Annotated in this window: 42 protein-coding genes (1 of these 42 only partly in view); 10 read left to right on the forward strand and 32 right to left on the reverse strand. The window is 50.1% G+C overall.

Annotated elements, in window-relative coordinates; translation table 11 throughout:
- Positions 1-397: the 3' portion of a uroporphyrinogen-III C-methyltransferase gene (gene cobA / locus AC1DLI_RS12535; protein ID WP_477602991.1), read on the forward strand. 380 nt of this gene lie to the left of the window's left edge; the window shows 397 of its 777 coding nt (coding positions 381-777); its start codon lies off the left edge, out of view; it ends in the stop codon at positions 395-397.
- A gap of 188 nt (positions 398-585) precedes the next feature.
- Positions 586-1,539, forward strand: coding sequence for a TRM11 family SAM-dependent methyltransferase (locus AC1DLI_RS12540; protein WP_477603409.1), 954 nt, complete (start codon positions 586-588; stop codon positions 1,537-1,539).
- Between the two features lie 9 nt (positions 1,540-1,548).
- Here AC1DLI_RS12540 and AC1DLI_RS12545 read toward each other — a convergent pair whose 3' ends face one another.
- From AC1DLI_RS12545 to AC1DLI_RS12615, 15 genes are all read right to left on the reverse strand, one after another.
- Complete coding sequence (locus AC1DLI_RS12545; RefSeq protein ID WP_477603411.1) at positions 1,549-2,325, reverse strand: alpha/beta hydrolase; 777 nt, start codon at positions 2,323-2,325, stop codon at positions 1,549-1,551.
- 273 nt (positions 2,326-2,598) lie between these two features.
- Positions 2,599-3,063, reverse strand: a complete 465-nt coding sequence (locus AC1DLI_RS12550) for a divergent PAP2 family protein (protein WP_477602993.1) — start codon at positions 3,061-3,063, stop codon at positions 2,599-2,601.
- A gap of 67 nt (positions 3,064-3,130) precedes the next feature.
- On the reverse strand, positions 3,131-3,973 hold the full coding sequence (locus AC1DLI_RS12555; protein WP_477602995.1) for an MBL fold metallo-hydrolase: 843 nt from the start codon (positions 3,971-3,973) through the stop codon (positions 3,131-3,133).
- A 246-nt stretch (positions 3,974-4,219) separates the two neighbouring features.
- Positions 4,220-5,110, reverse strand: a complete 891-nt coding sequence (locus tag AC1DLI_RS12560; RefSeq protein ID WP_308996064.1) for a carbohydrate ABC transporter permease — start codon at positions 5,108-5,110, stop codon at positions 4,220-4,222.
- A gap of 20 nt (positions 5,111-5,130) precedes the next feature.
- Complete coding sequence (locus AC1DLI_RS12565) at positions 5,131-6,021, reverse strand: ABC transporter permease (protein WP_308996065.1); 891 nt, start codon at positions 6,019-6,021, stop codon at positions 5,131-5,133.
- Between the two features lie 69 nt (positions 6,022-6,090).
- The gene (locus tag AC1DLI_RS12570; protein ID WP_477602998.1) at positions 6,091-7,815 is read right to left on the reverse strand and encodes an extracellular solute-binding protein; all 1,725 of its coding nucleotides are present in this window, start codon (positions 7,813-7,815) and stop codon (positions 6,091-6,093) included.
- Positions 7,816-7,972: 157 nt separating this feature from the next.
- A complete protein-coding gene (locus tag AC1DLI_RS12575; RefSeq protein WP_477603000.1) occupies positions 7,973-9,403 on the reverse strand; it encodes a response regulator transcription factor in 1,431 nt (476 codons plus the stop codon).
- Positions 9,378-11,162: a sensor histidine kinase gene (locus AC1DLI_RS12580; protein WP_477603002.1), complete on the reverse strand. Its 1,785-nt coding sequence runs from the start codon at positions 11,160-11,162 to the stop codon at positions 9,378-9,380. The genes AC1DLI_RS12575 and AC1DLI_RS12580 overlap by 26 nt, the downstream gene beginning before the upstream one ends.
- A gap of 282 nt (positions 11,163-11,444) precedes the next feature.
- On the reverse strand, positions 11,445-13,154 hold the full coding sequence (locus AC1DLI_RS12585; protein WP_477603004.1) for an ABC transporter ATP-binding protein: 1,710 nt from the start codon (positions 13,152-13,154) through the stop codon (positions 11,445-11,447).
- Positions 13,141-14,952, reverse strand: a complete 1,812-nt coding sequence (locus AC1DLI_RS12590; protein ID WP_477603006.1) for an ABC transporter ATP-binding protein — start codon at positions 14,950-14,952, stop codon at positions 13,141-13,143. The genes AC1DLI_RS12585 and AC1DLI_RS12590 overlap by 14 nt, the downstream gene beginning before the upstream one ends.
- A gap of 244 nt (positions 14,953-15,196) precedes the next feature.
- Positions 15,197-16,210: a zinc-binding alcohol dehydrogenase family protein gene (locus AC1DLI_RS12595; RefSeq protein WP_477603008.1), complete on the reverse strand. Its 1,014-nt coding sequence runs from the start codon at positions 16,208-16,210 to the stop codon at positions 15,197-15,199.
- A 15-nt stretch (positions 16,211-16,225) separates the two neighbouring features.
- On the reverse strand, positions 16,226-17,170 hold the full coding sequence (locus tag AC1DLI_RS12600) for an aldo/keto reductase (protein WP_477603010.1): 945 nt from the start codon (positions 17,168-17,170) through the stop codon (positions 16,226-16,228).
- 58 nt (positions 17,171-17,228) lie between these two features.
- The gene (locus AC1DLI_RS12605) at positions 17,229-18,728 is read right to left on the reverse strand and encodes a UxaA family hydrolase (RefSeq protein ID WP_477603012.1); all 1,500 of its coding nucleotides are present in this window, start codon (positions 18,726-18,728) and stop codon (positions 17,229-17,231) included.
- On the reverse strand, positions 18,721-20,217 hold the full coding sequence (locus AC1DLI_RS12610) for a tagaturonate reductase (protein WP_477603014.1): 1,497 nt from the start codon (positions 20,215-20,217) through the stop codon (positions 18,721-18,723). The genes AC1DLI_RS12605 and AC1DLI_RS12610 overlap by 8 nt, the downstream gene beginning before the upstream one ends.
- Complete coding sequence (locus AC1DLI_RS12615; protein WP_477603016.1) at positions 20,214-21,044, reverse strand: amidohydrolase family protein; 831 nt, start codon at positions 21,042-21,044, stop codon at positions 20,214-20,216. Before AC1DLI_RS12615 ends, AC1DLI_RS12610 begins: the two co-directional genes overlap by 4 nt.
- A 149-nt stretch (positions 21,045-21,193) precedes the next feature.
- On the opposite strand from AC1DLI_RS12615, the gene AC1DLI_RS12620 reads away from it, so the two are divergent.
- The 3 genes from AC1DLI_RS12620 (at position 21,194) to AC1DLI_RS12630 (ending at position 22,536) form a co-directional block, all read left to right on the forward strand.
- Positions 21,194-22,060 (forward strand): AraC family transcriptional regulator, encoded by an 867-nt coding sequence (locus AC1DLI_RS12620; protein WP_477603018.1) that lies wholly within the window; start codon positions 21,194-21,196, stop codon positions 22,058-22,060.
- A gap of 93 nt (positions 22,061-22,153) precedes the next feature.
- Positions 22,154-22,315, forward strand: coding sequence for a hypothetical protein (locus AC1DLI_RS12625; RefSeq protein WP_308997526.1), 162 nt, complete (start codon positions 22,154-22,156; stop codon positions 22,313-22,315).
- A gap of 53 nt (positions 22,316-22,368) precedes the next feature.
- Positions 22,369-22,536 carry a hypothetical protein gene (locus tag AC1DLI_RS12630; protein WP_308997527.1) on the forward strand — a complete coding sequence of 56 codons (168 nt, stop codon included), beginning with the start codon at positions 22,369-22,371 and terminating at the stop codon, positions 22,534-22,536.
- A 106-nt stretch (positions 22,537-22,642) separates the two neighbouring features.
- On the opposite strand, the gene AC1DLI_RS12635 is transcribed toward AC1DLI_RS12630, so the two are convergent.
- Positions 22,643-23,593, reverse strand: coding sequence for an EamA family transporter (locus tag AC1DLI_RS12635; protein WP_477603021.1), 951 nt, complete (start codon positions 23,591-23,593; stop codon positions 22,643-22,645).
- Between the two features lie 303 nt (positions 23,594-23,896).
- Here AC1DLI_RS12635 and AC1DLI_RS12640 point away from each other — a divergent pair, with 303 nt between their 5' ends.
- Positions 23,897-25,087 carry an acyltransferase gene (locus AC1DLI_RS12640; protein ID WP_477603023.1) on the forward strand — a complete coding sequence of 397 codons (1,191 nt, stop codon included), beginning with the start codon at positions 23,897-23,899 and terminating at the stop codon, positions 25,085-25,087.
- A 458-nt stretch (positions 25,088-25,545) separates the two neighbouring features.
- Complete coding sequence (locus AC1DLI_RS12645) at positions 25,546-26,418, forward strand: VOC family protein (protein ID WP_477603025.1); 873 nt, start codon at positions 25,546-25,548, stop codon at positions 26,416-26,418.
- Here the strand turns inward: AC1DLI_RS12645 and AC1DLI_RS12650 are convergent.
- A complete protein-coding gene (locus AC1DLI_RS12650) occupies positions 26,415-27,269 on the reverse strand; it encodes a helix-turn-helix transcriptional regulator (RefSeq protein ID WP_477603027.1) in 855 nt (284 codons plus the stop codon). The genes AC1DLI_RS12645 and AC1DLI_RS12650 overlap by 4 nt on opposite strands.
- A gap of 158 nt (positions 27,270-27,427) precedes the next feature.
- Here AC1DLI_RS12650 and AC1DLI_RS12655 point away from each other — a divergent pair, with 158 nt between their 5' ends.
- Positions 27,428-29,482, forward strand: coding sequence for a beta-galactosidase (locus tag AC1DLI_RS12655; protein WP_477603029.1), 2,055 nt, complete (start codon positions 27,428-27,430; stop codon positions 29,480-29,482).
- Between the two features lie 58 nt (positions 29,483-29,540).
- On the opposite strand, the gene AC1DLI_RS12660 is transcribed toward AC1DLI_RS12655, so the two are convergent.
- The 14 genes from AC1DLI_RS12660 to AC1DLI_RS12725 form a co-directional block, all read right to left on the reverse strand.
- On the reverse strand, positions 29,541-30,008 hold the full coding sequence (locus AC1DLI_RS12660) for a DMT family transporter (protein WP_477603031.1): 468 nt from the start codon (positions 30,006-30,008) through the stop codon (positions 29,541-29,543).
- Between the two features lie 12 nt (positions 30,009-30,020).
- Positions 30,021-30,719: a Crp/Fnr family transcriptional regulator gene (locus AC1DLI_RS12665; RefSeq protein WP_477603033.1), complete on the reverse strand. Its 699-nt coding sequence runs from the start codon at positions 30,717-30,719 to the stop codon at positions 30,021-30,023.
- Between the two features lie 18 nt (positions 30,720-30,737).
- The gene (locus tag AC1DLI_RS12670; protein WP_477603035.1) at positions 30,738-31,163 is read right to left on the reverse strand and encodes a DMT family transporter; all 426 of its coding nucleotides are present in this window, start codon (positions 31,161-31,163) and stop codon (positions 30,738-30,740) included.
- A gap of 351 nt (positions 31,164-31,514) precedes the next feature.
- Positions 31,515-33,938 (reverse strand): glycosyl hydrolase family 95 catalytic domain-containing protein, encoded by a 2,424-nt coding sequence (locus tag AC1DLI_RS12675; RefSeq protein ID WP_477603037.1) that lies wholly within the window; start codon positions 33,936-33,938, stop codon positions 31,515-31,517.
- A gap of 42 nt (positions 33,939-33,980) precedes the next feature.
- Positions 33,981-35,132: a glycoside hydrolase family 88/105 protein gene (locus AC1DLI_RS12680; protein WP_477603039.1), complete on the reverse strand. Its 1,152-nt coding sequence runs from the start codon at positions 35,130-35,132 to the stop codon at positions 33,981-33,983.
- A 19-nt stretch (positions 35,133-35,151) separates the two neighbouring features.
- On the reverse strand, positions 35,152-36,294 hold the full coding sequence (locus AC1DLI_RS12685; protein WP_477603041.1) for an oligogalacturonate lyase family protein: 1,143 nt from the start codon (positions 36,292-36,294) through the stop codon (positions 35,152-35,154).
- A gap of 37 nt (positions 36,295-36,331) precedes the next feature.
- The gene (locus tag AC1DLI_RS12690) at positions 36,332-38,407 is read right to left on the reverse strand and encodes a glycoside hydrolase family 65 (RefSeq protein ID WP_477603043.1); all 2,076 of its coding nucleotides are present in this window, start codon (positions 38,405-38,407) and stop codon (positions 36,332-36,334) included.
- A 45-nt stretch (positions 38,408-38,452) separates the two neighbouring features.
- A complete protein-coding gene (locus AC1DLI_RS12695) occupies positions 38,453-40,732 on the reverse strand; it encodes a helix-turn-helix domain-containing protein (protein ID WP_477603045.1) in 2,280 nt (759 codons plus the stop codon).
- Positions 40,733-40,830: 98 nt separating this feature from the next.
- On the reverse strand, positions 40,831-43,026 hold the full coding sequence (locus tag AC1DLI_RS12700; protein ID WP_477603047.1) for a glycoside hydrolase family 88/105 protein: 2,196 nt from the start codon (positions 43,024-43,026) through the stop codon (positions 40,831-40,833).
- Positions 43,026-44,384, reverse strand: coding sequence for a Gfo/Idh/MocA family protein (locus AC1DLI_RS12705; protein ID WP_477603049.1), 1,359 nt, complete (start codon positions 44,382-44,384; stop codon positions 43,026-43,028). Before AC1DLI_RS12705 ends, AC1DLI_RS12700 begins: the two co-directional genes overlap by 1 nt.
- A 52-nt stretch (positions 44,385-44,436) precedes the next feature.
- Positions 44,437-45,981 (reverse strand): extracellular solute-binding protein, encoded by a 1,545-nt coding sequence (locus tag AC1DLI_RS12710; RefSeq protein ID WP_477603051.1) that lies wholly within the window; start codon positions 45,979-45,981, stop codon positions 44,437-44,439.
- A gap of 89 nt (positions 45,982-46,070) precedes the next feature.
- Positions 46,071-46,940 carry a carbohydrate ABC transporter permease gene (locus tag AC1DLI_RS12715; protein ID WP_477603053.1) on the reverse strand — a complete coding sequence of 290 codons (870 nt, stop codon included), beginning with the start codon at positions 46,938-46,940 and terminating at the stop codon, positions 46,071-46,073.
- A complete protein-coding gene (locus AC1DLI_RS12720; RefSeq protein WP_477603413.1) occupies positions 46,940-47,842 on the reverse strand; it encodes an ABC transporter permease in 903 nt (300 codons plus the stop codon). The genes AC1DLI_RS12715 and AC1DLI_RS12720 overlap by 1 nt, the downstream gene beginning before the upstream one ends.
- A 470-nt stretch (positions 47,843-48,312) precedes the next feature.
- Positions 48,313-52,503 carry an S-layer homology domain-containing protein gene (locus tag AC1DLI_RS12725; RefSeq protein ID WP_477603055.1) on the reverse strand — a complete coding sequence of 1,397 codons (4,191 nt, stop codon included), beginning with the start codon at positions 52,501-52,503 and terminating at the stop codon, positions 48,313-48,315.
- Positions 52,504-52,892: 389 nt separating this feature from the next.
- Here AC1DLI_RS12725 and AC1DLI_RS12730 point away from each other — a divergent pair, with 389 nt between their 5' ends.
- Positions 52,893-55,556: a collagen-like triple helix repeat-containing protein gene (locus AC1DLI_RS12730; protein ID WP_477603057.1), complete on the forward strand. Its 2,664-nt coding sequence runs from the start codon at positions 52,893-52,895 to the stop codon at positions 55,554-55,556.
- Between the two features lie 117 nt (positions 55,557-55,673).
- Here AC1DLI_RS12730 and AC1DLI_RS12735 read toward each other — a convergent pair whose 3' ends face one another.
- Entirely contained in the window at positions 55,674-56,351 is a 678-nt protein-coding gene (locus tag AC1DLI_RS12735; RefSeq protein ID WP_477603059.1) for a hypothetical protein, read from the reverse strand.
- 159 nt (positions 56,352-56,510) lie between these two features.
- On the opposite strand from AC1DLI_RS12735, the gene AC1DLI_RS12740 reads away from it, so the two are divergent.
- Positions 56,511-57,572 carry an S-layer homology domain-containing protein gene (locus AC1DLI_RS12740; protein WP_477603061.1) on the forward strand — a complete coding sequence of 354 codons (1,062 nt, stop codon included), beginning with the start codon at positions 56,511-56,513 and terminating at the stop codon, positions 57,570-57,572.
- The last annotated feature ends 99 nt before the right edge of the window (positions 57,573-57,671 follow it).

Consider the following 57,671-nt stretch of genomic DNA (forward strand, 5'->3'; position numbering starts at 1 on the left):
TGCCGCTGCTGCCGGCATCCCCGTCACACACCGTGAATATGCCGCTTCCTTCGCCTGCGTGACCGGCAGCCGCTGTCACGGCGACAAATCGCCGATTCGCTGGGATTTACTCGCTCACAGCGTCGATACGCTGGCCATTTACATGGGAGTAAGCGAGCTTCCTGCGATTCGCGAAGAACTTTTGAAGCATGGGAAATCCGCAGCAACGCCCGTTGCCTTAATTGAACGGGGCACAACGAATCGTCAACGTACCATCGTAGGAACGCTATCGGATATCCATACGTTAGCTGTCACGATGAAGCTTGCCAATCCCGCTCTTATCATTATCGGTGAAGTCGTTCGTGTACGCGAACGTCTGATGCAAGCCGAGCAGCAAGCTGTATCGCTCATCGGTTAGCTTCCCAGCACCGCTGTTTCGTTTTCTCTGACCGCCTCGTCGCACGCGGCAGCGTCTTCCGCTGTCGCGTGCGGCTTTATGCAATTCCGCGCGCAATACCCCCTCATTCCACACCATTCCTTTGTAAGGGCTGCCGTTTCCTGTATACTAGAAACCTCAATTGTTTTTTTATAAAGGATGCGAATCAGCTGGAAACTAGAAATCAACCACCGTTATACCTATATACCTACGGCTATCGATTGGAAGAAACAGAGCTTTGCCATCTGGAGATGCGCTCGTTTTTTGATAAACAGTCAGACTCCGGGCTTTTGATGAGTGATATTGATGTCCATCCCGACCGCAGCCCTTTTATGAGAGAGCGGCTTGAGGTTCTCTATGAAGGCGAGCGTCTAGAGGATATTTTGGAGCAGGTGAAGCAAATCGAATTAGACGATGCGACGTTCAAGGTCATTTTCGTCAAAATGACTGACCTTCCGCAGGAGGATAAAATCGATTTCGATGATCAACGCGGCATTGAACGAGAAATTGGCATGTCTATTGAAGGGGAAGCCGATGTGCGGAATCCTGACTTTAGCTTCGGCATTTTATACTGGGGCGGGCGTTGGTATTTCGGCAATTATATCAAGAGCAAGGCTGTTTGGCTTACGCAAATGCAAAAGCCGAGGAGCTATTCCATTGCGCTCAGCACCCGGGTAGCCAGGGCCGCCGCAAATATTGCTGTGCCTCAGCCACTCGGGATAACCGCAATCGACCCCTGCTGCGGCATTGGAACTGTGTTAGTTGAAGCGCTGTCGATGAACATAAACATTGTCGGCCGGGATATCAACCCCTTTGTCATTCGGGGAACGCTTGAAAACCTAGCGCATTTCGAGTTCAATACGGATGTCGTTTGCGGAGATATTGCCGACATCACGAGCCATTACGACGCAGCTATTGTGGATATGCCTTATAACCATTTTTCTCGCACAACACCAGAAGAACAGCTATCATTGCTGCAGCATGCCCGCCGCATCGCTAACAAGGTGATTGTCATCACTGCTGATCCTATGGACGAGCTTATTGCACACGCTGGATTTTCTATAGCAGACCGCTGTTCGACCCGAAAAGGAAGCTTTGTCAGACAAATCGTTGTTTGCGTTTAATTATGATGCCTAAGACTTATATCCATTGAACGCGAGCCAAGAGGAACAAGCCGTCGTCCATTCGTTTGTATGTTCTTCATCCTCGGCCAACCCGAGCCCATGCCGGCCCTTGGCGTACACATGCAGATCAAAGAGGACTTTATGTTTTCTAAGAGCCGCAGCAAACAACAAGCTGTTTTCCACGGGTACGGCTGCGTCATCCGAAGTGTGCCACAGGAAAGTAGGCGGCGTATCCTCGGTTACTTGAGCCTCGCTGCTCAGCTGCGCCACTTTCTCAGGCAAGGCCTCTTTACCAAGTAGATTATTTCTAGAACCAACATGCGCATAGGGCTCTTTGAGCGTGATCACGGGGTAGCATAATACGAGCAAATCCGGACGGCATGACTCGCGTTCAATGACATCCTCCGCATGTTTATTTCCTTTGTCATAGCTCGTACCCGCATTAGACACTAAATGGCCGCCTGCTGAGAAGCCCAGTATCCCAATCTTGTTCGGATTTACGCGAAACTGGCCGGCTTTGAATCTGACCGTTCTGATCGCCCGCTGTATATCTAGCAGCGCGCAAGGATACTGGTAAGGCGCAACCCGGTAACGCAAAACAAATGCTGAGATGCCCAAGCTGTTCAGCCACTGGGCAATAGGCTCGCCTTCATGATACGCCCTCGCGCCATAACCTCCGCCTGGACATACGATAACCGCAGGACGGTTGTTGCCTTTCACCAAATAAGGCGTAATTGCAGGGCAATCCTCATCCGTATTCCCGAGCGCAAACGGCGCTCCATGCATCCATAATAATTGCTCCGTCACTTTTATAATCCCCCTTTTCGCATGCATATAAATGGTAAGACTTCTCCATTATATAACTAATGAAACAAGGCAGTCATCTGCCCGCATACAAGCGTAAACGGCTGCATCCGTCCTTTGGCGGCAATAGCTCGTTTCGCGGAGATATATAAGCACGTTTATAAGTGAAAACTTATAAATTCTTATATATAAAAAAGGTTTAAGCCATAAAGGGCTTAAACCTTTAAAAAAAACGATTTCATTGCTGTACCATCATTATTTCTTGAATGCGGTTATGCCTCCAATAAAGCCAAACAAAGCACCAAGCAGCGAACCCGCCGCTACCTCGCGAGGCTGATGCCCAAGGCTTTCCTTAAGCCGCTCGCGCCTGCGCTTATGATAAATGCCTGGATGCTTCCCAGCCAGCTTTTCAACGTCCTCGTCCAGATCGTTTACTTGTACCGCAATTTCACCTGCATGCCTGCGAATATTCATGGCATCATACATTACAATGATGCCAAGCATCGCGGAAATAGCAAATTCGGGCGTTTTGACGCCGTATTTGGTCGCCGTGTATGCCGCTAAGGCCGATACGCCACTCGAATGCGCGCTAGGCATACCGCCTGAACCGATTAGCTTCCGAATGTCCCAGGTTCCGGTTTTTGCATAATGCAAAGGCAGCTTGAGCAGTTGAGCTGCTCCTACAGCCGTAAGCGCGGTCACAAGTCCTCTGTTTGCCACAGCTGTCACCTCCAATCATCCTGCCTCCCTCATTTTGTCCTATTGCCGCAAAATCATGTGGGGACTCTTATTTCATATAAATAAATCGCTCGCCCGGGGCGAACATATGGAACTTCTTAGCCGGATAATTGCGATGAATATAGTCGACGAAATAAGCCGGGTTCTCATCATTATGCGGAAATAGGCCGTAATGCATCGGTATTAATAAATCGGCCTGGATTTGCACAGCGATCTCGACGGCTTCGCGATAGTTGCAATTACCGACGATTCCCTGCTCATTGCGCACAAAATCCCGTCCGTTTATAGGTAAAAGGGCAATATCGATCTGTCTGCTTTGCAGCCAGGTGACCAGTTCTGGAAAACCTACGGTATCTCCCGCGTGATAAAGATGAATGCCTCCAAAATCTGCTACAAATCCAAGAAATTTATGCTCTCCTGCTTCATCCTGCTCGAATTGCTCATGCTTGGCAGCAAACGCTTCGAGACGAATGCCGTCCTCCAGCTCCAATACTTGTCCATGCGAGATGCCAATCAGCTGATCTTCCCGCAGACCCCACTCCTTCAACAGCGGAAGATGGGCCTTCGGCGCAATAAAACGCGTTTTTGTCGATTTCCCGATGGCCTGCAGCGTCAGCTTATCCATATGGTCCTCATGATGATGCGAGCAAACGACGTAGTCCACATCCAAGCACTGCGATGGCTGAAGTGGCGATTCGAAGGCGCGCGACCACGGCGGGCCGCTGAGCTCGTAAACCCAGTCCGACAAATAGGGATCAAACAAGATTGTTTTCATCTTCCATTTGACAAGAAAGCCCTCTTGTCCCAATGCCCAAAGTGCCAATACCTGCTCCGGAAGCTCCGTCTCGGCAATTTGCTTCACTAAAGCCGACCCGCTGTTATATACGTTCACGAGTTTTATCATCCCTTTTGCTCTAAATTTTGCTTTCCTTCCATTATAGCGCTATTGCTGCTGAACATAACAGCCAATCGTTTGGATTTCTGGATATGGTCCAAGATCAGTATTATTGGCCTAAATCCTAAGGTTGTTAACTACAATAAAAGGCTGATGATCTGCGGCCGCAAATTGCGGAAACAGATCATCAGCCTTCTCTTGGATATAGCAGCATCAGCCTGTTACACAGCAGTCTGCTATCAGCTATTCTTTTACCGAACCTAACGTAATCCCATGAATGAAAAACCGCTGAAGAAACGGATACACAACTAGAACTGGAAGCATGGCGATAAATATTTTCGCGGCATCCAATGTCCGGTTAGACAGCTCCGACATGCGCTTATACTGATCTTCCGTCATCGTAGACGGATCGACGGAAACGACAAGCTGCTGGATATACGTTTGCAGCGGATAATATTCCTCCCGTGTCATGAAGATCAGTCCGTACAAAAATTCATTCCAGTGATAAACAATACTGAACAAGGTTACGGTTGCTAGCACAGGCACAGCAAGCGGAATGTAAATTTTAATTAACGCATCCCACGGCCCTGCTCCGTCTACGAGCGCCGCTTCATCCATTTCTTTTGGGAGATTCCGATAAAAGTTAACGGTCAGAATGACATTAAACACGATGGTATGCGCACCGCCGACAAGCACCATCGACCATATGCTGTTAAGCATGCCCAGCTCTTTGATCGTTAAGTATAGCGGAATGAGACCGCCATTGAACAGCATAGTGAATATAAGCGTCCACATGAGCACATTACGCGCCTTGAATTGCTGCACGCTTCTGGAGAGCGGATAAGCCATCATGGCTACCACAATCAGATTCAGGCCAGCCCCAAGAAAAACGCGTTTCGCCGAAATCCAGAAGGAGTTGAAAAATTGACTGTCTTGTAAGATTTGCTGATACGCATTGAAGTTAAAATCTATCGGCCACAGCCAAACTCTGCCTGCCGCAGCAGCCGAATTTGAGCTTAGTGATAGCGCAAGCGTATACCACAACGGCAAAATGCAGGTGAGAGTAATGAGAACCAAGACGATAATCAATAAAATATCGAAAGCTTTTGAACGGATTGTTGTATCGCGAACCATCCCGTCACCTCCTGTGCTCGTTAGAATATGCGGTAGTTGATGAACTTGTATGCCAAGTAGTAGGACACGGAAATTAAGATGAAGCCGACCAAGGATTTCAGTAATCCGACAGCTGTTGCCAGCTCATATTGTAAATTAAGCAAGCCTGTCCGGTACACCCAGGTATCAATGATATCCCCCGTTGAGTATACTAGCGGGTTATATAGGTTGAATATTTGATCAAAGCCGGCATTCAGCACATTTCCTAAGCTAAGAACGGTCAGCAGCACTGCGGTCGTCCGAATGCCAGGGAGCGTAATATGCCACAAGCTGCGAAACCGCGAGGCGCCGTCTATGCCCGCCGCTTCATACAATGCAGGACTGATGCCAGTTAGCGCAGCCAAATAAATAATGGTATTGAAGCCAAATTCCTTCCATACATCGCTGCCTACCACCAGATAGGGAAACAAGCTCGCATTGGCAAAAAAGATGACCGGCTCCATCCCAAACAGCCCAGCCAGCTGATTGATAGGCCCTTTATAGGAGAATAGATCAAGAACAATCCCGCCGAGAATAACCCATGACAAAAAATGAGGCAAATATACGATCGTTTGAACCCATCGTTTCATAATCAATAGACGCAGCTCGTTGAGCATCAGCGCAAACATAAGCGGCACGATGAGATTCGCAATTATTTTCATAACGGCAATGTACAGCGTATTAACAAACACATCCCGTGTATCATTAAGCGCAAACATATATCTAAAGTGCTCAAGGCCAATAATTTCTGATCCGAAAATCCCCTTCCCGGGGTTGAACTGCTGGAATGCAATGATAATGCCAAACATGGGAATGATGCTGAAAATCAGTAGCCAAAGATAGCCTGGCAACAGCATGAGGTAATAATGCTTGGCAAACCCTTTCGTTTTCATGCTATCTCTCCCTTCGATGATTTCAAGCGGCAAGGCACCGACATTACATCGGCGCCGCCATTTTTCAAACTACGGGTTAACGATATCTGTTACTTCCTGTGTAATTTGATCTCCGCCTTGCTTCTTCCAATCAGCCACGAAGGTATCAAAGGTATCAACTGAAGCCGCGCCCATCACGATCTTCAAGAACATTTCATCTTCCATCTTCTTCAGGTTGACCCACCGGCTCTCCATCAATGGCGTTTGCTCGTAAATCAAACTCGGTACATCCTCCATGCTCGTATCGACAAGCGGAGTCCCGCCTACCATTATCGAGTAAGCCCGCGTCCAAATGCCCATATCCGCGCTTGGATTCCATGTTCCAATGCCCATTTGATCGTAAGGCTCGTTCTTTACTTTCTTAATATCTCTCAGATCGGATGCAAGCAGCTTATAGCTAACGTCTGCTGCATAATCCTCAGGTTTCTTGGTGCCAGCCAGCACCTCGCGTATCGCTTTAACCGTATATTCCGTTTCGTCGGAAGGCGCATATACCAGGCGGAGCGGATAAAAGCCAGGTCCGCCTTTGCTTGGATCAAAGGTCGCTTCCGCTTCGTTTTTGAACAAATTGTTCAGCATTTTCATCGGCGCTTCGGGATGCTCATAGCCCTTGCGGACGACAACAAATTCACTGGAAGGCGTACCGATATGCGGGCTGAACTTGCCATCCTTGTTCAGCGGCAGCGCATAGGACTGCCAGTTTGCTTTCGGATCGTTCTGGACGGCATCGGATACCGGTCCATAGCCCATCCACCATGGTGCGAAGAACATGCCTGACTTGCCGCTTACAACCGGCTCCTTCGAATCCTTACGCACAGCCATTTCCGGATCGATGAGACCGGCAGCGTACATTTCGCTCAGCTTAACAAGCGCTTCTTTTGTTTCCGGAAGGGTAGAGCCATACGCAGGCTTGCCATCTGCTCCGTTAACCCAAAAGCCCGGGTACGCGCCGAAGGCAGAGAAGATAGCGTCAAAGCCATACAGATTATTTTTCGATTCCAGGAAGTTCGCATACATCTTGCCGTCGCCGCTCTGCGGACCGGAAATACCGATGGTATCCGCCTTGCCGTTACCATCCGGATCCTGCTCGACGAAGGCTTTCGCAACCTTCTCCAAATCCTCAATTGTTTTTGGAGCCTCAAGGCCCAGCTTATCCAGCCAATCTTGACGAATCCACATCGTATGAACACCGTCTGCTTTCAGCTGGACACCGGGGATCGCCATAATTTTTCCGTCAAATGTAACCGCTTTTAATGCAGCGCCGCCTGTGCCTTCGATAATTTCCTTAATCGTAGGGGACGCAAAGTTTTTGTATACGTCTGTCAAATCCGCCAATTGATCAGCCTCGACCATTTGCCGCAGTTCAATTGGTCCTACAACCATGGCATCCGGCAGATCATTACTGGCAATAGCCAAACTGATTTTTTGAGGCATGTTCGCACCCGATGCCGTAAAAGTGTGCTCCACCTCAATATTCAGGTTTTCCTTGATGTTGCGCGTATATTGATTGTCTAGAGGCGTATCTCCGGCAGGCAAGCTTTTGTCCGTGGGATCAACCTCCATGCCGATACTAATTTTAATTGGCTCCGCGTATTTGCCGAACGGGTCCTGAGGAGCTTCCGAATTGCTCGGCGTATTTGCGCCCTCCGCATTCGTTCCTGTATTGTTTGGGGAATTGTTTGCATTGCTGCAAGCGCTGATCACAAGCAGCATAATCATAAACAGAAGCAGTTTGCTTTGGTTTTTTTTATTCATATTGCACCCCTTCTTTCGCGTTGATGTTTTTCTTACTCTTACAATAGCATAATGAGACCGTTCTCATGGTTAGAGTACGGTCTCATAATAAGGTGGGGAAATGCTCTCATTTTGTGGCCTTAATCGCAGATTTACGAGCTATCGGACATTTGTCTCCCTATGTTTTGGACGATTGTTCACCTTCGCGGCGAAGCTGCCGAAATTCGCTTGGAAGCAGTCCTGTATGCTTGCGGAAAATCCGGCTGAAATACTTCTCATCCGCGTAGCCCGTATGCTCGGCGATCCAAAAGATCGTCTTATTGCTCTTCGTCAAATACTCCTTCGCCTTGTCCACACGAAGCTGCCTTACATAATCATTGAAAGTTACGCCCATAATGTCCCGAAAGCATTGGCTGAAATAGCTCCGGCTCATGTTTACCTGCTGGCAAATGCTTATCACATTCAGTCGTTCGGCAAGACCGGCATGAATGAGCTGCACGGCCTTTACGATACAATCCTGTACGTCTGACGAATAAAGAGGTCTGCCTAATGCCTCGAGCAGAAGCTGTCGGGTCCTCCCCAGCCAATCTTCAATGTGTACCCAAGCGTCCATCGATGCCAGCGGTTCAAGACTGCTTGAGGCTGCCGGCTGATAAATCCGATTCCACTCTACGATCCACTGGTTTAATTCATTCACAAGCTGAGAAGAAGGCATTCGCAGCTCATACAATTGCTCGACAAGCTGCTCATATTGCGCTAGCTTGTGAACCCACTCCAAAGACAAGCCTTTCTCCCTTACGGACAAAAGGGCTGCTTTGTCCACCTCAGCCGGCTGTTCCTTTACATGAGGAACGGACAATGAATAAATCTTGACATCCTCTCGATAGTCATAAAAGAAACCGCTGGCTTTGTACGCAATAAGCAATCGTTCTACCTTTGAGATGGCCTGTCCCTCCAAGCCGCTTAGCTCCAGAAGGCATAGCTCCGGATGATCCGCTGCCGCCTCGGCTAATTGCTTTCCAATCTGGGTAGCAGCCTGTTCATCGGCCGGCAGCCACAATCTTAAATGAGGCATAATCTCGCGTTCTGTCGTTTGACCGGCCGGAATCGGTACGTTTGACCGCTCCTGCTCCTTATCCTCGGGCGTGACGGCGATCATCGCATACCCTATATCCAAACGGAGCGTCTCATTGCCCCGCTCTTTCTCCTGTGCCTCCAGCTTCGCCTGCTCCTCGGCTATACGTCCGCAAATCCGCCCCAGTACCTCCTCGAAGTTCTCCTCCTCGAGCTGAACCTTGGCAATATAGTCAATCGCCCCAAGGCGCAGGGCCTCCTGTATATATTCAAAATCCTGATGCAGGGTTAAAACGACGATAAAGATATGCGGATACTGCTTGCGTACGACTCTCATCAATTCAAGCCCGGACATGATCGGCATCGCCAAATCAGTCAGCAGTAAATCGACCTCCGCAGTTGCCAGAAATTCAAGCGCCTTCTCGCCATTTTTGGCTTCTCCAATAACATGCAAATCAAAATCATGCCAGGGCATCGCCGAAATCAGCCCTTTTCTTACCAGTTTATCGTCATCCACGACCAACACGTTCATCATCTTGGCTCACCTCCCTGAAAGGTAATGTAAGGCGTATAGTGGTACCTTTGGAAATTTCGCTTACAATGTCCAGCTTCGCATGACCCTCATAATAAGACTCAAGCATCCGTTTGACATAGTTCATACCGATACCCATGCCGACCTTCTCCTGCGGGTTTTTCGGCTCGTTAAGCAGCTCCTCAATTTTCTCTTGCGTAATGCCCGCTCCGTTATCTTGTATCGTAATCTCGATATGTTCTTTTTGCTTTACGTCTACCTGAATGTAGCCATCGTCATCTAGACCGTGGTACAGTGAATTTTCCACAAGTGGCTGCAAAATAAAGCGGGGTACCGCTGCATCCAGCACATCGTCCTCTACTTCAATCCGCACGTCGAAAGCAAAGTCATAACGGATTTGCTGCAAAATGAGGTACTGCCTGAGTGAATCAATTTCTTCTCTTATTGTAGATTTCTGGCCTAGTTTGCCCAGATTATAGTGCAGCAGCTTATTTAAGGACAGCACCAAACGGTCAATTTCCTTCTGCCCGTTCATCACGGCCAGCCAATGGGCCGTATCCAGCGTATTCATAAGAAAATGCGGATTTATCTGGTAAAGCAGCTTCTCCACCTCAAGATCAGCTCTTCGTTTCTCCTTCTGCTCCACCTCCTGAAACAGGTTCGCGATTTGATTCTTCATATTATGGAACTGTTTTAGCAGATAGTTGAATTCAGGGATAGTGGTGCGAACTACTGGAGACTGAATGCGTGTACTGATCACGTTTTTCATCTCCATATTAAACTGGTTCAAGGGCTTATAAACCATCTTCCATAGCAGCCAAGCGAGAAGGAGACCAATACTCGTAAATAAAGCAAACAAATAGATCATCTTTATGATCCAGCGGTTTTTCTCCTCGTTATAATCCTCTTTCGGGATAAGCGACACAACGCTCCAGCCCTGGTTGCTTGTGCCCTTAAACCAATAATAGCCGTTCATCAGTCCGGAATCCCCGCCCACCGCATGATCGGACGGTTTGCCGTCCGGAGAAAAATAGCCGTTCTGGGGAAAGATGCTGCCCGCCTCGCTGTAAGCGATTCGGCCATCGTTATCGAGAATAAGATGAAACGAGTTTTTGCCGATTCGATCGCTTTCGAGAATACTTTGCGTCAGTTTAAAGCCTGATTCAATATAGACGTAAATACCTTCACGGCCAGGCACATCCACCCGCCGCAGTGCGGAGAGCACAAACTCATTATTATACATGCTGTTGCTAATATGCGGACCGTAATAAGTGATCCCGTAATAGGAGGCAAGCATAGGCAGCTTACTTAACGAGAAATCCTCTCTTATGGCATTGTTTTGAAACATATAGCTATCTTCATTCTTAAAATAGTACATGACTAAGTTTGTAGACGGATTCGTGAACGTAATCAGATTCAGCTCCGTTTGAATATCTTCAATTAAGACGGCTTTCTGATATTGCTGGGTTGCGGATAAATACTGCTCCAGCATCATACCGACGCTGCCCGGATAAGCCAATTGCTGCGATACATGATTCAAATTGCTAATGGTCGTCTCCAATGATAATTGGACCTGATGCAAATTGCTTTGAACTCCGGAATTTAAGTTTTTGCTTAAAATTAAAGTAATCGCATGATTAGAAACAAGCGCGGTACAAAGGAAAGGAATGATCGTGCTTGCAGCGAAAATTAGAATGATTCTCTTTTTTAAGGTTAATCTCTCAAACGATATAATTCCGAGCTTTGCTTTAAAACGCTTCATCCGATCGACACCTTTGTCTTCGTTTTGAGTATAAATGTGTACATTCCACATCGCTTAGGCCCTTCGCGATACTATTGTAAGCGATTCATTCTAGTTATACAATGCGAGGCGCCGACACTGGAGCTGGATTATGCTGTGCGCAGGTACAAGCGTAAACGGCTGTCGCCGTCCTTGGCGGCATAAGCTCGTTTCGCGGTGAAATAAAAGCTTATTTATAAATGTGAAACTTATAAATTCTTATATTTCAAAAAAAACAGGCCTCACATTCCGTGAGACCTGCCCTTAACGCTGCGCCATAAGCAGCTGCTGATAAACCTTGCCTCTAGCCAATAGCTCGTTATGCGTGCCCGTTTCCGCTAAAGCACCTTGATCCATTACAAATATGACGTCCGCATTCTCAATCGTAGACAGACGGTGCGCGATCATGATCGTCGTCAGCCCTTCCCGTCTTGCCTCCAGCGCGGCAAGCAGCTGGCGCTCCGTCTCCAGATCAAGCGCCGAGGTTGCTTCATCCAGCACTAGTATCTCCGGGTTTGTGACAATAGCGCGTGCTATGGCGATGCGCTGGCGCTGTCCGCCGGAGAGCTTAATCCCTCTTTCCCCGATATTGGTGGCATAACCACCCTGCATCCCTAGAATAAAGTCATGGATCTGCGCAATGCGGCAGGCTTCCTCGATATCCGCTTCCGTCACCCCGTCGCGGCCGAGCATCAGATTCTCGCGAATCGTATCCGAGAACATATAAGGATCTTGAAACACAATCGCTACCTTCCGGGCCCATTGTTCGCGGTTATAGGTATGGGCGTCCCTTTCATTCAGCTTAAAGCTTCCCATCGACACATCATAGAAGCGTACCAAGAGCTGGGCAATCGTCGATTTCCCGCCGCCGCTCGTCCCTACGAATGCAATCTTTCGTCCGATAGGCAGATCTGCGGTAAAGCCGCGGATAACCTCCGGAAGCTCCGGCGAATAGCGAAAGCTCGTATCGTTAAAGGATAAATGCTCGATTTTACGCTCCATACCCTGTGAACCAGGATCATTCTGCTCCAGCTCCAAAATACGCTGTACCCTGTCCACATTCGCAAGCTGTGACGACATACTCATGAAGAACTGAAACAAATTGTAAAAGGAATCCGACATTTGCGTTGAAAACTGAAACAATATAACGAATGTTCCGATCGACATCTGATCATGAATAAGCTGTATGCCGCAGTAGCCCAGCACGAGAATGCCAATGCCCCATTTCATCGGATCGCTGTAACGAATTTGCCGATTAACAAGCTTGCCTTCTATCATGACCTGGTCGAAATATTCCGCGAACATTTTGTTATACAGCTTCTCTTCCCATTTTAACCGGTGGTATGCGACCACCTCGCGCGTAGATGCGACGCCTTCCTCGATTTGGATCAGAAGCGCGGTGCGTTTCTCCGCTACCTGTCTGGCCTGCGCCTTCAGCTTTGGCGTGAAATAATAACCGATCAATACATAAATCACACATAGTCCTACGATCATTAGCAGCAGGATGGGGCTGGAGAAGCCGATGATCGCCATCAAAATGCATAGGTTCAGCGTCTCCTGCATCCCCCGCGGGATCTGCCAGCCGATTACGCTCGCCGATATGAACAGATCCTGCGTGAACGAATAGACGTATTTGCCGGTTCGTTCATTTTGAAACCGCTCGACCGGGACATTTTCAAGCCGCTTCAGCATACGGGAGAGCAGCGAGCGGCTGACCGCAAATTCATTGCGCACAAGGCTCCGGCTCGTCATCGTAAACATGAGCGAGTACACCATGCCCGCAATCGCAAAGATTCCGATTACAACGGGCATCAGCTCATAGTTCCCTTTCGTAAACACATCGTCGATTAATATCTTTTGAACATAGACAAGTGTGTAATTGGATACCGATTCCAGCGCAAGATAGAGCAGCACAATCAGATAAGTGCCCTTTAGCAAAACCGAATTGGTCCAAAAGATTTTAAGATACTTCATGCGCAACCCTTCCTTCCGCTGCTTCCGTTAGTCCGCTTTCCAGCTCATACAGCAGCCCTTTCCGGTCGAGCAGCTCCTCGTAGCTGCCTGCCTCCGCAACGCGGCCCTCATGAATGACGACGATTTTGTCAAAATGCTTTACCGTCGACAGCCGATGCGCTATCGCGATCGTCGTTCGGTTCACTAGCACCTCATCCAGCGCCCGCTGGACCTCATACTCGCTTACATTATCAAGCGAAGAGGTCGCTTCATCGAGCAAAATAATAGCCGGCTGCTTCACGAACATGCGCGCAATCGATATGCGCTGCTTCTGTCCGCCTGACAGCTTCATGCCCCGCTCGCCGACGAGCGTGTCGTAGCCCTCCGGCAGCTGCATAATAAAATCATGCGCGTACGCGGCTTTTGCGGCCGCAATGACCTCTTCGTCGCTCGCTTCCGGCTTGCCGAAGCGAATGTTTTCTTTGACCGAGGATCCGAACAAATATGTCTCTTGAAACACATAGCCGATGGACTCGCGTAAACGTTCCAGCGTCATTTGCTGAATCGGCACGCCGTCGAGCTTGATGGTCCCCGCGGTCGGATCATAAAACCGTCCGATCATTTTGAACATCGTCGTTTTGCCGTTACCGCTCGCCCCTACAAATGCCACCTTCTCGCCAGGCTTAATCGTTAGCGTGAAGCCGTTAATGACCGGAGGCTGCCCCGGATATTGGAAATGAACATTATGGAATACAAGTCCCCCGCGCACCTTATCGAGAGTAACCGGCTCGGCCGGATCATCAATTTCAATCGGCTTATGCATGAACCGGAACAGCGGAATCGTCTGGTGGATAATGAGCTTCTGCTCGGTAAGCTGCGTGACGAGCAGGGTAAGGCGAAACATCGTTGTCATGTATAAGAGGGTAAAGGCGATAAAACCGCCTAACGTAATCCATTGATTTTGCAAAGAGTAGTAGCCGGTAATAAACAAAGCGATTGCACCCAAATAAAAGGTAAACCGCCGAAAGCTTCCTCTGCCGAAGCTGTACGTTGCGGCGAGCAAATAATAATGGGACCAGTTTTTGTGTTTGCCGAGCGTTCGCTCATGGTACCAGGGCTGGGAGCCAAAGGCGCGGAATTCGCGCATGCCGGAAATGCTCTCGTATACCGCTTGGTTATAGTCGATTCGGGATTGGCCGGATTGCCTGCCGTACAAAGCTGCTTTGCGCTCAAAATAAGGACCAAATAAATAATAAAGGCCGAATGTCGGCAGCATGATTAGGCATAACCAGCCGCTGATGCTGAGCAGCAGCACGATTGCCACTGCTATGAAAAGTAAATTTTCGATGACGCTTGGCAGGACGTTGCGGTAAATTTTCTGAACGGAAGCGACCTCGGAGTTGAACATCGACAGCGTCTCGCCCGCCGGATGCCGTTCATAATGAGAAAACCCGAGCTTGCGCAGATGCTTGAAGATTGCCGTCTGCATATCACGCGAGGCCAGCTCCCCAATCGTCCGCTGCAGCAGGTTGCGGTAGTTCTTGGCGATGAGCATGAGCAAATTGATGACGGTAAGCCCTGCTAAAATAGTGATAAACAATGACGTATCTTTGTTAACTACGACATGATCAATGACGTATTGGATCATCTTAGGCGTTAGCGTTTCTCCCACGACCGCCATCGTGCCGCATGCCGCAAGCGCTGCGATTTGCTTCTTATAGGGCAGCAGAAACCGGAGCGCCCACACATAAGACCGCTTCGATTCGTCCAGCTCCGCTTTTTGCTTTGCTTTGCCTGCTTGCTTCTCTGTATTTAACATCGTTATCCCCCCTTATTCCTTCATCCGAATGTTTTTTACAATACCTAATTATTGGAAGTCAGCTTCCAATCATAATTCCGGTCACCCTTTTTTGTCAACGTACTAATTCAGTATAAAAATTCTCTACCTGAGCACGGCAAATGCTCGATTCAAGGCCGCACAGACGGATAAACGCGTAGAAAGCCCGGCACAAGGCTGAATCGCCTTTTTTGCCGGACCTTCTATAATAGTGGCTATGCCTTGGCTATAATTCCACCATCGCTTTAATTACCTTCGATTCCGGCTTCAGCCAGCTGTCGAAATGGTTGATCATATCGGCAAAAGGAACACGGTGCGTGATGTAGCTGTTCACGTCTATGCTTCCGCTTGCCACAGCTTCCTGCACGGCGGCAAAATCCTCGATCGTCGCGTTGCGACTGCCCATTAACGTCATTTCTCTTTTATGGAACTCCGGATCATTGAAGGCTAGCTCCGCCTTGACGAGCCCTACGTAGACCAGCCTTCCGCCGTGTGCCACGAAGCCGAACGCATCCGCCATGGAGCGTGCATTGCCGGTAGCATCAAACACTGCCGTCGGATACTCGCCGTTCGTTAATTCGGCAAGCTTTTCCTTCGCGCCCTGCAATGCGTTTACCGTTTCATCCACTTTTGCCCACTGCTTGCAGAAGGCAAGCCGTTCGTCTTGAATATCCATGGCGATGACGCGTGCCCCGCGGTGCTTGGCAAAAGCCATGACACCAAGCCCAATCGGCCCCGAGCCAATGACGAGCACCGTCTCTCCGGCTTGAAGCGCAGCCCGTCGAACGGCATGTGCGCCAATGCTCAGCGGCTCAAGCACAGCCGCCTGATCCAGCGTCAGCCCGTTTGCTGCAAGCAAATGCGTAACGGGAACGACAATGAGCTCCCGCATGCCTCCATCGATATGAACACCAAGCACCTTCATATCCGTGCAGCAGTTCGTCTTACCATTCCGGCAAGCGATGCATTCTCCGCAGTGCATATAGGGGATGATGCTTACCTGATCGCCGGCATGAATCCTGCCATGCGGATCATCGATTTGTTCTACGACTCCTGCCAGCTCGTGTCCCAGCACGCGCGGGTAGGAGAAGAAAGGCTGATTTCCCTTATACGCATGCAGATCGGTGCCGCATATGCCGATTCTCCGAATTCGAACGACTGCCGTTCCCGGCTGCAATGCCGGCTTTTCCTGCTCAACCAGTTTAAGCTGGTCCACTTGCTCACATACGATTGCTCTCACCCTGCAGCTCTCCCTTTATACGACAATGCCCGTATTGTATTCTTGTCTGCCGCTTTCCCAGCTCCGGTTGTGAATCGGCGCCAGAATCGCAAGCACCTCTGCCAGCAGCTCTTCATTGATCGGCTCGTCCGTCCATTCGATATTTTTGCGGATATTATCAGGGTTAGCCGTACTCACGAGCGTTGTCGGGATTCGCTCGTTAGCGGTGGCGTATTGCACCGCAAGCTTAGCGATGTCCTCTCCTTTAGCCGCGCAGTATGCGGCAGCTTCTTGGCATGCAGCCCGTATCTCGGCGCCAGCGGGATGCCAATCGGCGAGGGCGCGATTGCCAAGCAAGCCCATCGAAAGCGGGGATGCGCTGATCAAGCCGACCTGTTGCCGCTCCAGCAGAGGCAGGATGTCCAGCAGGGACGTATCATTCAACGAATAATGGCAATAAGAAAGTACGGCATCGAGCTCCGTGTAGGCGAGTGATTTCTCAAATACCGTCAGCGGCAGCCCCGATACGCCTGAAAATCTTATTTTCCCCGCCTGCTTCAGCTTCTCAAGCGCAAGGAATGCCCCCTCGGCTACCTGCTCGAACGGCACAAATTCAATATCATGCAGAAACAAGATGTCGATGTAGTCCGTTTGCAGGCGCTGCAGGCTCTCGTCCACACTGCTGATGATGCGCTGCTCGGAAAAGTCGAACTTATCGGCGCCGTACCGGCCAGCCTTCGTCGTCAAAACAAACCGGTCTCGCTTCATCTCCGCTATCGCCTTGCCCAGCACCGTCTCCGCCTTCGTTAAGCCGTAATAGGGCGAAACGTCAATTAGATTAATGCCCATATCCACTGCAGTATGCACCGTACGCACGCTTTCCGCATCATCCGTCTCCCTAAACACAGACCCAAGCGATGATGCTCCAAAGCTGAGCGCCGATACCTCCAAACCCGTCTTGCCCAGCTTGCGGTATTTCATCTCTATCCACTCCTTTTATGAGAATCTGTCCATCTAATTTCTGCGCATGAGCATGCCTCTACAAAATAACGCCGTCCTTGAATATGGCGATTTCCTTAAAGCCGTTGCGCTCATTGTTCGTTTGAGACTCACCCGATGCAAGGCTGATCAACTGCTCCCACAGCTCATCGGTCAGCATTTCCATGCTCTTGTTTTCAAGCAGCTGTCCTGCATTAAAATCGATCCAGTTCTTCTTGCGTCCAGCCAGCTCGCTGTTCGTCGCAATCTTCACCGTCGGCACAGGTCCGCCAAACGGCGTTCCTCTTCCTGTCGTGAACAGCACGATATGCGCGCCTCCCGCGGATAACGCCGTTACCGAAACAAGGTCATTGCCCGGCGCCTCCAGCAGATTGAGTCCGCTGCTCGTTATACGCTCCCCGTAAGGCACAACATCCCGCACGATCGCATGGCCGCCCTTTTGCGTGCAGCCGAGCGACTTCTCCTCCAGCGTGCTGATTCCTCCATCCTTGTTCCCAGGTGACGGATTCTCGTAAATCTCTTGGTCATGCTTAATGAAATATTGTTTAAAATCATTGATTAAATGAACGATCTTATGAAAAACCTGCTCGTCCGCGGCACGGTTCATGAGTATTGTCTCCGCGCCAAACATCTCCGGCACCTCGGTCAAAATCGCCGTTCCGCCCGCTTCGATCAAACGGTCGGATACCGCACCGACAAGCGGATTAGCCGTGATGCCCGACAGTCCGTCCGAGCCGCCGCATTTGAGACCCAGCTTCAGCTTCGACACCGGAACCGGTTCGCGCTTGAAGCGCTCGGCGTATCCCACCTGCTCTTCAACTAGCTCCAGCGCATCTTCGATTTCATCCTCCGCATCCTGCGACTTCAGAAATTTCACCCGCTCCGGGCTATGCTCGCCAATCGCCCGCTTGAAAGCATCAATCTGGTTATTCTCGCAGCCGAGTCCGATCACCAGCACGCCTGCCGCGTTCGGATGGTTCGCCAGCGAGGCAAGCAGCTTCTGCGTATGGACAAGGTCATCGCCAAGCTGCGAGCAGCCAAACGGATGCGCAAAATGATAAACGCCGTCCACCCGGCCTTCAAACCTTGCATTCGCTTTTCTCGCTACGATTTCACAAGTTTTATTGATGCAGCCCACCGTGTTGATAATCCAAATTTCGTTGCGGATGCCGACATCCCCATTTTCGCGGATAAAGCCTTGGAAGGTGCGGCCTGCATCCAGCGACGGCGCCTTGATCTGCTCAACTGCAGTCGGCTCAAAGGAGTAATCGAGAAAGCCCTTTAGGCCGGTGCCCATATTATGCGTATGCACCCAGCTACCCGGCATGAGATCTTCCTTCGCCACGCCAATGGAATAACCGAATTTCAGCACATGCTCGCCTTTGCGGACAACGCTCGTCAGCACCTTATGTCCCTTTGGCACCGCATCCTGCAGCTCAAGCGTTGCCCCGCTCTCAAGCGTAAGCTTATCCCCTTTGGCAAAAGGCTGAAGGGCAATCACGACATGATCCTGCTCATGCAACCTAACCCAGTTATTCATTGGCGTATCGCTCCATTTCTATTATTTTCGCGCTAAGTGCGGCTGTCAGATCCGGYCATTCGGCCGCTAAGTCGCGTCCCCAGACATTCGTTAGGCCAAGCAGCCTCATGGTTGTTTTCTCCAGCGGCCACTGCTGCTCCAGCGCCTCCGCCCATACTTCCGCAATCGATGCCAGCAGGCTGGCATCATCCCGCACCGTATAGGATACACCGCTCAAGGATCGGCCCTCGAAGCCAGCTTCGGTCTTGCTCACCTTGTAATACCGCAGTAAGCCGGCAAACCCAGCGACAAGACCGCTTGGCACAGCCTCGCCGCCTTCCGCATAATGCAGCACGGACGGCAGCAGCCTCACTTTGAATTTACTCAGGCTGTTCATTGCGATATCCGCCAGTCTATGACGGATGAACGGATTCAGGAAACGCTCGTATACATCGCCAGCGTATGCCTTCAGCTCCGCCTCGGCGATGGAGAGTGAAGGAATGATTTCCGCCTCCACGGTATTCCGTACGAGCGGGCCAAGCACGGAATGCTCCATGGCCTCTCTCACCTGCTCGATATCATAAAGAAGTCCAAGCGGTGTCATAAGCGTGTGCGCGCCGTTTAGGATGCGGACCTTCCGAAGCTGAAACGGCTTCAGGTCCTTCACAAAGTGGACATTCAGCCCCGCCTTGCGGAGCGGCAGCACCTCTTCAAACTCCGGCTCCGCCTCGATAGCCCATAGATGGTAAGGCTCCGCCGTGGTCAGCATCGGATCGGAATAGCCCCATTCGCTAAACCAGGCTTCAGCCTGCGCATCATCCGGGTAACCGGTTACGATTCGGTCCACCAGCGAATTCAAAAACCGGTTATGATTGACGACCCAATCCTTAAAGGCTTCCGAATAACCCCAATCCTCGCTGTAACGCAAAATGCAGCTGCGAAGCTCGTCGCCGTTACGCTCAAGCAGCTCGCAAGGCAAGCAAATCAATCCGCGCTCCGGATCGCCGTTGAAATGGGTGAACCTGCGGTAAAGCAGCTGCGCCAGCTTGCCGGGAAACGACTGAATCGGCTGTCCTTCCACAAGCTCCTCAGGCCGGTATACAAGCCCCGCCTCTGTCGTATTGGATACGACAACCCGAAGATCGGCGTTTTCAGCCAAGGCAAGATAGCTCTCCCATTCGGAATAAGGGTCGAACACGCTGCCAAATACGGAGATGACTTCGGTCCGCTCCACGCTTTCTCCGTTCTCCAAGCCCCGGATGACCAGCGTATATAATCCGTCTTGGCCTGCGAGCGCGTCAATCTTCGGCTTCCCGCCAGGGCGCGGCTGCGTTACCGCGATACTGCCCTCATATAATCCTTGCTTCCTGCATTCATGCAGCATCCAGTCAAAAAAGCCACGCAGAAAGTTACCCTCTCCGATCTGCAGCACCGTTATCTTCGCTTGCTTCATTTCGTCGTATAAGTCGGCTTGCTCCTCGTTTAGCTGTTGATGATTTAAAGTTGTCATATGCGGTAGAACTCCTTTGCATTTAGTCCGAACAGCCGCTCACGATCCGCTTCCGTCCATGTCTCCGGCAATGCTTGTTCAAGCACAGAAACCACCTCGTCGTAGCTTGCTGCGAGCAAGCTGACCGGCCAGTCACTGCCATACATCACTCGCCCGGGTCCGAATACATCCAGCACATGCTCGATGTAGGGCTTGAACGCCGCCGGCTCCCAATTATTGTGATCCGCCTCGGTCACCATGCCGGAAAGCTTGCAATAAATCCGAGGATGGGCCGATATTTGGCTCATTTGCTCTTTCCATGGCTCCAGCACTCCGTCTTTTATTCGCGGCTTAGCGATATGGTCAATAACGGCATGCAGGTGAGGCACCTGATCCAGCAGCTTCACTAATGGCTCCAGCTGATGCGATACAACCAGCAAATCAACAGGCACACCCTTCTCCGCAAAAAAAGTGAGCGCTTCCACGTAGGTCGGCGCAAGTATCGCGTTTGCGTCCGGCATCTCCTGTATCATCAAGCGAAAGCCTACGAATTTAGGATGCTTGGCAAACCGTTCATAATGAATCCGGTAGTCAGGGTCTGCTAAATCCAGCCATGCCACGACGCCTGCTATCGTTGGTTCAGTCTCGCTCAAAGCCAGCAAAAAATCGGTCTCCGCGAGCGTCGCCGCCGCTTGTACCACAATTGTTCCGTCCAGCTGATGTTTATTTAGAAGGGGCTCCAAATGCTGCGGCAAAAAATCGCGGTACAGCACCGGTAATGCCGGTGTAATCCAGCCGTAATCCCCTCGTTCTATGCTCCAATAATGCTGATGCGCATCCAATCTCATCTCTTCCGCCTCTTTTCTAGCAGATTAGGTTCCTCTTTATTATAAAAAACAATATCGATGTCTGAAATAATCAATTATCGCATATTTGTACTCTTTTTTGATATTTGCTACAATCAGGCTGACAAATGACATAAAGTGAGGTAAAGCCCATGAATCCATATCGGAAAAGGTTCGACGCCATGACCCCGTTTCCATTCGAGTGCGTCTATCGGGATACCAAAAGCGCACAAAACGAGCTGCCCGACCATTTTCACGATTGGTATGAGCTTGTCTATATTTATAGCGGAAAAGGAACCTTTTTTATCGATCAAACCTTTTATGACGCTGCACCCGGCGACGTGTTCCTTATTCCCGGCAATACGATTCACCGTTCCTTTCCGGATCCGGATGATCCAAAAACTTCAACCGCGCTGTTTTTTAACGCATCGCTCGTCCATAGTCCGCCGCTCGGTGACGCCTTCTCCTATTTACGCTGCTTCGAGCAAGCCAAACGCCGTAAAGCCTATAAGCTTCCGGCAGCAGCTGCAGCCGATAAACATCAGATGATCACCTTAATCGATCGTATCCATAACGAGGAAATTGAGAAGCAGCCAGGCTATCGCCAGGCTGTTCTACTTCATCTTCAGCAAATCTTGCTGCTGCTCGGCCGCACCCTTCACCCGGCAGAAGAAGGCCAAACCGCCGTTTCCTCCTCCGCACCCGGCTGGATGACAGCGATTCTGACCTATATCGACGGGCATCCAGGCAGCCCTCTCGGTCTGTCGCAGCTAGCTAAACGCGCATCCGTTACGCCGGCGCATTTCTCCCGTGTCTTTAAGAAGCTGACTGGGATGAACGTTACGGAATATGTCACGACCAAACGAATTATTCGCGCCAAGGAGCTGCTGGTCGAGAGCGACGCCAATATCGCCGGCATTGCGGAGCAATGCGGCTTCGAGAGCCTTCCGCATTTTCACCGCATGTTCAAGAAGCTAACAGGCATGACTCCCTCGCATTACAAAAGGAACGATAATTGATAGAATTGACGGTTATCATTAGCGGATACAAGCGGTTTCCTACTCTCATATAGTATCTAGCAAAGAGAAACTTGCCGGCAGGGAGGGAAACTAATGGTTCGTTCGAGTGTCAAAACCGTCAAGTACCGCGTAGGAAAAAACAATTACCTGATTATTAATATTTATCAAACCGCTGAAGCAAGCGCCCAGCAAGGCAACGTGCTTGCCAGCAATGCAGCTACCGTACAAATTTTCAAGAAACCTAAACGCCGCTAATTTTTCCCCCGTGCAATGCAGCATGCGCCTTTCACCTGAAGGGGGGTGAGCAAATGTCACGTAAACATTCCAAACAAGGCAACTCGGTCAAAAAAGACAATGGCAAAACCTTCGTCAACGTCAAACAAGGCGCTAATGCATCCATCAATCAAGGCGGCAATGCATTCGCAATCAATGCAACAGACATCGGCGTCGTTCGTATTCGTCCAGGCCAGCAATAATTTGAAATCGCAGCAGCCGCCCTTGTCCTATCCTAGTAACTAACCGCACCGAAACGAAAAGGACTCACCCTGGGGTCATTGACCTTAAGGTGAGTCCTTTTTACCGTTACGCTCCGAACAGCCTCATCAGCAAAATACCCGCGAACGCAAGCGAGATCCCCGTGACCTCCGCCGGCGTAAACCGTTCCTTCACGACAAAGCGCGTATAAAGCAGTACGATCAGCACATTAAGCGCGGTCACCGCTGATACGAGTCCAGCTTTGCCGAGATCAAATGCCGTTAGAATAAATATCATGCCAACCGCATTCGTTATGCCTACAGCCAGACCAACGAGGTATGTGCGTTTGCCGCTCCATGCCGCTCCATATGCAGCCGCTTTGCCTGCGCTGATTGAGGAAACCTGCGAAACCCGTACCTCGCCTCCTGCTGTGCCCGAGCTTTGAACCGCCAGCGATCGGCTGCCCCGCTCGCTTTGCAAATCCCGCAGCCACCATAAACCAAAGCAAACCGTTCCCGTTACGAACATAAAAAACATCGTTGGGAATATATCCGCCTCCATCAGCGTAGACCATTTGCCCGACAAATCATTTGCCGCGAACAGCAGCATCGCCAGCAGCCCCCACTGGGCTCCCTGCAAATTGCGAAGCGAGATGTCGTTAGACAAACGAACCAGCAGCACGCCTCCTATAATAACGACAAAGGCGATGAACTGCATGGCATGAAGCTTCTCATGCCAAAGCCCAAAAGCAACGATGACGACTACAACGGACGGCAGCGCCGTTAATATTGCCACTAACGATGCCTTGCCAACCGCAAAGCCCTTGAACATGCTCGCATTCGCACCGAAGGAGAACAGTCCCATTTGTATTCCGATTAAAGCCGCTATTGTCCAATCTGACGAGAAGACGAGCGCGCAAATCCCATTTACGATGGCTCCCATGCTAAAAGTGCCGCATAACAGAAGATTTCGGTTAAGCGGCTTTTGACTTGACCAATGATATAGAATGCCTCGTAAACCAAAGAAAATGGCGGCAAACACCGAATAAGTAAGCCACATTTGGGCAAAACGCTCCTTTCCTGCAAGCGTAAACTGCTGACGCCATCCATAGCCATAGCGGCAAAAGCTCGTTTCGCGGTGAAATATAAGCATCATATAAGGCTAAAGTGTCACGAACATAATAGCACCTATCATATCAAGCTAAACCTCATTTGTCTTTACCTAATGCTAGCAATAGGCCTTAAGACAACTAGTTCAAATAAAAGTATTGGCTGAAATTAACACTAAACGTATAATATCGATAGAGGCTGGTCCTTGACCTCAAGCAAGCGTTTGCATCTTATAAAAAATAAGGGGATTTTAATGGCACAAGCAGCAAAAAGACCGTATCTGCCCGAGCTCGATATCGTTAGAGCAATTGGCATACTCGCGGTCATCATGATTCATGCCACATCAGCGATCGTAGCGACCTACGATCACCATGCTACGCTTTATCCGCTTTACGTATTTCTAAACACCGTTACCAAATTCGCGGTTCCTGTTTTTATTTTTTTAAGCGGCTTCGTGCTATTTTACAACTACTATGACAAACCTTTTACGGCAAAAACAATCGGACAGTTTTACAAGAAACGGATGTCCAAAATTTTAATCCCCTTTCTGCTATTCTCTTTTTTTTATTTTGGCTTTACGAGATATGCGCAGTTCGGGTTTATTGACCTGCAAACCTTTATCGGTTATTTTACGACGGAGAAATTTCTTAAGATGCTCGTCTTCGGAAAAACATACACACATCTCTATTTCGTCGTTATTATTATTCAATTTTATGCGCTCTCGCCGCTCATGCTGTATGCAATCAAACGGTTCCCAGCGCTCAGCAAGCATATTGCCTGGATAGGACTACTCGTGCAGTGGCTGTTTATTTATAAGGTGATCGGTGAATTCCATATTAAAAGCCCCGGAAGCTATTGCTTTACATACATGTTTTATTTTACGGCAGGCGCGTTTATCGGCATCCACTATATGAAGCTCTCGTCATGGATCAACCTGGCCAGAGCTAATGTTACGCCGCAAAAAATAGCGGCTTCAATTGCGCTATGGGTGCTGTTCCTATCCTCAAGCCTGATTTTGTTCTATTTTTATTACGAGAACCGGCTGTACAATACAAAGGTCATCAATACGAATCTGCTGGAGATCATCGATGAGGTTCGCTGCGTTACGGCAGGCATCCTGCTGCTCCAGATTGCTTACTGGATTTATTCAGTTTGGAACAAAACGATTGTGAAGGCGCTTCTGCATATCGGCGCCACCTCCTTCGGGATCTACCTGGCCCATCCGTTTATCTTGTTTTTATACCGTAAAACGAGCGTATCCGGCGATCCGCTGCTGTACCACGCTTGGGCGGCAGGAGGTTTCTTCATCGCACTTCTTGTTCCTTGGGCAATAGTATCGTTTAGCGCAAAGTTCAAATGGCACTGGCTTCTGTTTGGTCCGCTTCCTGTGAAGAAAAAACAGCCTGCTGCTCCCATTCAGCCGAAGCCGGGTATCGAGGCCTAAGCAAAGAGCCGTCCGATCGCTTTCGATAGCGCGGACGGCTCTTTTCAAGCGTAAACGGCTGACGCCGTCCTTGGCGGCTAAAGCTCGTTTCGCGGTGAAATATAAACATCGTATAAGGTTGAATTTTATACTTTCTTATATTTTAAATTGGCTATGTTATTTATTTGGCCATGCAGCAGCATACTTTTTACGATATTTTTTTCAGACTCTGTCTTCGATTCTGATTTATTTATTTCCCTCTTCTCGTCATCTAAATCGAATAACAATTGAAAGTGATAAGTTAATTACTTTTAATAAGTTACTTTGTTTTAATACATAAATATGATACGATAAATCCATGTATTCTCGATTAGTTTTTTCCCAGTATTTTGCACATCATATAAACATTAGGTGTTTCTATTGAGGCTTAAAGCTTACGGAGCGAGCCTGCTTTACACTTATATAGAGGAGGAGTTACCATGTCGGCAGTTCTAGATCCGCATATTTCGCTGGGCGAAGTGAAGCTAAAGGTTAGTCAATTGGAGAAATCGATTCAATTTTACGAGGAAATCATCGGATTAAAGGTGCTTCAGCTGGATGAGGCTAAACGCGAGGTTTCTTTCACGGCTGACGGGAAGCAAACGCTGCTTGTGCTGGAGGAAATACCGAATGCCGCCGTGCCGCAAAGACGGTCTAACGCGGGACTTTACCATTTTGCCATATTGCTGCCGGATCGCCCTTCTTTATCGCTAGCTTTGCGGAACTTGATTCGCAGCGGCATTCATATCGGGCAAGCCGACCATCTCGTCAGCGAGGCGCTTTATATTGCCGATCCGGATAATAACGGCATTGAAATTTACAGGGACCGTCCGCGCGACCAGTGGAAGCAGGATGCCGGCGGCAACTACGTGATGGCATCCGATCCGCTGGATTGGGAGAGCTTACTCGCAGAGAGCGAAGGACAAGAATGGAGCGGCCTGCCGGCAGGTACGGTCATTGGGCATATCCATCTTCATGTGGGCGATCTGCGTACATCGAGAGCTTTCTACGAGGGCAAGCTTGGCTTTGACGTGGTTGGGGACTATGCGCAGATGTCTGCCGTATTTGTCTCGGCCGGCGGTTACCACCATCATATCGGAATGAACATTTGGGCAGGCGTCGGCGCTGTTTTGCCACCGGCTAATACGGTGGGCCTGTCTTATTACACAATCGTGTTTCCGACATCTGCTTCTCGTGAAGCATGGCTGGAGCAGCTGCGCAGCGAAGGCGTTGAGGCCGCAGCGCATGGAGATGCTTTTGTGGTTCATGACCCATCCGGCATTGCCATTCACGCGGCCGTTAAATCCGGTTAATGAAGCGTCGCCCCTTGTCCATAAATGGTGCGGTACATTTTCGGCGATACACCTTCGGCTAAACGAAATACGCGTATAAAATAACTCGCTTGCGCGAAACCGCAGCGCGCCGCAACCTCTGTCACGGATAATGCCGTTGTCGCCAGCAGCAGCTTCGCCGCATCGATACGGCATTCCGTGACATAATGATTCGGCGTTTTCCCCATGACCTGCTGAAACAATCTTAGAAAGTGATAATGGCTGTAGCCTGCCAGCGCTGCCATTCGCTCCAAGCTCCAAGACTCCGCGCATCTGTGCCGTATCTGATCGGCAGCTACCCTTATCGCATTTTGCTTCTCCAGAGCGGAAGATCCCTCCAGCCGTTCGGAATGCTGCACAAGCTCCACTAAGATTTCATAAAGCAAAGCGGATAAACGAGGCTCATTGCCGGTCTCGAAAGGGCTGCAAAGCGCGTACATCTCCTCCGTCAGCTCCTTGAACCTTTCGCGGTTGGAGAACGTAAACAGCCACCCTCCGGTTTCATCCGCCTCTCTAAGCATCGGCAGCGGAATTTGCGTTTCAAAATGAATCCACCGCACATCCCAAGGATCATCCTCGCTCGAGCCGTACTGCTGAAAAGCATGCTTCGGGAACAAAAATCCGTCACCTGCACGCAGCTGCAGCCGCTCACCGCCGCTTCCATTGATCAAATAGCCGCTTCCCTCATAAATAAGATGCAAATTATAATGCTTCAACTGCCCCTGCTCTCTCCGCTCCGCATGCTGCGGAAACGCATTGTATCGCCCAAATAGATCAGGGTAACATACATACTGGGAAAAAGCCGGACTCGGCACTATATAATGCTGACGCATCACTGTACCCCTCCTTGTTCAAGTTGGCAATATTGTATCATGGATCGCATTATATTGTCATTTACGGTTGCTGCGATTGATTTTACAATAAATAAGGAAAGTAATGATTCGCAATATATTCGCATGATATACATTCCGACTACTAGGAGGAACAGTTAATGAAGCCTATTGATGCGTTAAAAGAATTTCATCTGGGCACCTGTTATTACCCGGAGCATTGGCCAGAATCGCTATGGGAGGATGATTTCCGCCGCATGCGCGAGCTTGGTTTCTCAATCATTCGCGTAGCTGAATTTGCATGGTCGATTTTTGAGCCGGAGGAAGGCGTGTTTTCGTTCGAAAAGTTTGATCATGCGCTTGACCTCGCCCATAAGCATGGGCTTAAGGTTATCGTCGGCACGCCTACGGCGACACCGCCGGCATGGCTTACCCATAAATATCCCGAGGTGCTGAATGTGTCGCAGGACGGCGTAACGCTGCATCACGGCCTGCGCCGTCATTACAACTACAGCAGCCAAAAATACCGCGAGCTGTCCGCGATTATTACGCGTCAGATGGCTGAGCATTATAAAAATCATCCTGCGGTAATCGGCTGGCAGATCGATAATGAATTCAACTGCGAGATCAGCGAGTTTTATGCGCCTGCCGACCACGACGCCTTCCGCGTATGGCTGCAGGAGAAATACGGCACGCTGGACAAGCTGAATGAGGCCTGGGGCACCGTTTTCTGGAGCCAGACGTATTCGGATTGGGAGCAGGTATTTCTGCCTCGTCCAACGCCCGCTAAGAAGCAGCCCAATCCGCATCAGGCGCTTGATGAAAAACGGTTTATTTCCGACAATACCATTTCGTACGCGAAGGTGCAGGGCGATATTTTGCGCGAGGTTGCACCCGATCACTGGGTAACAACAAACGGCTTGTTCGGTCATTTGGACAGCCACCGGATGAACGATGAGCTGCTCGATTTTTTCAGCTACGATTCTTATCCGCAATTCTCTACGATTTATTATGATAAAAACGAAGAAAATCCGCTTGCCGACCGGGGCTGGAGCCAGACGCTCGGAACGGTTCGTTCCATCTCGCCGAACTTCGCCATTATGGAGCAGCAGTCGGGTCCGGGCGGCTGGGTTAACCGAATGGATATGCCGTCTCCTAAGCCGGGACAAATGCGGCTCTGGACGTACCAATCCATTGCCCACGGAGCAAACATGGTGCTTTATTTCCGCTGGCGGACGGCGACGGTTGGCAATGAAATCTATTGGCATGGCATCAATGATTACCACAATAGACCGAACCGCCGCGTTCGGGAGGCTGGACAAATCGGGGCGGAGCTAGCGCAAGCAGGAAATCGGATCGCGAATACGCAGTTCAAAGCTGAGATTGCGCTGCTGCGCGACTATGATAACGACTGGGACGGCGAATATGATGTTTGGCATGGCCCGTTCTCATGGCAGAGCGGTAAATCATGGTTTAAAGCGCTCAACCATCGGCATATTCCAAGCGATACGCTGTATGTTCGAAGCAGCACAACCATCGACGATCTGAAACGCTATAAGGTGCTCGTCTATCCGCATCCTGCCATTATGCGCGATGAAACGGCGGCTCTGCTGGAGCAATATACCCGCGAGGGCGGCATTATTATTTTCGGCTGCCGGACCGGCTATAAGAATGAGCACGGACACTGCTACATGCGTCCTTTCCCTGGAGCGGCTGCAGGTCTATGCGGTATTTCCGTAGAGGAGTTTACGATGATCAAGGGCACGCGTGCAGCAACCTCGATGAAATGGAGCGGCGGAGATGAAGCGTTGACAGGCGCGGATTCCTTCAACGATATTCTTTATGTGGAAAACGATTCGGTCGAGGTAGTCGCCCATTATGCTTCCGATTACTATGCAGGCAAGCCTGCGGTAACGAAAAATGCGTTTGGCGAAGGTGAGGCCTGGTACTTCGGCGCCGTATTTAATGAAGCCTCGGCTGGACAAATCATCGAACGGCTCGGCCTTGTTTCGCCGACAGCCGACTGGCTGACGCTCCCGCAAAGCATTGAGCTGACTATCCGCGAGGGTGAAGACGGACCGCTCTACTTCCTGCTCAACTACAGCGAGCAGCCTGCTGTAATAACGCTCAGCGAACAAAAAAATGATCTGCTTACCGGCACCTTACTTAGTGGCACCGTAACGATCGAGGGCTACGGCGTTGTTGTTTTAAGTTAAATCCATTACTTGTGCAGCCAAGCTCGTTTTGAGCCTTGGCTGTTTTTTTTCCACAGCTCTAAGTCATCTTAGCCGCCTTCAGAGCCTCGCGTCGACCGCTGATTTTAAATACAAGAATGCCCCCGACGATTGCCAGCACGCCAATCAGCTTGGTGAACGTGAAAGGAACCTTTTCCAAACCCAACCAGCCAAATGAATCCCACATTAAAGCAAATCCGAGCTGTGAGGTCAAAGCGATCGAGACGGCGTATGTCGGACCAAGCAGCTTCATCCCCTGCACCAAGCTAATGACAACGCCAACGCCAATCACGCCGCTGACCCAATACCAGGGCTGCATATTTTGTAAGTTAAACATCTGTTTGCCTTCGAAGATGAGGCCTAAAGTCAGCGATGCTGCGAATCCCAGGCCCAGCACTAATGTTGTTGTTGCCCAAGATCCCGCGCGTTCATTTACTTTGCTGTTGAAAATATTTTGCAGACTGACCAGCGAGCCTGCCGTAAATGCCAATAGTAATCCCAAAACCATAAACATATCCCCCTATTTGTTGATGGGTTTATTGGCCATCGCGCTTAGGCCTGCTTTATCCTTCACTAGGATAAACGTTTTATTGCGCTCGATCAGACCCTCCGCACAAAACTTCTGGATCACCCGGTTCAGATGTCTATAGCTGGTTCCAATTAAGTTCGCTGCATCCGTTAAATGGGATGTGCTAATCTGCCCTCTAAATAAAGCGTCCGTTTCGTCAAAGGAGACGGACAGCAAATAACTCGCCAATCTTACTTCTACCGGATACATCAAATTAAAGCTCATGAAATTGGATTTGATGAAAAACTTTTGCGTAATGATTTTTAATAAAAATTGCAGCAGCGGCGAATAATCGATTCCGTATTTTTTGAGCCAGCGCTGATGAACACCAATCATATAAACAGGCGAGACAGCCTCAACCGTATTAATCGTATCGATATCCTGTATATATTCGATGTCACCGATTACCTCAAGCGGCGTTTTGAAGGAAATAACCAACGTTTTCCCTTCTGCCGATGTGTTGTAGATTTTTATCTTTCCTTTTACAAGCACGTACAAATACTGCGTAGGTTCGCCCTGAGCGCAAATGGGTTCGCCCGGTTCAAAGCTGTACAGCGACAAATATGGCTTTAACGGCTCATTGAATACGGCTTCGATTTGATGAGCATACAAAAAATCATTTAGCTGCTCACGATCGTGGATTTCTTTCATCCGTCGCTTTCACCTCTGTCAAAATTTTAAGATCACCACACCAGCCATCATCATCCCTATGCCGATGAATTGCGGCAGTCTCATCTTCTGCTTGGTCACGCCGAACCAACCGTTGCCATCGATTAAAAAAGTTAGGCACAGCTGGGCAATCAGCAAAGCTGATATCGTAAAAGTAACACCGATTTGATGAATCGCCGTAACATTGCTGAAAATAATGATCGCTGCATAGGCGCCTCCGGTTAGATAAAGCGGCTTCACTTGCTTAAATTGTCGCCAATTTCCATCACGGACAATCAGCAGGATAAGCAAAGCCGCTATAAATCCGGTCAACTGAGTAATCATTGCGGCCTGCCAAGTTCCGATATCCTGGCTAATCCGGGAATTGGCTACTCCTTGCAGCGTAATAAAAGCCCCGCCTAAAAAGGCGTATAAGCTCCCTCTCATGTTGTTTCTCTCCTTCAATAAGACTTATACCTTATTAAAGGATAGAATCGGACGCTATGGGAAGGACATATGTCCTTCGAAACCAAATCTTCCGATGGCGCCATCCCCTCGATTATCGAGAGCAGGCGCGCATTAGAAGATTGCTTACGCAAGCTTCCGGATATACCTAGTACGACCAGCCTTCTCTGTTCCATCCCATTCACCAGCTTTCTGCTTCCTATCTGCATTATAAACCATGATGCTAATGTCACGGTCTATTCGGTACTCGTAAACGAAGAAAGGCCGCCGTATACGGGCAGCCTTTCCATTTATATAGCTTTAGTTTCCTGTTATGAAGGAGATGAATTCCTCTCATTCAACCTTGGAAGATTCAAAGACAACCGATGCCTCTCCGCTCTTCATTCGTACCGTGAAGTACGCGGGGCCCAGCGGCGATGGCTGCACTTCTCCGCCGGTTATGCTGCATGCTCCCGCCCAATCCGGCAGCTTGACGATTGTGTCGGTATCCCTATCCGCCGTAATCTCCGCTCTGAACGAGCCCGATTCCCGATTCCAAGATAGCGCCACTCTGCCCGTGTGGAACCTCCAATCGGCCAGACATCCCCGCTTCCAACGGCCCGGCAGCGCCGGCAGCAAGGTAATGAGATTATCCGATACCTGAAGCAGCAGCTCCTGCACGGCGTTCACCCACCCCATATTGGCGTCTAATTGTACTGGAGCCGCAGGCATTTGCATCGATACGCCCATTCCCCGCCAGTCATTATGGAGCGTGAACAGATTTGGCAGCAGACTCGATCTTGTGAGGATATCCAGACAATTCAAGGAGCTGTCTCCATCTCCAAAACGCGCATAAATAGCAGCCATGTGAGCCAGCGACCAGCCGCTTTGGGCACCGATCTCGCGCCGCTTCACCGCCGTTTCAAACGCGCCGAACAAGCTCGGGTCGCTCTCTTTCGTCACCTCCTGCCCAGGGAAAACCGGATACAGATGGGATAGATGACGGTGTGCGTATCGATCTTCGAAAGCAGGATGAATCCATTCACTGACCGCGCCGTCCTTATTCAGCCGATACGCCGGCAAATGCGTCAGCATGCGGCTCCATTCCTTCTCCGCCTCCGAATCGCCGCCTACCTTCCGGTTCGCTTCTATTAGGTGCTGCAGCAGCTCTTTTAGAATGGCAACATCCATCGTCGCATTGATCGCCGTAGGCATCGGGTGCGCAAGCGGTTTGCCATCCGCCGGCATGAAATTGAGCGGTGTGTTCTCCGGCGATACAGAGGGATAAATTTTGTGAAATCCATCCGCATCCATAACCAGGAAGTCCTCGTAAAACCGCAGCGCCTCAAGCATGAACGGCAGCGCCGTCTCGCGCAGAAATTGAAGATTGCCGGTAAAACGGAAATGTTCAAAATAGTGGCAGGCCAGCCAACCGGCCGCCCCGGTCCAATTTAGAATGACTGGCACAATCTGATTAGGAACACCGATGCCCGGCGTGGAGCCTGCTGGGATATAGATGCCGCGGCAGCCATACAGCCTGCGTGCATTCTCACGAAAGTCATCCATCAATCCCTCATAATAACGGAATAAGGAAGGGACCAGCTCGCCCAGACCGCCAACATGGGCATGCCAGTACATCATTTGGATATTCTCGTTTGCCATATTGTGGCTCCATACCAGCCTGTAATCGCCTCCCCACAGCCCATACAAGCCGAAAGGCTCGGCCTCTTCCGCAGACGAGGTACCGCTCAAGAACAAATAGCGGCCGTATGCCCACATCTTACGTACAAGCGCTGGCGGTGCCTCCCCATCATATGCATCCAAAAGCAGCCGTTCATTAGAGCGCAAATCATCGTCTGCGTCATCCAACTCCAGTGAGGCTGAACGGTACAGCGGTTGATGAAGGGCGAGATGGCGCTCAAGCAGTATTTCGTAGGAGGAATCGACCACAAGCCCGGCCAATTCCTTCTTCAGCCGCTCCCAGTCCGTGGAGCGCTMGCCCAGGACAAACAGCTTCACCAGCACCAGCAAACGCCTTGCTCCCTCGAACCGGATCACGCTTCCCTCCGCTTCGATGCTGCCGCCCTCCGGAATGACCCGCATAACTGCCCCGAAATCCGTTCCATCGTCATTCGTTCCGGCAAACCAGGCATAAGCATCGCCTGCTCCGGTTTCGATCGTTTGCTCGAGCTCCTTGAATTCCGGCGTATCTGCCCAGCGGTCGCTTGGGTGAAGAACAAGACCGATCTCGCCCGATACACGGGCATCCCCGTCCCCTCCAAGCTCATAGACAACCGCATCATCGGCCCGCGAAACGAATAGCTGCCGATAATACCGGCTCTGTCCGTCCGTCCAGCCTACCGTTACTTCCCCGCTGTCCATCGCCAGCGTCCTGCTGTACCCGCGAAAGGCACTGCCGCAGGGCATGACAAGCCGGACCGCGGCCAGCGGGAATCTCGAAGCGAGCTTCGTTCCGTAACCGCGCTCCTTTAAAGCATTCGCCAGCTGCCAGCTGGCCTCGGCATATCGCTCGGCATCCATCAGCCTGCGGGTCTTTGCAAGCGTGCCGCTCACATCCGGCAGCTCATCCTTGCTCCCCCAATGCCATAGGCGAGCATGGTTAAGCAGCACCGTCTCCTCCTGAACGCCGCCGAATACGGATGCTCCAATGACGCCGTTGCCCGAGGGAAGCGCTTCGCGCCACATATTCCGCCACCATGACGCGGGATAATTCATCAACAGCTTATCGGCGCTTCGGTTATCCTTATGCTGCCGCATCCGTATACTTCCTCCTTTGGTTGATCACCGGCTTACCATCCTTTATATAGCGTCCGAATCCGTCTGCCCGCGAAGGCGCTCCAGCTCGACGCTCGCCAGCAGCAGCGGGGCGACGCCCATCAGCACATCGCTTACGACCTTCTCGCTCATATAATATTCATAGGAACCGTCGCGATACTTACGTCCGCCCAAGCCGGCTCCGTTACAAATACTGTGGAGATGAACCCCTTGTTCATCCTCGGTTACGAAGCGCTCAAGAATACCGTCATATGCGCGCTCCACTGCCTGCCTGTCAATCTCAGCCAAATAGCCGAGCCGAATGCCCTTAGCCAAGGCATACGTCAACATGCACGAGCCCGACGACTCCAAATAGTTTCCTTGGCGGCCGTTGCAGTCCAGCAGCTGGTACCATACGCCGCTCACCTGATCCTGTACGCGCAGCAAGGCATTCGCCATCCGCTCGAAAATCCCCATCAGCTGTCCGCGTTTTGGATGATGAACGGGAAAATGCTCAAGTGAGTCTACGAGCGCCATGGCATACCACCCCATCGCTCTCCCCCATACATACCGGGAGCGGCCCGTGCTGCCATCGCACCAGCGCTGCTCCCTGCTCTCGTCCCAAGCGTGATACAGCAATCCCGTTTGCGGGTTGCGCGTACGCCGTTCGATTAACAGCAGTTGATGCGCCGCTTCATCGAACCAACCGCTCTCGCCAAAGGTTTTGGCAAATTCGGCCATAAACGGAGAAGACATGTACAGTCCATCTAGCCACATTTGGAAGGGATATATTTTTTTATGCCAATATCCGCCTTCTTCCGTACGGGGCTGGCCGATCAATTGGGTAATAAGAAGCCGAGCCGCCTGCTCATACTTAGAATCTCCGCTCTCTCTCCATAGTCTCAGCAGGTTTTTTCCTTCGTTAATATGGTCGAGATTGTATTCCTCCAGCTTATAGCCGCGAATGGAGCCGTCCTCTTGGATGAAGACGTCCATATGACGCTTCACCGTTGCTTGGTATTCGGATTCTTCCGTCCAGTCGCCGAGCCGGCCGATCGCCGTCAGCGCCATGCCAGCCACATAGCCCCACTTATTAGCGATATTCGGGTGATAGCCGTCTTGGCTTTGAGACAGGATCGTTCTGGCGACCCGAACGGAAATGCGTTCGGCATTAACAATTTCAGTTGCGGTGTTCATTAGCCTTCCCCTCCTTCGGTTACGTTGCCATCAACGGCAAAGAACTAAAATCTTCTGGAATCTCAACTAAATACAAATTGCCATATCCATTCTTATCGCTTGTGAAGATCAGCCTTTTTCCATCCGCATTAAAACGCGGATGGGCATGCACCTTCTGCGAATGAAAGCTGCACCGCAGCTCGCACAGGATGCGCGGGCCCTCGTATACGCCATCAATCATGCGCCATAGGCTCAGCGTCTTGACCGCTCCCTTGCCATCCACGATCGTCTGCCCCAATCCGTCCGCGTATCCATGCCAAGTGTCGAAGCCGAACTCCGTCTCTTCCATGCCCGTATTGTCATAACGAATATTGCCGAAAAAGTTGGTTCCGTCCGCACGGAATCCATGATAGCCGACCGTTACGCCATCGGGATAAAAAAATTCATGCCCAACCTTCTCGCTGTCCTCCAGCCGCTCCCTGATCTTCCAAGCCTGGCCTATGCGCAGGTCCAGCCCCCAAATCCGATGGTCAACTAGATGCCATGGGCCTTCGTGGCAGAAGGTCATCAGCCAAGGCTCCTTCGGGGATGTATTGATATGGGTAATGAACCGGTTCGCTTCATATACCTTCTCTCCGCCGCCGGCCTGTGCATCAATACGTACGATCATGCTGTGGGGCGCAGCCTCCATCAGCTCCCGATGGCCGACATAGCCGTTGCCTAGATCGAGCCGGATGCGATGCGACAGATCCTCTTGCACGCAGGTCATAACGAACCGGCCGTCGGCTGTCGCGTTCGCATTGCCTAGATGATAGCCCTCCGGCGCTTCGTAGATCAGCTTCTCTTCAAGCGATTCCAGATCCAGGCGAATAAGGCTTCGTTCGATCTTGACGAACGCCGCACTTCCGTCCGGCAGCAGGCAAGCATCCAATCGATCGACATCCTTGTAATCCGTCAGCTGGGTTATCAAACCGCTGTTCACATGCAGGCTGTACAGATTCGCGCAATTTCCCCTGTCCGAGATAAACAACAGCCGTTGTTCTCCGTCATACCAACCGTTCTCCGTAAAATATAAATGATAGTTATGTGCCTTATAATTGGTTAATTGCGTTACTTCAAGGCCTGTGAGCCGATCAGTCTCCGTCTTCCGTTCCGAGGGCCACACCGTTCCTTTTGCAGACATGCTCTCGCCTCCTGAATTTTGAGAACTTTACAAACCTCTATAGCCAGGGCTTCAGCCCTTCCCATTTCACGGACCAGCTTCCATCCTGCGGGAAGCCCGGATTATGATCAAGCGAATTAGCCGCTGATTCTCCCGCTTCGTTATCCTTCCAGCCAGCAGCCATCATGGCAACCGCGGCCAGCAGCCCGCCGTTGCCCGGCAGATAAGCGGATAAGCCAGGGCGCTGATAATTATGTCCGTTGGTTAGGTACGTATTTTTGGCAGCATCCATCAAAAGGAAATCCACCGCGAGATCCGGTTCTCCGAGTCTAGCGGCCGTCATGGCACACATCGGAAAATCCCAGCCCCATGCTGATTCCCAAATCCATACTTCCTTCACCTTCAGCAATGTGTTCAGCATGACCTTGCGGTCGATTAGCGTGCCCGGCAAAATGCCGAGTGCCCCCAGCATGGACGGATGATCGCGATTTTTCGTCAGAAATGTTTCCGGGCAAAGCTCATGGGCCAGATACACGCCCTCCGCCTGCGGAGGCTCGGCTAACGAACCGGCAACCTCTGCCCAAAGCGGGTTCACGGGCTGCTGCATGCGTTCCGCCCAGCGAATCGCAATTTCCAAGCCGTATTTCCAGTATTCCAGCTCGTAAGGCGGATTTTTGCTGTCCTGCATCGAATGGCATTCCTGCGCCGGAATTAGTGGTGGACCCAGATCATAAACTCGCTTTTCTTCATTCCAGTGGGCAAATGAAACCATGAAATCAGCCGCTTCGAACACGATGCTGCTGAACCGCTCCAGTGTAGCGCTCGACGGGTCCGCCTGATAGCAAAGCTCGGCGAGCGTCATCGGATGCGGCTGCTGCCAGATTAGCCCGTTTGCAACCGGGGATGGGCAAGGCTTGCCGTCGAAGCCAACCATTTTGGGCCAACGCGCCCCTTCATAACCTTGAGACTGCGCTAATTCACGCGCCACCGGTAAGATTCGCTCGTACCAATCCATGCTGTTCAGCAAATAATTCTCTCTGCCCCACAATGGAAAATGAGCCGCATGCCACCAATGCATCTCCAGATGCGACTTGCCGAACCAGCTGTTGTACATCAGGCCGGTTTCTTGCGGCGGCAGCGAGCCGCCGCTGTGCAGCGCAAGCAAAAATTGCGACAATACGACGCGTCTTTCCAGCTCATAGGCTCTTGGATCGGCGCTTCCGGAGAAATCAACCGCCGCTCCGCTCATCCAGAACGACTCCCAGTGACGCGCGCTTGCAGCATTGATAGCGTTGACCTCTGCCGTCTGTGGCGATTCTTGCGCGAAACCGATTGCGAATGCCAGCGAATCGGCGCCGGCATCCGGCAGCAGCGTAAACTCGTGCACGCCGGTTCGCTCCAGTCTCCCTGAACTCCAGGACCAGCTGACCTCATAGCGGTCCTCGTCCATGCTTCTTACGATATTCGCCTTATTCACGCCTGACTCGCCCAGCTCCGTAAGATGCCTGTCGTCATTGCCCAGATCCGGGAATACAGCTTTTGCCCATGTGGTAGAAGTCATATCCGGCGCAGGAAAACGAAGGAATACCTGCAGCCTTCCCTGCTGAATTAATGGCGAAACGACATTAACCCCGATCGCGTCAATCGTCGGATGGCAGGCCGTCGTGACATGAACCGGCACACCGCACACGGCGAAATCACTTGTCAAAATGCCTGACCATAGATTCATTTTCTGGCTGATTTCCGTTATATCCGCGGATTGTGCTTCTTCACCCGATTCGCTTAAGAATCGAAAAGAAATGCGGCCAAGCTGAAGGCGATGCGGGTTTTGACGAAGCCAGTGGTAAGCCTCTACCTTGTCTCCCGGCTTCATCGCATACCCGACCGTTCTTCCATACGTATCGTAACTCTGGTACGCGGCATCACGCTCGGTGAACCGCCCCGGGCTGCCTGAATAATGCCATCCCCAATTGGACTGCGTGCCCAGCGGCACCTCATATTGATTCGGAAAAGTCTGCAGGCCGGTAATGTCGGCGCTAAAGGCAAACTCGCCATTGCCTACGGAAAACGGGGACACGGGGTCCCATTTATTCAACTCCGGTTGATGACGTTCCACGATCTGTCGTCTGTCCATTGGCTCCTCCTATTTGCTAGAACCCAGAGGCCGCCCAACCCATCATTATTCGAACGGAAAATCCATCCGGGTTCTCATCATATCCCGGAACTTGCCCGGGGTAATATCTTTGTATTTACGGAAGCTGCGAATAAAGCTGTTCTCATGTTGATAGCCGACCATCAGACCGATATCCGAAATGCGGTCATCCGTCTTCAGCAGCAGCTCACTCGCCCGCTCGATACGAAGACGGGTCAAATAGTTATAGATCGTCTCTCCCGTTTCTTGTTTGAACAGCTGGCTGGCAAGACTGCTGCTAATGCCAATCGCCTCCGCGATTTCTGGTATGCCGATCGGCTCGTTAAGATTCTGCTTCAAGTAGTCGATCATCCGTTGGCACATAATGAAATCCTTACTCTCGGCCAACCGTCGGAATCGCTGCGCCAGCACGGTAACCCGGCTCTCCAATTCACCTTTGATATCCTCCAGTCGAAGGGTATCGAACCGGACATTGGTTTGACAATAGGAGCCGTCCGCGGCTGGCCGGATTTGCTCGATCCTCTCGATAGCCGACTGCAGGAATGATACGGCCTCCGATGGGTACCCATATTGCATGCGGATATTATCGGTCATTCGAGCGACTGCTTCCAGGGATCCCGGCTCATCGCCCATTTCTATAGTGCCGATTAATTCATCCAGCGCACTTTCATGCTGCAGCGGCTCGTTCACTTCATGCCCGGATACCTCTTGGAACGTAATTACCTGTCCATAACCTTGGTACAACCGGTATGTAAGCGCATTCTCCGCTTCCAGCATCACTTGCTTCAATCTTGTAATATCCGTCTGCGTGTTGCTGACCCCCGCCGACACGCTGAATTTCAATAAACGCGACACTACCTCTAGCGATTCCGCCAGTTTGCTCTCGCAGCGCAGCCCTTCTACACGCGGCTGCAGCAAGATGGCTGTCTTATCCGTTCCAAAATCAGCGCATACGATTCGCCACTGCGGCTCGAACAGTTCGGCCACAATATTGGCCAAAGCGAACTTTAACAGTGAATGATCACCGCCGGTGAAGGTACGGGACCATTCCTCGTAACGGTCGATCGACAGAACGGCCACTGTCACCGGCGCCGCCGTCCATTCTCCGAAATAACGGTTCCACTTCTCTTCGATATCCCGCTTCCCGCTGAGATTGCCGGAATAAATATCAGTAAGCAGTTTCGATGCTGCCTCCGACATCGACTCCCGGACAAGCTGTGCCAGATGCGCGTGATTAGTAAGCAATTCACCGGCAAGCTTCTCCAGATCCATGCCCTCCGGACCGCTCGTCTTGCGGTCATACCTGCTGAACAGCTGCTTCAGCCTGCGCACGGGTCGGAAAGCCGCCGCATTAATATAGAAAATCGTTGCCCCCCCGAGCCCTAGAGCCGCAATAGATACCAGAAGAACCACCTTCGCCACCCGCTTGGACTTGGCCAGCAGGCTGTCCTGCTCAACGATCGACACATAGCTCCATCCCGTTACAGGCGATTTGAGCTGATTAATGAGCAATTGGCGATTCTGGATTGTGATATCCCCGCCATCGTCCTCTCTGAGCGTCTCAATCGCGCGGTCTACCGACTCTTGATCGAACGCATAGTTCGAAACGGAGTAGAGCAGTTCGTCATGCTCGTCGATAATATAGCGCATCCGGTTCAAATTGTTCATGATTGGCGGATTCAGCTTAGCGAATAATTCCTCGTTTTTAAGATTGACGGCGACGATTCCTTTGAACTCTCCTTGAATCATGATCTTACGGAACAGCGTAACGCTAGAGCCTTTGGCTCCTGCCCCTTCAGGCACCATCCGTTTCTTAATGAGCGTCGTCCTCTCCCCGAATTCAGAAGCTACGCCGGTCCAGTCTGAATCGCCGAATGTCAGCCTATTGGAGCTGAAGCCCTGCGGAATCGCCAGGAAGCTCTCCCGGGTAAGATCATAGACATAAATGCTTTTGATATACTTGGAATTGTTGATTAATGTCGATAGAAACTGGTAGGCCTCCGTAATATTCATATAAGAGCCCTGTACTTTGCTGGTCAAAAACTTGTAGACATTATCGCTCAAAGCGACTTGAATCGCGACCTTGTCGCTCTCGCTGACCAACTCGTCGATCACGTTCATATCGAGCTTCAGCATCTGACGCTGCAATTCGCTGAGCTCTTCTTGCATCACCGACTTCGACGTGTTGTACGAGGTCAGACTTACAGCCAGAATAATGAGAAAGACGGAAACGGTCAAAATCAGCACGAGCCTAACTTGGGTATGTGCCAGATTATATTTCAACCATTTCTTGATAGACTGTGTCACGATAAATCCCACCTTATGCCGAGGATCCTTCTATTATAACGTGATCCTGCCCTCGCAACATACTCAGTCCGATCTTCTTACCCAAACTCCAGACCCGCTCAAGCCTTCTCTATCAACCATTCTTTCATTCGCTGCGTTTCAATGCCGGCAAGCAGTACGATGCCGATGCCATGCGTATCATTCAAATTCCAGCCTAAATCATGCTTATAGTAAGCATGGGAGTATGACCAGCTGGAGCCTTTGCATACCCCGTAAAGATTTCCTTTTTTATCGACGGCCCGCTCACATAATCCCTGCCACCCGGCCAGCGCCGCCTTAATGTACGGCTCTGGATTCTCGAGCCAGCTATGGCGAATCCCAAGCGCAAAACCGTAGATGAACATCGAGGTGCATGAGGATTCCTCATACGACTCCGCATCGACCAATACTTGATGCCACAGGCCATGCTTGCCCTGCAGCCTGCGGTATCCTTCGGCCAGTTCCCGGTAGAAAGCAAGTATGGACGGATAGCTCTCATGTGTCCTTGGCAATACTTCGAGCAATACAGCCAGCGAGAAAAACACCCAGCCGTTGCCCCTGCCCCAGACCGTTCCGGAAGGCTTGCTATTGCGAACATCGTACACATGAGACATAACTTGCCGATCCGCCATGTACAAATACTTCTTATAAAGCAGAAGCTGCCTGGCGGCTTCATCCCTATAGCCCGGATCTCCGGTAAGCTCGGCATACCTGCACAGGAAAGGAACGCTCATGTACATATCGTCGCACCACATCGTGTTATGCATGCTCGGCGAGACGCCGACCTTGCGGTAAAGCGCGCCGTCCTCCATGCGGTCCTGAACGTTCATAATATAATGGGCAATGTCATCCGCCACCGCACGCGAGCCTTTTAGCGGACGGATCCGTTCGGCCAAAATCGCCAACGCTCCGAAGGAGCCGCAATCATCCAGGCTGTCGATATGCGACAGCTGATTATTCAAGCCTGCTGCTCCAAAGCGCTCGCGGTCCCACAGCGAGTATGCATAAGTCGATGTCGCGAACTCGACATGGCCCGCAACGTAATGCGCCAGCTCGTCGCGCTGCAGCAGCCTGCTTGTACCGAGCAGCCCGGACAGCGTGACGCCAAGCGGATAATTCCAACGGCCGTACAGCTCGTTTTCGAGAAATGGACGCACATTTGCTCCCGGCTGATCCGTCGTCCAGAAGACGTTCATGCGGGGGTCGTCTGCCACCTTGTCGAGTGCCAGATAATCAGCCGGATTAATATTCGCTTCCGGCGAGAGCGGACCCAGCAGCAGCCATTGACCTTTATAGCCATGCACGCGACGTCCGGGAACCAGTTCAACGCCATGCGCTGCAATGTCCCGAAGCTGGAAGCCCCATCCTTGCCCATCGCAGCGGCACTGGGCGATGAGATCGCTGCTCCCCGGGTTTGCGTCAAGCTCGAAGGAGAAGTCACCGGATTCTTGAGCCGCGTACACTTCTTTTCCCTGCCATAATAACCGTAATGGACCAAAGGCGGTTCCGGCGATCGTGACTTGCTGCTTCGAGGCGGTACGGTTTGCGATCGTCGTCCATGCATAAGCCGAATAGCCAGGCTGCATGCCATATAGAAGATCCAAACGCCCTTTCCCCTCTTCACGTACAGGCAGCCATTCCGCTCCGGTGGCTGCCTCCGCCTGATTCGCGCCCGGGATGCGATTCAGCGGCTCGGCCAACGGCGCCGTATAGATCCAGCCCTCCTCCCCTTCCCGCTCATCGGAAGGCGCCAGAAAGTGAAAAGGCTTATTTTTGCGGCTGCCGGTTCCGAAGGCTGCACCGCAGTTCCCTTCCAGGCCCCTTCCCAGCTCCAGAACAAAGTGATTCCAACCCCGTATCAGATTCACCTTCAGCTTGATCGGCAGCGCGGGTGCTCCTTGCGCCGCCTCGGAAATTTCCTCTTCCGGGGAGGATCCGAAGCGCTGATCCCCATTATGGTACAGCCTCACTGGCCCGAAGCAGCGAAGTTGGAAGATGAACTCCTGCGGCTGCTCGATCCAAAGCTTTGCCCAGGCGTAAACCCGCTGGCCCACTTCCATATCCTTGAACATGCTCTGCAGCGGAAATTCATATAAATGATCCTCTCCTTTGCGAATCGCGCTGGTCCGCGTCACCCGATACACCGGCTCATGCGGCGGATTGTCGCCAACATACCGCTGCGCGATGACCTTTAGCACAGGGGGAATGCTGCCGCCCTCCGTCTGCGACGCTATGCTCTCCATCGAATCGAAATAACGGTTTACATTCACTGCCATTACCCTCCGCCTCCCTGGCCACTTAGGCTCTCTTGACGTTCCTGCGATCCACTGCCAGAGTTGCCGGTACCGCTTTCCAATACCTCCTCGATCGTAACCAGGCGATGCTCCTTCACCGAACGCCAGACCGCTTCGCCCGTTGCCACCGAATAAGCGCCGTCAACTGCGCCCGACAAGATACGGAACGGTCGTCTGCGGTCCTCTCCCATGAATAAGTCCTCCAGCAGCAGCGGATCCCCCCCGCCATGTCCGCCTTCCCGGTGCACGACATGTATCGTTTCCTTCGAGCCGAACAATGGAAAATAGTCGATCGTTTGGACAGGCGTAGGGAAAGGCGTTCTGCCAGGCATATGATATTCCACGGTCTCGAGCCTCCCTTTCGTCCCGTTAATGGCCAGCCTATAGCCTTCATAAGGCAGCGAGAAGTTGACGGAATAACTGAGCAGCGCACCGCCGCTGTATTTCACGGTGGCGGTATACGTATCTTCAATTTCAATTTCCGAATCGAAGATGCAGCGGTCCGGACGGTAATCCGAATAGGGAAACGCCGAAGGCTTTACTGCTTCGAGAGACCCAAGATGATCATCCGGCACTTTAAGATTCCGGCTGCGGGCATTCCACCGCGAGTAATATGAGCAGTCCTCGGTATGTGCACAGGTGCTGCAGAATCGGCCGTCCTCCTTCTTTGGATTCGCCTCGCCCTCGGCGCCATAATAATTCAAAGCGCCGAATGCGAACACTTCTGCCGGCCTCTGATCAATCCACCAATTGACCAAATCGAAATGATGCGTGCTCTTGTGCACGGATAAACCGCCCGACAACTCGCGGTCTCGGTTCCACCTTTTGAAGTAGCTCGAGCCGTGATACGTATCCAAATACCAGTTCAAGTCAATCGACGTTATCCTGCCAAGCTTCCCCTCCTGCACAATCTCCTTGATCTTCGTATGAATCGGGGCATAACGGTAGTTGAATGTCACAATAACAGAGCCCTTGCTCGCTTTCTCCGCTTCGATAACCCGCTTGCTGTCCGCCCCGGTCGTCACCATCGGTTTCTCCGTAATGGCATCTAGATCACGCTCAAGTGCGGCAATCAAGTACTGCGCATGCGTGTCGTCGCGGCCTGCGACGATAATTACGTCTGGCTTCGTCTCATCAACCATACGATCAAACTCGTTCTCGCCGTAGGTTCTTATGCCGGCATGCTCCGGGTATCTCGAACGGTACAGCTCAAAGCGCATCGGATCGCGGTCGAGCAGGCCGACTAGCTCGCAGCTACCGGCGAAAGTAGTCAGGATAGGCTTGGCGAACATGCCTAGCGCACGTCCGCTCACTCCGCAAATGGCGTATCGTTTTCTCATCTGATCCAATCCTTTCTTGCATTTACGCGATCATGAAGACTGCCGCAGATGCTTATTTCTTCACTTTCGCATACCATTCTTGAACACGCTTGGTGACGGCCTCGCCTCCGGCTTTATTCCAACGGTCCACGAACTCGTCAAATTTCTCTAACGGCCATTCGCCAATGACGATCTTCGTCAGATATTCTTGGAAAAGCTTATGCGATTGAATATCCGGGAAGCCTTCATACACCGTATTCGGCAATCCGTCGCCGGCGATTCGACGCGCATCGGATGTGCTGACCGCGAAAACATCCTGAACCATCTTCTGCATGTCTTCCGGAATCGTCTCCTTAATCCGTACATCCATGTCTTCCTTGGTTGTCAGATTGCGCATCCCAAGCGCGATCGGGCGGCTGTCCTCCGGAGGCAATATGACCTTCTTGCCGTTCACGACTTCATGCTGCTGCCCCTCGATGCCAAAACGAATGAATTCATCGTTGCCTTGGTCATAGAAGAAATCGAGCAGCTTAAGCGAATATTCAGCTTTATCCTTTGCGACAGTCGGGATCATCCACTCTGGCTCGCCCATGCTTTTCTGCGTAACAAAACCTTCAAAACCTTCGGCCTTAGGTACCGGCATGCCGACTACGTAAGCATCCGGCGCTCCTTTGAGCATCGCGGTATAGCGGTCACGGAGGTTAGCCGGAAGGTGATACCAGCTGCCGACCAAGTTATTGTTGATTTTGGCCTGCCAAACATCGCCTTTGTTCAGGAACGTCTCATTGTCTAACAGCTTCTCTTCGTACAGCTCGCGAATATAGGCGATAGCGGCCTTCATATTTTTCGAAACGCCTGCGTATTGAATCTCTCCTTCATAGATATCCCATTCCGGTACGCCTTCCCACATCGCGACACCATACATGCCGAACAGGTGGTCCATCCACTTTCCAAACTCGCGTCCCGAGGTAGGCAGCTCATCCGCTTTGCCATTGCCGTTCGGATCCTTGTCCCGGAATGCCCGCAGCACCTCTTTATATTCCTCTGTTGTTTTCGGAATAGACAGTCCTACCTTGTCGAGCCAGTCCTGACGGATCATCGGCGCCCGCTCGGGTACGAGAAACACCTTAGGCACGTAATAGATATGGCCGTCCGGGGAAGCTGATCTTACGATATCCCATGCTTCTTCCGGAATGTTCTTCCAAACATTAGGCGCGTACTTTGGCAGCAATTCATCGAGCGCCAAAGCGCCGCCTTGCTTGATTAACGTCTGCTCGATGCCCCCAATCGGACGGAGAATGTCCGGCAGGTCATCGGAAGCTATCATCAAATTCAGAAATTCCGTCGGCTCCGAGCCTGGTGCCGTCGTCACCAGTTCGTATACGACACCCGTCTTCTCCTCCACATATTTCACATGCTCATTATTTTTGTCTGGAATGGTTCCTACGCCCATATGGCTTTTGAATACTTTCACCGTAACGGGCTTGTTCTTCTCCGCGTCATTCACCGAAGCCGCCGGCTTCTCTCCATTGTTGGAGCAGCCGGTGAGGATCGAAACGACCAGCAGCGATACCAAAGCGGATACTTTGACCGATTTTCCAAATACATGTTTCATCATGTGTTCAGTCCCCCTTTTAAGTGTATTAATGCTATATATCAAGCCGGCGATCCGGCCTCATACCGCTTTTTCTTCCGCCATAAGACCCGTTATTCTTTCAAGGAGCCCAGCATCGAGCCTTTCACGAAATATTTTTGCAAATAAGGATATACAAGAACGATCGGGATCGTAGCGAATAAAATTGTAGCCGCTTTCAACGTTGTCGTATTGAAATCGTAGTCGCCTAGCACCAGATTGACTGCGGCAAGCTCCTCCGGCGAGGTTAAATAAGCACGAAGCTTTGTTTGCAGCGGCCATTTCTCCGGATCGCGGATGAACAGCACCGCCCGCTGAAAGGTATTCCAATAACCTACCGCATAAAACAGGCTTACGGTGGCCATAACCGGCTTTGAGAGCGGCAAATAAATTCGGAATAAGATGCCTGCCTCATTGCAGCCGTCGATCCTGGCAGAATCATCAAGCTCTTTCGGAATACCCATAAAGAAGGTACGGATAATGATCATGTTGAACGTACCGATCACCCCCGGCAAAATGAGTGACCATAGCGAGTTCATCAGGCCAAGCTCACGCACCGTCAGAAAGAACGGGATCATCGGCGCATTGAAGATCATGGTGATGATAATACCGAGCATGATCGGCTTGCGGATGAGAAATTGCTTATGTGATAACGGATAAGCCGTCAGCACCGAGAACAGCATGCTCAGAAATGTTCCGGCCACCGTTATATAAACAGTGATACCGAACGATCTCCACAGTCCCGTATTCTGCAAAATGTGCGACCAGGATGCCGTCGTGAATTCAACCGGGAACAGGAATACCTGCTTGGAATCCGCAGCGATCGGCGAGCTGAAGGAGACGGCCAGCAGTTGAAGGAGCGGAAGCAGCATTGTGGCCGCCGCTGCGATTAGAAACGCGTAATTGAAAAACTGGAATAGTTGATCTCCTGTAGTCCTTCTCATCACCACAACCCCTGTTCTGTTTTTCGAGCCATGCGGTTAAATACCCACAATAACACGAATCCGATGACCGACTGGAATAATCCGATCGCTGTTGTGACGCTATACTGTCCTTGAAGCACACCCGCCCGGTAAACATACGTCTCGATGATGTCACCGACGGAATACGTCATCGGCGTCAATAAATTATAAATCTGATCAAAACCAAGTTCCAGGAAATTCCCAATATTCAATAGGAACAGTACGAGTATGGTCGGGAACATGGTAGGCAGCGTAATATGGATCGTCTGCTTCCACCGGTTTGCCCCGTCCATGACGGCCGCTTCATATAAGCTCGGATTAATGCCTGCGATCGCGGCCAAGTAGATGATCGTTCCCCAGCCTACATCCTTCCATATGCCTGAGATGACGACGATGGCGCGAAAATATCGTTGTTCCTGCATGAACAGAATCGTTTCCTGCCCGAACCATCCGCGCATCATATTAATGACGCCCTGACTCGACAGCAATTCGAATACGATGCCCCCTACGACGACCCAGGAAAGAAAATGCGGGAGGTAAAATAAACTTTGCATGACCCGTTTGGCTAGCATCAACCTGACTTCATTAAAGAGTAGTGCGAGGATAATCGGTGCCGGGAACCCAAATACAAGTTGATAAAGGGCGATAGTCGCCGTATTCCTTAATACTAAATAGAAGTCTTCATACGTGAAAATAAATTTGAAGTTGTCGAGACCGACCCATGAGCTAGACAGCATGCCTTTAAAAATCTGATAGTCTTGAAACGCGATCACGCTGCCGGCCAGCGGTAAATATTTAAATACGAGATAATAAATAATGCCAGGCAGTATCATGACGTAGAGCATCCAATACTTACGCATATTAACGAGATAACGATTCTCCATCAAGTTGAATCTCCCGATCGATACGCGAGTGGAGCCAGGCTCCAAATGATCTTGCGTATTTGCCATCGTGAACCTCCTTCGCTTCTTGTACCGCCATCTTACCTGTTCAAGCGCTCTATAAACAATTGATCAATTCAACATGGCACACACAAATCCGGGATCCCGCCCAAATTGGACGAATAGCGCACTCAACCCGCGATAAGTTGATGCATAAATACGGCTTCCCCACCGTTCGGATGCTCTTCCTCCAGCATAAAAAAAGCCGCAGCAGCAAGGCTTCAGCGGATTTGTAGATGCTGTGGCGGATTGGTTTGTTGACGCCGGACGACATTTCCGGCTTCGTCCTTTTCTCCTGCTGCTGCGTGGTAACTGCCGCATACAAAAGAAGACTGCCGAGATTCCTTCGGCAGTCTTCTGGGGCGTATAGTAATCACCTATCCTATTTTCCGGCTTGTTCGATGGTTATCCGCTTACTTATTGTATACCCTGTAAAGCAGGACTGCGGCTTCTGCTCTGGTCGTATTCGCAAGAGGATGAAGCTTGCCCCCGCTTCCAGTAATAATGCCTTCTTTAACCATTTGGGCTAATTCTTCTGCTGCATAGCCTGCGATATCCTCCCGGTCGGCAAAGTTATCTAGGCTGTTATCCATTCCGGTTACGTTTAGCTTCTTCGCGATTGCCATAGCTCTTGCGGTCAATACCATCATATCCTGCCTTGCTATCGGCTCTTCCGGATTAAAGCGATTATCGCCTTTTCCTTTTGCAAGGCCAAGCGCTTTAGCGATACCTACGGCTTCATAGTAATAGTCTTCTGTATTCAGATCAACAAAATTCGAATCGGCTTTTGCCGTTAGCCCAAGCGTCTTGATCAGTAATAAGGTAAAATCTGCTCGGGTAACCGCGGCAGCGGGTTCGAACGTATTCTCTCCGGTTCCATTAATAATGCCTTTGGACGCCAAGATGTTTACCGAATCTTTTGCCCATGCGTACCGTTCTAGATCGGCAAAGGTTTTAAAAACAGACACTACGGCGAATGACCCCGTCCCGGCGGTTGCAAATGTGACCCTTCCTGCTGCCGTATTATACCTTCCACTAGGTACAGGCTGGGGATTTCCCTGTCCGTCTATAAACCATACCGTAATATGTTCCGGACTCTTCAATTCCTCGGCTGTCGGTTTGTAAGGTACAGATAAGATTACGGGCTTTTCTGGATTGTTATATTCTAATTTTTTCCCGTCTGCGATTACATTCAAATAGATGAACGGGTTTTGGCCAACTTTCTCCTTTACTTGTGAAGGAAGAGCCGTTATATCCCCGATACCGATGCTTAAGCCGATTTCTTTGGCAGAGACAGTAGCGCCCAAGAGCATCCCCGCCGGCACGACTATTGTTCCTAGCGCTGTTTTTATTTCTATTTTTCGGACTGCATCGGTTTTGGTGAAAAACTCGGCAGGAAGCACCGCGGTATAGGCTTTTGCTCCTTCTACCTTAGGGATATCGACAGTGATGATTTTATAGCCATCTTTATCCGTTTTTGCCTGATCAAAAGCATCCGTCATGTCCTTTATTGCCAGGATCATCTTTGCTTCTCCTGTTTTGGGGTCTAAGACCGGTTTCGAAGTGCCCGTTTCAGGCTGGCCCGTATTATCCGGTACTGCGGGCGTCCCCAATGTCCTAACCTTTACGGTATTGGACTTTTCTGATTCCCCGCTGGCGTTTTGGGCTACGATGTAATAGCTGTATTCAACACCCGGCTTGACCGTACGGTCATAATAAGCACCTACCTTGGCAGAACCTGGATTGTATACACTCTCGCCAACGGATTCCCTATAAATGTTATATTGGGTTGCATCGCCATGGGCTGCCCAGATGAGCCCGACGAACGATTCGCCCACCAATCCAGTAATCAGATCGGAAGAAGCGGAGGGTACGGGCACTGCGATAGTAAGAGCATCGCTTTGTGCCGACTCTCCCATTTCGTTCACTGCCGTTATTTTGTAGCTGTAGCCTGTTTCCGTCACACTAATGCCGTCGTCGATAAAGTCGGCCGACTCGCTGCTGCCGACCTGGGCAAAACCATTTTCGCTATTTCCTTTTCTATAAAGGTTGTAACGTTCTGCCCCTTCTACCGGATTCCATTGCATTTCGAAAGCGGAGGTCGTAACTGCACCTGCTAAAATACCTGAAGGTACTTGCGGAAGAAGCACGGGCTGATTAGTCTCGGCACTCACGCTGTCTGACTTGCCTGACTCGCCGCCAATTCCTACCGTCGATACCTTATAGAAATAGGCAGAGGAAGGACTCACCGTTTTATCGGTATATTCTGCCGTTAACGAACTGCCAACCTTATGGTAAGGGCCTTCCGGCGCTGCCGCTCTGTAGATGTTGTAGCTTGTGGCTCCGTCCGCTGCTGCCCAGCTAAGCCCCACGCTCATGCTCCTTGCTATCGATACCATTAACCCCGCAGGCACAGGCGGTACGGGCTGCTCAGGATCAAAAGTAACTACTTCCGCAATATCGGAGTATGGAGATTCGCCTCCGGCATTCACAGCTGACACTTTATATTGATAGGTAATCCCTTGAACGATCGCCGTATCCTCGTACTCTGCCGCTGCGGAGCTGGCAACGGCTTTAAATACATTGTTAACAGAAGAGGAACGATAGATAAGATAAGAAGCCGCGTCACTCGCCGGTGACCATTTTAGCGAAACAGAGGTACCTGCTGCAAAAGCTGCCGTAAACCCGGATGGACCGCCGGCTGGAGGTTCTGTTTGCGGATTTGTCGGCTTAAGGATAACATAATAGCTGCCTTTCGAAGTGCTGCCATTCGCCCCCATCGTTACCAATGACCCTGCAGAATAATGCTTTTTGTATAGCCGGTACTGTACCGGTTGATCATCCTCTATCGTCTCGCCAGTATCCTCATAGGCGGATAACCATGCAGGAATCTCAGGAATCCTCGTATCGTAAACCACATATACATCCGCATCGGCAGCCAGATAAAAGGAAAGCAGGTCGCTGCTTGCAGAGCTTCTAGACTCCATCGCTGCCCGAATCCATTCCATGCCTTTCAGCGCATCCGGAATGGTTACGAGCTTGTAAATTTTGGAGCCGGTCGTTCGATCTCCGTACTCCACGTCTCCCGGCTGAAAATTTTGCTGAACCGACCATTTGGAGGCATTTACGCCTCCGTTTTTACTATTATCGTTTATGACGACATTTCTGACCGATTTCCCGTCCATACTGGCTGTTGGCGTTGGAACGGGCGTTGGTGCCGGTTCTGTCGGCGGTATGAACGGCGGACCGGACCATGCTGCCGGGGTTAAGGGATAATTGGCAGGGAAGCCGGAAATCGCCAGCTCGTTCAAATAATCTTCCAGATGGGTATAGCCGTCTCCATTTCTGTCACCGTTTCCGTCGCTCGAATCATTCGGATTCAATCCATTGGCTTGTTCCCAGGCATCGGGCATGCCGTCCCGGTCCGTATCGGCTGGGGCAGTTTCTTTTTTCAATACAGGATACCCGCCTACATCATTCTCATGTCCAATAATCGCTCCGGTCTGGTTTCTTACATTATCAACAATCCGCTGATCAACCGCATCCCTTGCCAGAGACGACCCGGAGTGGTTCAAAACATGGTTGTATGCAGCTTCCGGCAATTCCGTATGGACGAGGGGATATTCAAACCGCTCTGGCACCATGATGCTAGGCCTGTCAGCCTCCATCATGTCTCCCCCCGTATCTGTACCGTCCAGAATACCGTTTTTATTGCTGTCGATCAGATTGTTATGGAGATAAAGCTTGTAGTTCTCATTTCCGCGTACAATTGCGTATTGGGGATCTACCGAGTTAATACCTGCAATAAAATAGTTCCCGACGACATTACCGTACCCTTTGGTACCGGATTCCCCGCCAGCTACATACGGAAACTGACCCCAGTTGTATACGACATTGTTAACAAAGTCCATCTGTCCTTTCGTTTTCGGATTTCTGTCGTTATTATGCGCATAGAGATTATGATGCATGGTGATGGTATTCATTTCAATCAGCCCGCCCATAGAGTGGGTAAGAAGAGCCTCCGATATAATCGACCACTGAACCGTTATGTTTTTCGATCTGGGATTTTCGTAATCCTTGCTTTTTATGGACAAGACTTCGTCCGTCGCCCATGAAAACGAAGAGTGATCGATGATCACATTCTGGCAGTCTTCAAAATACATGGCATCATCTTTAACGCTTAGCTCACCCATCCGAAAGGTTAAATACCTAATGACGATATCGCTGCAGTCATAGAAACGAATATTGTTAGAACGGATGGTTACGCCGTCCCCCGGCGCAGTCTGCCCCGCTATAGTGATATTKGACTTATTTCTTAATATAATCTGGGGCGTAGTAATTTCTCCCGAAATATCAAATACGATTGTGCGAGGCGTGTCCCCCACTGTCGTAAGCGCATCATAGAATGTTCCTGGTCCTGTAAGCTCATAGCTCGTGACATGATAAACCTCGCCGCCGCGCCCCCCTAAGGCAGCATATCCGAAACCTTCTGCACCTGGAAATGCCGGCAGTACGGGACTTGCCGCTTTTACCGTGGAATTCTGGAGTGGAATTATAGAAAAACACAGAACGATACAAATAATTTGTGCTAAAAACCTCTTCATCTTGCACCTCCGCTAAATGATTGATGTAATCGCTTTCAAAAATTTGTTTTGAAATTCATCCCCTAACAAGCACATGTCATTCACTTAAGATGGTTCAGCGGCTATATCATCTCTCCCGCCCCCTTCTGCTTATAGTCACGGTCATCATAACCCTAGTGAAGGGGCTGCTCAATTGATACATCCTCCACGGAATGCACAATTCCGATAATTCATTGGAATTGAAGAAATTGTATATTCCGGCGGCGATTGGTTGGTCTCTACTAGTTCTCAAAAAATATCTTCATAGACTCATAGGTATATGCCTTTCCAAGAACATTCTCATCATCATAAAATGTACAATTATTTAATTTTCAAAGAATAGTAATCCGCATTCAAGGAGGAACGAGGATTTGTCTGAGAAAAAAAAGTGTAAGCTTGTTAAGAAGCCAGACAATTGCAGAAAGCATAGAAGTTTGCAAATGAAAGTAATAGGTAATCTAGTTTCTTTCAATCGGGGAGGAGCTAGAGGCATTCCAGGCCGAGCTGGCTCGCAAGGCCGGAGAGGACCTCAGGGCATACCAGGTCCGGCCGGTCCGCAAGGTATGGCTGGTCCTCCAGGTCCTTCTCAGTTACTAGTGAATCAGACGGCATTTGTAGACCCTGTATATGGAAATAACGCAACGGCTATGCTTGACGATGAAACAAAGCCTTGGCGAACAGCCGCTGCGGCTGTGGCTGCCGCCCCTTCAAACACTACGATTGTTGTACGACCTGGATTTTATACAGAGACAAACTTGGCCAAAAACGGAATCAGCTGGGTATTTGAAAAAGGAGCCGTGGTAACTGCAGTTGGCGATCTTTTTGATGATATGGGGGCTGCAATAGCCTTTGATGTTCTTGGTGAGGGACAGTTTCTAACGAGTGGAGCAACAACTGCAGGCAGCTCTATTCTTCGGAGTTCTGGAGCCAGCACCATCCATTTTGTATGTGAGTCCATGAGCGATACGGTAGGCCATACGATCAATCTCCTTGGCGGCGGGAATTATACGGTAAACGTTAGGGAGAGCATCACGAACAGCTTTGTCAGTGGTTCTGCCGTAGTGATGTCGAGCGGAACACTGTTTATGAATGCTTTTGAGATTACGAATGACACCAATGGTACAGAAGACCTCATTCTTTTTACAGGGACACAACCGCTTAGTATAAATCTAGAAGCCACAATGATCAGCAGCGGAGGCAGGGCAGTATTTGTAACCAATAGCGCCCCGCCCCAGACGACGGTCATCACCTTGCGAGCGCGCACCATTCAAACCGCTTCTGGTTTTGTTTTTGATATCTCGCCACTTTTTAATGGATCATTTATTAGTTTCACTGTAGGTTTAGTAGGCAATTTACAAGGGGTTTCCGTCCAAGGCGGCGGTATGGTTAGTTTGAATTCGTATATATTGGTTGTCATTAATTCAACAGCACCGGCACTCAGCATTAACGGGAATACCATTTTCTCTGGTGAGTTCGATCGGATCTTTAGTCAAGGCCAATGTATCCTCATGCAAAATGGAGAGGCGATTATCCATGCCAACGTAATGAACTCCTTCCAGACGGCGAGCACTGTCATTGATCTTCAAGGCGGGCAAATGAGATTACTGGTAGATCTGATTACTAGCTCAGCAGGCTGTATTGATGTGACTGGAGGCAGCCATAAATTGACTGTGATGCAGATGTCGACAAACGGAACGACGGTTCCTGCAGTCCGCTTAGCCAATAACGGTCAGTTATTTCTTAATTTCCAGGAAATTTTCGGATCTGTGAACGGGCTCATTACGGTGGAAAGCGGCGGAAGTTTGAACATGATCGGAGAGCGTATCACGACAAATGATAATGGGAGCGGTTTAAAGACAGCCTTGCTTATTACGGATGGTTTAGTCGATGCGAACGTTAACGTTATCTCAGCTTTCGGCGTTTGTATTCATCTAGCGTCCGGGGTTGGCAATCCTAACCTCCGCTGCTATGTTAATGCGATAACCAGCTTGGTAAATCCAGACCCTGTTTTTGCTGGAACCAGCTTAATTCTTCAAGAAACAGGGAATGCCAGCATTCGGTTCAATCGAATGGATTCTTCCTTCGCCTCGCAGATGATCCGGTTGGTAAACGGTAATCTCAACATCGAAGGAGAAATGATATTAAACACCTTTTCGCCCTCTTCTATAGGAATTGTGGTGACAGGTGGTAATTTTGTTGGCAGCATTAATCAGATCCAGCTGGGCACGCGCGTGTTAGAAGCTAGTTCAGGTAATGTGACCCTTTCCTTTGTCCAGATGACAGCCTTTCAACCTGATACAGAGCGTATTATGATCTTGCTCAGCGGCAATGTTAACGCCAGAATTGTTGGTGATTTTATTCAAGGGGGCATCGATTATACAGGGATAGCCGTCCAAGACACAGCTTTGCTTGAAGCGCACATTAACGAAATGAGATTAGACGGTATCTGTGTTCAGTATGACTCATCGTCTATTTCTGACTTTTTCTTTGATAAGCTTACCATTACGGGCGGCGTAACCCTGATGGATGCAGCAGCCATTGTGATGACCGAAGGTACATTAAGGGTCAAGGGCAGCAGAGTCGATAACAGAACGGGACTTGTTACTGGAACCGGCATTCTTCTAATGAATGACGCAAGCTTCATCGCGGATATCGATTATATTCAGACATCAAGCAACGGGCTTAGAACCTCTAGCACTGGCAGGGTTCAATTATATGCGGATGAGGTCGAGTCAGAAACGGATGTCATTAACATTAATAACCTCCCTAATGGCAATAGCGCGGACTATACGTTCAAAGGATTATTTCGAACCTTTGATGCCACCGCTTCGGTTATTACAATTAATGGCCTTGAACCGCCTAATGTGCTGCGTTTAATCAATGCAACCCTTATAAGCACAGCAGGGTCTTCGATCGCTTCACCAGTTCTAGTCTTAGTAAAGAACTATGGTATTGTTACAGCAACGATTGCGCCGAATGGTACGGTAACCTTTTTATTTCCGCTTTCTGTAAATATTAATGCAGCAGTTAATTAAATACAGTCTAAATAGGGGAACAGTCAACCTTTGTGCACTCTATGCAGCAATAAAAAACGGCGGTAGTTTGAGACATGAAAAAAAGTCCCGGACTGCCGCCGATTTATTGAAGCATCATTATCTTTCTCCCACAAATCCTACCCCAAGCTTCAAGTTTGTTTGCTGCATCATTGGATCAATGGTCCATTCTCTTGCCATTAACAAGACATGTTCTTCATCGGGAAGTAGAGGATCGTCATCTTCTATCTCCGTAAACACTAACCCATGCTCCAACTCTTCAGTTGTTAATGCGCCTTGGTTAATTATCGTTTCTCCGCTCTCTCCTACATAGCTATACGCTCTGCTTAACTCACCGTTCATCGCTTTTGCCCAGGCATGATATTCTACTACTCTGTGAGTGCCAAAATAATAGGCCTCTCCAAAAATCCTGCTCAATTCGACTATGACCTTTAAGGGACTTTGCTCTGTTGGATCTGTTATATCCGGCATGAATGAATTAATAACAAGGGTCCATCCATTAACTGGCGGGCTAACGAAAAACTTCCCCTCATAGGCTCCTTCGATACCTGTCAACCAGTTTGCTGCCTGTATTTTCACAAGATTAAGATGCTTAGCTACCCCTTCTGTGTTTTCGGTCTTCACGGCAATCCACTGACACTTATAGCCAAACGGCTGCGGATAATCCGGAACGTCACTGAACAGCAAACCAGAACCAGGTGATGCCGAGTTCCTTTTTGCCCTATATACCATAATTACGGCCGCTGCCAATGCTAAAGCAATAATGAGATAAAGCATAATTTTTTCCCCTTTTCAGTCTAAGAAATTTCTAGTACACCTATTATACATAGATGATAATTATATAGTAGTATTACCCTTATTTTCCCACTAGAATAAGCTATTTTATTTTGATATTCTCATAGAGGAAATTTCTTCAACCAAGAGAGGAACATCAAAATGAAAAATGTATATTTTCGCAGTTCAGTCTTCTTCCTTCTATCCCTGTTTCTGGTTTCCCCCCTTTATTCCACACAAGTAAAGGCGGCCGAAATATCCCCATTGGAAATGTACTTTCCGACAGACATAGAAGAACACTGGGCCTATTATGAGCTGGACAATTTTGTGAATGCAGATTTGCTGCGGGGCTATGAGGACCAAGAAGGAACAGTAACGGTAAAGCCAAATAATCCTATAAGCCGTGCGGAGTTTGTTTCGATTTTGGTTCGCGCATTAGATTTGACAAGTGACTCGTCTGGAACAACGTTTACGGATGTCGAGCAAGGAAAATGGTATGCCGATTCGGTTCGGATTGCCAGCTCCTTAGGTATCGTTAACGGGATTAGCGAAACGAAATTCGGGCCTAATCAACTGATTAAACGCGGAGAGATTGCTGCTCTAGTGGTTAGAGCTTTTTCTTCCTCTGTACAATTCAAAGAAGAGACGGAAACATATCCCGATGTACCGGATTATTACGCTAAACCATTCATTTCCCAGGCAAGCCAAGCCGGCATTGTGCGTGGAGTGAGCAATACGGAATTCAAGCCTTTCGCTAATGCAAAACGGTCTGAAGCTGTAGTCATGCTGCAGCGTGCCTTGGATTTGCAAAACAGTGAAATACCCGAAGACAGCCTGCTCACTGCTGCTATTTTAGGTTCAGAGGAGAAGGAAAATCAAATATTCAGAGAAAAAACATACGATCAATTTGATGCTGCATATGCGCAGTTTTATACGGGTTATTATTTAGCGTTAAGTAAAACCTCTTCTGAAGAACTGCTTGCGCTTATCGAGCAAGGGTATGAAATTGAAATGGAAAAACTCAGCGATCAACAGCTTAAGGTCATAGAAAAATCGGATCGGTTCGCCGTAATTGAGTCTTCAGGCGGCAGCTATAAGGCAACAACCACGATAGACAATGAATCAAACACGGAAACAGTGGTAACCGACGGCATTTATTATTTGAAAAAAATGAACGACGACAGCTGGAAAATCTACATGTACTATCAAGATGAACAGCAGTAATAGACAGCATAAAAAGGAGTGTGAACAGTAAGTGTTCACGCTCCTTTTTTTTTTGCATTCACACGATGAATACTTTACGAGGCTTACAATATTACAACA

It is taken from the genome of Paenibacillus sp. 01T443 (assembly GCF_056398325.1).

Excerpts from the sequence above, each read along its gene's own strand:
- AC1DLI_RS12545 (WP_477603411.1), bottom strand. The coding sequence starts at position 2,325 with ATGCATGGAGCGCCGTTTGCGCTCGGGAATACGGATGAGGATTGCCCT.
- AC1DLI_RS12560 (WP_308996064.1), bottom strand. The coding sequence starts at position 5,110 with ATGGTTCGCGATACAACAATCCGTTCAAAAGCTTTCGATATTTTATTG.
- AC1DLI_RS12565 (WP_308996065.1), bottom strand. The coding sequence starts at position 6,021 with ATGAAAACGAAAGGGTTTGCCAAGCATTATTACCTCATGCTGTTGCCA.
- AC1DLI_RS12570 (WP_477602998.1), bottom strand. The coding sequence starts at position 7,815 with ATGAATAAAAAAAACCAAAGCAAACTGCTTCTGTTTATGATTATGCTG.
- AC1DLI_RS12575 (WP_477603000.1), bottom strand. The coding sequence starts at position 9,403 with ATGATGAACGTGTTGGTCGTGGATGACGATAAACTGGTAAGAAAAGGG.
- AC1DLI_RS12580 (WP_477603002.1), bottom strand. The coding sequence starts at position 11,162 with ATGAAGCGTTTTAAAGCAAAGCTCGGAATTATATCGTTTGAGAGATTA.
- AC1DLI_RS12585 (WP_477603004.1), bottom strand. The coding sequence starts at position 13,154 with ATGAAGTATCTTAAAATCTTTTGGACCAATTCGGTTTTGCTAAAGGGC.
- AC1DLI_RS12590 (WP_477603006.1), bottom strand. The coding sequence starts at position 14,952 with ATGTTAAATACAGAGAAGCAAGCAGGCAAAGCAAAGCAAAAAGCGGAG.
- AC1DLI_RS12600 (WP_477603010.1), bottom strand. The coding sequence starts at position 17,170 with ATGAAATACCGCAAGCTGGGCAAGACGGGTTTGGAGGTATCGGCGCTC.
- AC1DLI_RS12605 (WP_477603012.1), bottom strand. The coding sequence starts at position 18,728 with ATGAATAACTGGGTTAGGTTGCATGAGCAGGATCATGTCGTGATTGCC.
- AC1DLI_RS12615 (WP_477603016.1), bottom strand. The coding sequence starts at position 21,044 with ATGAGATTGGATGCGCATCAGCATTATTGGAGCATAGAACGAGGGGAT.
- AC1DLI_RS12620 (WP_477603018.1), top strand. The coding sequence starts at position 21,194 with ATGAATCCATATCGGAAAAGGTTCGACGCCATGACCCCGTTTCCATTC.
- AC1DLI_RS12625 (WP_308997526.1), top strand. The coding sequence starts at position 22,154 with ATGGTTCGTTCGAGTGTCAAAACCGTCAAGTACCGCGTAGGAAAAAAC.
- AC1DLI_RS12630 (WP_308997527.1), top strand. The coding sequence starts at position 22,369 with ATGTCACGTAAACATTCCAAACAAGGCAACTCGGTCAAAAAAGACAAT.
- AC1DLI_RS12635 (WP_477603021.1), bottom strand. The coding sequence starts at position 23,593 with ATGTGGCTTACTTATTCGGTGTTTGCCGCCATTTTCTTTGGTTTACGA.
- AC1DLI_RS12640 (WP_477603023.1), top strand. The coding sequence starts at position 23,897 with ATGGCACAAGCAGCAAAAAGACCGTATCTGCCCGAGCTCGATATCGTT.
- AC1DLI_RS12645 (WP_477603025.1), top strand. The coding sequence starts at position 25,546 with ATGTCGGCAGTTCTAGATCCGCATATTTCGCTGGGCGAAGTGAAGCTA.
- AC1DLI_RS12650 (WP_477603027.1), bottom strand. The coding sequence starts at position 27,269 with ATGCGTCAGCATTATATAGTGCCGAGTCCGGCTTTTTCCCAGTATGTA.
- AC1DLI_RS12655 (WP_477603029.1), top strand. The coding sequence starts at position 27,428 with ATGAAGCCTATTGATGCGTTAAAAGAATTTCATCTGGGCACCTGTTAT.
- AC1DLI_RS12660 (WP_477603031.1), bottom strand. The coding sequence starts at position 30,008 with ATGGTTTTGGGATTACTATTGGCATTTACGGCAGGCTCGCTGGTCAGT.
- AC1DLI_RS12665 (WP_477603033.1), bottom strand. The coding sequence starts at position 30,719 with ATGAAAGAAATCCACGATCGTGAGCAGCTAAATGATTTTTTGTATGCT.
- AC1DLI_RS12670 (WP_477603035.1), bottom strand. The coding sequence starts at position 31,163 with ATGAGAGGGAGCTTATACGCCTTTTTAGGCGGGGCTTTTATTACGCTG.
- AC1DLI_RS12680 (WP_477603039.1), bottom strand. The coding sequence starts at position 35,132 with ATGAACACCGCAACTGAAATTGTTAATGCCGAACGCATTTCCGTTCGG.
- AC1DLI_RS12685 (WP_477603041.1), bottom strand. The coding sequence starts at position 36,294 with ATGTCTGCAAAAGGAACGGTGTGGCCCTCGGAACGGAAGACGGAGACT.
- AC1DLI_RS12690 (WP_477603043.1), bottom strand. The coding sequence starts at position 38,407 with ATGGACAGACGACAGATCGTGGAACGTCATCAACCGGAGTTGAATAAA.
- AC1DLI_RS12700 (WP_477603047.1), bottom strand. The coding sequence starts at position 43,026 with ATGGCAGTGAATGTAAACCGTTATTTCGATTCGATGGAGAGCATAGCG.
- AC1DLI_RS12705 (WP_477603049.1), bottom strand. The coding sequence starts at position 44,384 with ATGAGAAAACGATACGCCATTTGCGGAGTGAGCGGACGTGCGCTAGGC.
- AC1DLI_RS12710 (WP_477603051.1), bottom strand. The coding sequence starts at position 45,981 with ATGATGAAACATGTATTTGGAAAATCGGTCAAAGTATCCGCTTTGGTA.
- AC1DLI_RS12715 (WP_477603053.1), bottom strand. The coding sequence starts at position 46,940 with ATGAGAAGGACTACAGGAGATCAACTATTCCAGTTTTTCAATTACGCG.
- AC1DLI_RS12720 (WP_477603413.1), bottom strand. The coding sequence starts at position 47,842 with ATGGAGAATCGTTATCTCGTTAATATGCGTAAGTATTGGATGCTCTAC.
- AC1DLI_RS12735 (WP_477603059.1), bottom strand. The coding sequence starts at position 56,351 with ATGCTTTATCTCATTATTGCTTTAGCATTGGCAGCGGCCGTAATTATG.
- AC1DLI_RS12740 (WP_477603061.1), top strand. The coding sequence starts at position 56,511 with ATGAAAAATGTATATTTTCGCAGTTCAGTCTTCTTCCTTCTATCCCTG.